Origin of the sequence: Pantoea sp. OXWO6B1 (genome assembly GCF_001641135.1) — a bacterium.
GTDB lineage: Bacteria > Pseudomonadota > Gammaproteobacteria > Enterobacterales > Enterobacteriaceae > Pantoea > Pantoea allii.
In genome coordinates this window covers 57,672-114,285 of record NZ_LWLR01000004.1, presented here as the reverse complement: position 1 = coordinate 114,285, position 56,614 = coordinate 57,672, and the positions used below count along the sequence as shown (strand labels likewise).

General features: G+C 53.0%; 62 protein-coding genes. 48 read left to right on the top strand and 14 right to left on the bottom strand.

Annotated elements, in window-relative coordinates; genetic code table 11:
• Positions 1–36 precede the first annotated feature (36 nt).
• A complete protein-coding gene (locus A6A26_RS24395; RefSeq protein ID WP_063881356.1) occupies positions 37–426 on the top strand; it encodes a relaxosome protein TraM in 390 nt (129 codons plus the stop codon).
• A gap of 530 nt (positions 427–956) precedes the next feature.
• On the opposite strand, the gene A6A26_RS24390 is transcribed toward A6A26_RS24395, so the two are convergent.
• Positions 957–1,550: a hypothetical protein gene (locus tag A6A26_RS24390; protein ID WP_063881355.1), complete on the bottom strand. Its 594-nt coding sequence runs from the start codon at positions 1,548–1,550 to the stop codon at positions 957–959.
• Between the two features lie 210 nt (positions 1,551–1,760).
• On the opposite strand from A6A26_RS24390, the gene A6A26_RS24385 reads away from it, so the two are divergent.
• From A6A26_RS24385 to A6A26_RS24195, 39 genes are all read left to right on the top strand, one after another.
• Positions 1,761–2,186 (top strand): hypothetical protein, encoded by a 426-nt coding sequence (locus tag A6A26_RS24385; protein ID WP_063881354.1) that lies wholly within the window; start codon positions 1,761–1,763, stop codon positions 2,184–2,186.
• 3 nt (positions 2,187–2,189) lie between these two features.
• The gene (gene traL, locus A6A26_RS24380; RefSeq protein ID WP_063881353.1) at positions 2,190–2,495 is read left to right on the top strand and encodes a type IV conjugative transfer system protein TraL; all 306 of its coding nucleotides are present in this window, start codon (positions 2,190–2,192) and stop codon (positions 2,493–2,495) included.
• A 50-nt stretch (positions 2,496–2,545) separates the two neighbouring features.
• Positions 2,546–3,205, top strand: a complete 660-nt coding sequence (locus A6A26_RS24375) for a TraE/TraK family type IV conjugative transfer system protein (RefSeq protein ID WP_063881374.1) — start codon at positions 2,546–2,548, stop codon at positions 3,203–3,205.
• The gene (traK, locus tag A6A26_RS24370) at positions 3,202–3,930 is read left to right on the top strand and encodes an F-type conjugal transfer protein TraK (RefSeq protein WP_063881352.1); all 729 of its coding nucleotides are present in this window, start codon (positions 3,202–3,204) and stop codon (positions 3,928–3,930) included. Before A6A26_RS24375 ends, traK begins: the two co-directional genes overlap by 4 nt.
• Entirely contained in the window at positions 3,930–5,321 is a 1,392-nt protein-coding gene (gene traB, locus A6A26_RS24365) for an F-type conjugal transfer pilus assembly protein TraB (RefSeq protein ID WP_063881351.1), read from the top strand. The genes traK and traB overlap by 1 nt, the downstream gene beginning before the upstream one ends.
• A gap of 11 nt (positions 5,322–5,332) precedes the next feature.
• Positions 5,333–5,863: a transcription/translation regulatory transformer protein RfaH gene (rfaH, locus tag A6A26_RS24360; RefSeq protein WP_063881350.1), complete on the top strand. Its 531-nt coding sequence runs from the start codon at positions 5,333–5,335 to the stop codon at positions 5,861–5,863.
• Positions 5,860–6,594 carry a hypothetical protein gene (locus tag A6A26_RS24355; protein ID WP_063881349.1) on the top strand — a complete coding sequence of 245 codons (735 nt, stop codon included), beginning with the start codon at positions 5,860–5,862 and terminating at the stop codon, positions 6,592–6,594. Before rfaH ends, A6A26_RS24355 begins: the two co-directional genes overlap by 4 nt.
• Positions 6,591–7,376 (top strand): hypothetical protein, encoded by a 786-nt coding sequence (locus A6A26_RS24350; protein WP_063881348.1) that lies wholly within the window; start codon positions 6,591–6,593, stop codon positions 7,374–7,376. Before A6A26_RS24355 ends, A6A26_RS24350 begins: the two co-directional genes overlap by 4 nt.
• Positions 7,351–7,872, top strand: a complete 522-nt coding sequence (locus A6A26_RS24345) for a hypothetical protein (RefSeq protein WP_253851965.1) — start codon at positions 7,351–7,353, stop codon at positions 7,870–7,872. Before A6A26_RS24350 ends, A6A26_RS24345 begins: the two co-directional genes overlap by 26 nt.
• Positions 7,850–8,092, top strand: a complete 243-nt coding sequence (locus tag A6A26_RS24340; RefSeq protein WP_063881347.1) for a hypothetical protein — start codon at positions 7,850–7,852, stop codon at positions 8,090–8,092. Before A6A26_RS24345 ends, A6A26_RS24340 begins: the two co-directional genes overlap by 23 nt.
• A 32-nt stretch (positions 8,093–8,124) precedes the next feature.
• Positions 8,125–8,523, top strand: coding sequence for a hypothetical protein (locus A6A26_RS24335; protein ID WP_063881346.1), 399 nt, complete (start codon positions 8,125–8,127; stop codon positions 8,521–8,523).
• Between the two features lie 297 nt (positions 8,524–8,820).
• On the top strand, positions 8,821–9,369 hold the full coding sequence (traV, locus tag A6A26_RS24330; RefSeq protein WP_063881372.1) for a type IV conjugative transfer system lipoprotein TraV: 549 nt from the start codon (positions 8,821–8,823) through the stop codon (positions 9,367–9,369).
• A 2-nt stretch (positions 9,370–9,371) separates the two neighbouring features.
• Positions 9,372–12,044, top strand: coding sequence for a type IV secretion system protein TraC (gene traC / locus A6A26_RS24325; protein WP_063881345.1), 2,673 nt, complete (start codon positions 9,372–9,374; stop codon positions 12,042–12,044).
• Positions 12,037–12,489 carry a type-F conjugative transfer system protein TrbI gene (gene trbI / locus A6A26_RS24320; RefSeq protein ID WP_074181063.1) on the top strand — a complete coding sequence of 151 codons (453 nt, stop codon included), beginning with the start codon at positions 12,037–12,039 and terminating at the stop codon, positions 12,487–12,489. The genes traC and trbI overlap by 8 nt, the downstream gene beginning before the upstream one ends.
• Positions 12,486–13,106 (top strand): type-F conjugative transfer system protein TraW, encoded by a 621-nt coding sequence (traW, locus tag A6A26_RS24315; protein ID WP_063881344.1) that lies wholly within the window; start codon positions 12,486–12,488, stop codon positions 13,104–13,106. Before trbI ends, traW begins: the two co-directional genes overlap by 4 nt.
• Positions 13,103–13,390, top strand: a complete 288-nt coding sequence (locus A6A26_RS24310) for a hypothetical protein (RefSeq protein ID WP_063881343.1) — start codon at positions 13,103–13,105, stop codon at positions 13,388–13,390. The genes traW and A6A26_RS24310 overlap by 4 nt, the downstream gene beginning before the upstream one ends.
• Positions 13,383–14,075, top strand: coding sequence for a hypothetical protein (locus tag A6A26_RS24305; RefSeq protein WP_063881342.1), 693 nt, complete (start codon positions 13,383–13,385; stop codon positions 14,073–14,075). Before A6A26_RS24310 ends, A6A26_RS24305 begins: the two co-directional genes overlap by 8 nt.
• Positions 14,076–14,114: 39 nt before the next feature.
• Positions 14,115–14,846: a hypothetical protein gene (locus A6A26_RS24300; protein ID WP_063881341.1), complete on the top strand. Its 732-nt coding sequence runs from the start codon at positions 14,115–14,117 to the stop codon at positions 14,844–14,846.
• Positions 14,847–14,848: 2 nt separating this feature from the next.
• Complete coding sequence (locus A6A26_RS24295; protein WP_063881340.1) at positions 14,849–15,409, top strand: hypothetical protein; 561 nt, start codon at positions 14,849–14,851, stop codon at positions 15,407–15,409.
• Positions 15,394–15,555 carry a hypothetical protein gene (locus A6A26_RS25690; RefSeq protein WP_156506715.1) on the top strand — a complete coding sequence of 54 codons (162 nt, stop codon included), beginning with the start codon at positions 15,394–15,396 and terminating at the stop codon, positions 15,553–15,555. The genes A6A26_RS24295 and A6A26_RS25690 overlap by 16 nt, the downstream gene beginning before the upstream one ends.
• A 631-nt stretch (positions 15,556–16,186) precedes the next feature.
• Positions 16,187–17,338: a hypothetical protein gene (locus tag A6A26_RS24285; RefSeq protein WP_063881338.1), complete on the top strand. Its 1,152-nt coding sequence runs from the start codon at positions 16,187–16,189 to the stop codon at positions 17,336–17,338.
• A 206-nt stretch (positions 17,339–17,544) separates the two neighbouring features.
• The gene (locus A6A26_RS24280; RefSeq protein WP_063881337.1) at positions 17,545–17,886 is read left to right on the top strand and encodes a hypothetical protein; all 342 of its coding nucleotides are present in this window, start codon (positions 17,545–17,547) and stop codon (positions 17,884–17,886) included.
• Entirely contained in the window at positions 17,883–18,875 is a 993-nt protein-coding gene (traU, locus tag A6A26_RS24275; protein WP_063881336.1) for a conjugal transfer pilus assembly protein TraU, read from the top strand. The genes A6A26_RS24280 and traU overlap by 4 nt, the downstream gene beginning before the upstream one ends.
• A gap of 20 nt (positions 18,876–18,895) precedes the next feature.
• Positions 18,896–19,333 (top strand): HNH endonuclease, encoded by a 438-nt coding sequence (locus A6A26_RS24270; protein ID WP_063881335.1) that lies wholly within the window; start codon positions 18,896–18,898, stop codon positions 19,331–19,333.
• Between the two features lie 44 nt (positions 19,334–19,377).
• A complete protein-coding gene (gene trbC, locus A6A26_RS24265) occupies positions 19,378–19,998 on the top strand; it encodes a type-F conjugative transfer system pilin assembly protein TrbC (protein ID WP_063881334.1) in 621 nt (206 codons plus the stop codon).
• A complete protein-coding gene (gene traN, locus A6A26_RS24260; protein WP_063881333.1) occupies positions 19,995–21,860 on the top strand; it encodes a type-F conjugative transfer system mating-pair stabilization protein TraN in 1,866 nt (621 codons plus the stop codon). The genes trbC and traN overlap by 4 nt, the downstream gene beginning before the upstream one ends.
• Complete coding sequence (traF, locus tag A6A26_RS24255; RefSeq protein ID WP_063881332.1) at positions 21,857–22,657, top strand: type-F conjugative transfer system pilin assembly protein TraF; 801 nt, start codon at positions 21,857–21,859, stop codon at positions 22,655–22,657. Before traN ends, traF begins: the two co-directional genes overlap by 4 nt.
• A 10-nt stretch (positions 22,658–22,667) precedes the next feature.
• Positions 22,668–23,132, top strand: coding sequence for a hypothetical protein (locus tag A6A26_RS24250; RefSeq protein ID WP_063881331.1), 465 nt, complete (start codon positions 22,668–22,670; stop codon positions 23,130–23,132).
• On the top strand, positions 23,129–23,338 hold the full coding sequence (locus tag A6A26_RS24245; RefSeq protein ID WP_063881330.1) for a hypothetical protein: 210 nt from the start codon (positions 23,129–23,131) through the stop codon (positions 23,336–23,338). Before A6A26_RS24250 ends, A6A26_RS24245 begins: the two co-directional genes overlap by 4 nt.
• A complete protein-coding gene (locus A6A26_RS24240; RefSeq protein ID WP_063881329.1) occupies positions 23,335–23,964 on the top strand; it encodes a thioredoxin domain-containing protein in 630 nt (209 codons plus the stop codon). The genes A6A26_RS24245 and A6A26_RS24240 overlap by 4 nt, the downstream gene beginning before the upstream one ends.
• A 30-nt stretch (positions 23,965–23,994) precedes the next feature.
• Positions 23,995–24,270, top strand: coding sequence for a hypothetical protein (locus tag A6A26_RS24235; RefSeq protein WP_063881327.1), 276 nt, complete (start codon positions 23,995–23,997; stop codon positions 24,268–24,270).
• Between the two features lie 49 nt (positions 24,271–24,319).
• Positions 24,320–25,687, top strand: a complete 1,368-nt coding sequence (gene traH, locus A6A26_RS24230) for a conjugal transfer pilus assembly protein TraH (RefSeq protein ID WP_063881326.1) — start codon at positions 24,320–24,322, stop codon at positions 25,685–25,687.
• Entirely contained in the window at positions 25,680–28,718 is a 3,039-nt protein-coding gene (traG, locus tag A6A26_RS24225; RefSeq protein WP_063881324.1) for a conjugal transfer mating-pair stabilization protein TraG, read from the top strand. The genes traH and traG overlap by 8 nt, the downstream gene beginning before the upstream one ends.
• Before the next feature lie 21 nt (positions 28,719–28,739).
• A complete protein-coding gene (locus tag A6A26_RS24220; RefSeq protein ID WP_063881370.1) occupies positions 28,740–29,306 on the top strand; it encodes a hypothetical protein in 567 nt (188 codons plus the stop codon).
• A 126-nt stretch (positions 29,307–29,432) separates the two neighbouring features.
• Complete coding sequence (gene traT, locus A6A26_RS24215; RefSeq protein ID WP_063881323.1) at positions 29,433–30,167, top strand: complement resistance protein TraT; 735 nt, start codon at positions 29,433–29,435, stop codon at positions 30,165–30,167.
• Between the two features lie 340 nt (positions 30,168–30,507).
• Positions 30,508–30,855: a hypothetical protein gene (locus tag A6A26_RS24210; RefSeq protein ID WP_063881322.1), complete on the top strand. Its 348-nt coding sequence runs from the start codon at positions 30,508–30,510 to the stop codon at positions 30,853–30,855.
• A 115-nt stretch (positions 30,856–30,970) separates the two neighbouring features.
• Positions 30,971–33,592 carry a type IV conjugative transfer system coupling protein TraD gene (gene traD, locus A6A26_RS24205; protein WP_063881320.1) on the top strand — a complete coding sequence of 874 codons (2,622 nt, stop codon included), beginning with the start codon at positions 30,971–30,973 and terminating at the stop codon, positions 33,590–33,592.
• A complete protein-coding gene (gene mobF, locus A6A26_RS24200) occupies positions 33,589–39,579 on the top strand; it encodes a MobF family relaxase (RefSeq protein WP_063881319.1) in 5,991 nt (1,996 codons plus the stop codon). The genes traD and mobF overlap by 4 nt, the downstream gene beginning before the upstream one ends.
• 100 nt (positions 39,580–39,679) lie before the next feature.
• Positions 39,680–40,477 carry a DsbA family protein gene (locus tag A6A26_RS24195; protein WP_063881318.1) on the top strand — a complete coding sequence of 266 codons (798 nt, stop codon included), beginning with the start codon at positions 39,680–39,682 and terminating at the stop codon, positions 40,475–40,477.
• 43 nt (positions 40,478–40,520) lie between these two features.
• On the opposite strand, the gene A6A26_RS24190 is transcribed toward A6A26_RS24195, so the two are convergent.
• Both A6A26_RS24190 and A6A26_RS24185 read right to left on the bottom strand, forming a co-directional pair.
• Positions 40,521–40,736, bottom strand: coding sequence for a hypothetical protein (locus A6A26_RS24190; RefSeq protein WP_063881317.1), 216 nt, complete (start codon positions 40,734–40,736; stop codon positions 40,521–40,523).
• A 198-nt stretch (positions 40,737–40,934) separates the two neighbouring features.
• Positions 40,935–41,312, bottom strand: a complete 378-nt coding sequence (locus A6A26_RS24185; protein ID WP_063881316.1) for an Ltp family lipoprotein — start codon at positions 41,310–41,312, stop codon at positions 40,935–40,937.
• A gap of 217 nt (positions 41,313–41,529) precedes the next feature.
• On the opposite strand from A6A26_RS24185, the gene A6A26_RS24180 reads away from it, so the two are divergent.
• From A6A26_RS24180 to A6A26_RS24160, 5 genes are all read left to right on the top strand, one after another.
• Positions 41,530–42,081, top strand: coding sequence for a hypothetical protein (locus tag A6A26_RS24180; protein ID WP_063881315.1), 552 nt, complete (start codon positions 41,530–41,532; stop codon positions 42,079–42,081).
• Positions 42,082–42,722: 641 nt separating this feature from the next.
• The gene (gene repA, locus A6A26_RS24175) at positions 42,723–43,658 is read left to right on the top strand and encodes a plasmid replication initiator RepA (protein ID WP_063881314.1); all 936 of its coding nucleotides are present in this window, start codon (positions 42,723–42,725) and stop codon (positions 43,656–43,658) included.
• 878 nt (positions 43,659–44,536) lie between these two features.
• On the top strand, positions 44,537–44,758 hold the full coding sequence (locus tag A6A26_RS24170) for a hypothetical protein (RefSeq protein WP_063881313.1): 222 nt from the start codon (positions 44,537–44,539) through the stop codon (positions 44,756–44,758).
• A gap of 73 nt (positions 44,759–44,831) precedes the next feature.
• Positions 44,832–45,524: a hypothetical protein gene (locus A6A26_RS24165; protein WP_029571208.1), complete on the top strand. Its 693-nt coding sequence runs from the start codon at positions 44,832–44,834 to the stop codon at positions 45,522–45,524.
• Positions 45,521–45,715 (top strand): hypothetical protein, encoded by a 195-nt coding sequence (locus A6A26_RS24160; protein ID WP_029571209.1) that lies wholly within the window; start codon positions 45,521–45,523, stop codon positions 45,713–45,715. The genes A6A26_RS24165 and A6A26_RS24160 overlap by 4 nt, the downstream gene beginning before the upstream one ends.
• A 46-nt stretch (positions 45,716–45,761) precedes the next feature.
• Here A6A26_RS24160 and A6A26_RS24155 read toward each other — a convergent pair whose 3' ends face one another.
• The 3 genes from A6A26_RS24155 to A6A26_RS25120 all read right to left on the bottom strand — a co-directional run bounded on the left by A6A26_RS24155 (position 45,762) and on the right by A6A26_RS25120 (position 48,881).
• The gene (locus A6A26_RS24155; protein WP_152552430.1) at positions 45,762–46,490 is read right to left on the bottom strand and encodes a hypothetical protein; all 729 of its coding nucleotides are present in this window, start codon (positions 46,488–46,490) and stop codon (positions 45,762–45,764) included.
• Between the two features lie 1,046 nt (positions 46,491–47,536).
• On the bottom strand, positions 47,537–48,259 hold the full coding sequence (locus A6A26_RS24150) for a replication initiation protein (RefSeq protein ID WP_029571274.1): 723 nt from the start codon (positions 48,257–48,259) through the stop codon (positions 47,537–47,539).
• A gap of 463 nt (positions 48,260–48,722) precedes the next feature.
• Positions 48,723–48,881: an Hha/YmoA family nucleoid-associated regulatory protein gene (locus A6A26_RS25120; RefSeq protein ID WP_371560497.1), complete on the bottom strand. Its 159-nt coding sequence runs from the start codon at positions 48,879–48,881 to the stop codon at positions 48,723–48,725.
• 232 nt (positions 48,882–49,113) lie between these two features.
• On the opposite strand from A6A26_RS25120, the gene A6A26_RS25115 reads away from it, so the two are divergent.
• From A6A26_RS25115 to A6A26_RS24135, 3 genes are all read left to right on the top strand, one after another.
• Complete coding sequence (locus tag A6A26_RS25115; protein ID WP_074181061.1) at positions 49,114–49,335, top strand: KTSC domain-containing protein; 222 nt, start codon at positions 49,114–49,116, stop codon at positions 49,333–49,335.
• Between the two features lie 487 nt (positions 49,336–49,822).
• Positions 49,823–50,341 (top strand): phospholipase D family nuclease, encoded by a 519-nt coding sequence (locus tag A6A26_RS24140; RefSeq protein WP_063881310.1) that lies wholly within the window; start codon positions 49,823–49,825, stop codon positions 50,339–50,341.
• Positions 50,342–50,363: 22 nt separating this feature from the next.
• A complete protein-coding gene (locus tag A6A26_RS24135) occupies positions 50,364–51,683 on the top strand; it encodes a DUF1173 family protein (RefSeq protein WP_063881309.1) in 1,320 nt (439 codons plus the stop codon).
• A gap of 27 nt (positions 51,684–51,710) precedes the next feature.
• Here the strand turns inward: A6A26_RS24135 and A6A26_RS24130 are convergent, their stop codons facing one another.
• The 8 genes from A6A26_RS24130 to A6A26_RS24095 all read right to left on the bottom strand — a co-directional run bounded on the left by A6A26_RS24130 (position 51,711) and on the right by A6A26_RS24095 (position 56,382).
• Positions 51,711–51,944 carry a hypothetical protein gene (locus A6A26_RS24130; protein WP_063881308.1) on the bottom strand — a complete coding sequence of 78 codons (234 nt, stop codon included), beginning with the start codon at positions 51,942–51,944 and terminating at the stop codon, positions 51,711–51,713.
• Entirely contained in the window at positions 51,944–52,432 is a 489-nt protein-coding gene (locus A6A26_RS24125; RefSeq protein WP_039343512.1) for a DUF2778 domain-containing protein, read from the bottom strand. The genes A6A26_RS24130 and A6A26_RS24125 overlap by 1 nt, the downstream gene beginning before the upstream one ends.
• Positions 52,433–52,557: 125 nt before the next feature.
• A complete protein-coding gene (locus tag A6A26_RS24120; protein ID WP_063881307.1) occupies positions 52,558–52,746 on the bottom strand; it encodes a hypothetical protein in 189 nt (62 codons plus the stop codon).
• A gap of 75 nt (positions 52,747–52,821) precedes the next feature.
• Positions 52,822–53,448, bottom strand: coding sequence for a recombinase family protein (locus A6A26_RS24115; RefSeq protein ID WP_063881306.1), 627 nt, complete (start codon positions 53,446–53,448; stop codon positions 52,822–52,824).
• Positions 53,449–53,469: 21 nt separating this feature from the next.
• Complete coding sequence (locus tag A6A26_RS24110; RefSeq protein WP_063881305.1) at positions 53,470–53,817, bottom strand: hypothetical protein; 348 nt, start codon at positions 53,815–53,817, stop codon at positions 53,470–53,472.
• Positions 53,818–53,856: 39 nt separating this feature from the next.
• Positions 53,857–54,150 carry a hypothetical protein gene (locus A6A26_RS24105; RefSeq protein WP_063881304.1) on the bottom strand — a complete coding sequence of 98 codons (294 nt, stop codon included), beginning with the start codon at positions 54,148–54,150 and terminating at the stop codon, positions 53,857–53,859.
• Between the two features lie 418 nt (positions 54,151–54,568).
• Positions 54,569–56,089, bottom strand: coding sequence for a TcdA/TcdB catalytic glycosyltransferase domain-containing protein (locus tag A6A26_RS24100; RefSeq protein ID WP_063881303.1), 1,521 nt, complete (start codon positions 56,087–56,089; stop codon positions 54,569–54,571).
• A gap of 83 nt (positions 56,090–56,172) precedes the next feature.
• Positions 56,173–56,382 carry a hypothetical protein gene (locus tag A6A26_RS24095; protein ID WP_063881302.1) on the bottom strand — a complete coding sequence of 70 codons (210 nt, stop codon included), beginning with the start codon at positions 56,380–56,382 and terminating at the stop codon, positions 56,173–56,175.
• Positions 56,383–56,614: the final 232 nt, after the last annotated feature.

The following is a 56,614-nucleotide window of genomic DNA, read 5'->3' as shown; positions in this document are numbered from 1 at the left end:
GCCCGTATTTATATCAACGGCATTCAGGAGTGAGACATGGCCAGAAGAAATATTTACTTTAAAGAAAAAACGGAAAGGGATGTTCAGGAACTCGTTGAGATTGAGATTCAGAACGGCGCCACGCACGGAGAAATTAACTTTTCCTCAATGGTTAATGAACTGGTCGGGATTGGTCTGATTATCAAAAAACATCAGGGTGAGGGGAAAACTTTTGATGAAGAAGGTTTTAACCGTGACTTAATCCGGAAAGTGGCTGGTGTGCGTGAAGGTATCAGCATTATGACGGCCATGATGACGGAAATGTATCTGCATATGCGCGGTGAAAACTCTGACGACAGGCTGGGCGAGTTGCTGAATCAAAATCTTTCAGCAATCAGTCAGGCGGAATATGACGCTGAGAGCAAGCACTTTATCCAGAAAGACTGATTTCATCTGTTGTATGAGTCGGGTTAATCCCCGGCTCAGTTTTTTTTGAATTCCTTATCCCTGCATCCGTTATCCGGCTTACCCTCCAGATAGTTCTGAAGCATTTAATTAAGGTCCATCCTGTTAAGCTATGCTGGTTCTTCACGGCAATCTACTCAGTGTTGCCTCAGATGTTGCTTTATCACTGTCTGCTTGTGGCGGTTCTTGTGAAGGCGGTTTTATTCAGGAGGCAATGTAAGGCATAAGTTGTGAATGTGAATTCAGACGGTGAGTCAGGGAATGTGTCTGAAATAATTTAAGGGCGAATTCGTCAGGAACTTATGTCCTGTTTCGTTTCGCCCTTAATCTCCGCTGTGTTAAGTCTTAAGATGTTTTTTTCAGTGATAAACCCTTACTGAGTCAAAACGTCAGTAACGTTTCGCCCTTCCTGAATAACAGACATTACCGCGCCATGCACTCAGGATATCAGTGTGCTGAAAAGGTATTTAATCGTTACTGTCAGGATGAACCGGCGTGAATAAAATACAAGTCTAATTTGATGAAAGCGGGTTCTCAGCCCGGCTGACTTTTTCAGTAATAAACTCGTCAAACAATACGGCCAGTTCCCTCAGCCTGTGAACCTCTTCATTTTCAGGTAACTGGTGCTCAGTCAGGTAATTCAGTGAGCCCAGCAGGCGCTGCATAATTTCCTCGTTCATGCTCTGCTTATTAAACCGGGCGCTGATATCAATATCTCTTCTCAGATTAACCGGGAAACTGCTGCTGAATGCGCGCTTCTGGCCGGGTACAAATACTTTTTTATCCTCCTGGTTCTTTAACTCTGCTGCATATTGCTGCCGAATAACTTCCAGCCTGCTCTGAATAAATTCATCAAACAACCTGGCCAGTGCGACCAGCCTCTGACCTTCGCCCGTTTTAATTACCGGCCTTCGGGGAGAAAACTGCAGGGAGGTAATTAATCTGCTGATGATTTCATCGTTTGTTGTATATCCGCGAACCCTTGCCGCTACGCGCAGCTCGGTCAGAAGATTTTCAGGGAGCCACAGTTTCCGGTACTGCATTTCACCCTGAGCATACTTCCTCGGCCTTCCTCTGCCGTCGCCCATTTTTTCTTTCACTTTCATGCTGCTGGTCCTCCTTGCGAGGTATTCCCTTGTCAGGGCCCAAGCCTACGCCAGCGGCATTCAGGATTAATCTTAAAATTTACTGAACATTCATGTAAAAGCGTGACATGTGTCACAGATTTTTTTTTTTGAGAAAATGTACACTTACGCAGCGTTACATCCGTTTACGCGCAATGACATTTCCTTAACTCAAATCAAGGATTAATTACAATGAAGCCAGATGATTTAACCCCCCTTGAAAAAGGGGCGGTGGCGGTAGCATTACCGGACGGTGTCAGACCACCTGAACGCAGTGTTATCGGCCAGCTCTCCGCCCGCTTTAAACTGAGGTCCTCCGCGTTTTTCCTGCTCGTCAAATCCAGCCCGTTTATGCAGCGTCTTCTCATTTTGTCCGGGGTCATGCTTTTGCTTTCTGCATTCCCTCAGATTTCATTTGCGGAAGACCTGCTGAAGGGGCAGAAAACCGATATCAACGACACATTCGGCCACGGCGGTACGGTTGAGTGGATTTTGTATATCGTTGAGTTCCTTTCCTGTCTGTGGCTTTACATCAAAACCCGTAACCCGATGGTCCTCGGCGGCCTCGTTCTCCTGATTATTGCCACCCGTACGCTCTACCCACTGATTGCGAACTGAATCGTGGACGAGCGGGAATCATCCAAATACCGCTTCCCGGAAACACTGAACCAGCAGAAACGATGGCTCGGGCTGCCGCCTGAAGAGGCTTTTATCCTCCTCGGTTGTGGTCTGCTCGGCTTTTACATCGACATGTTCATCGTGATGCTCGTTGTCGGGGCGGTGCTCTGGCTTTTGATCCGGCACCTCAAGAAAGGGCAGGGCTCCTGGTGGCTTCTGAACCTCTTGTACTGGTATCTGCCGACCATGCTGTTTCGGGTGCAGTTCCGGCGCGTGCCTGATTCAGCCAACCGGCACTGGATGCAGTAATGACCCTGCCGCCCTTCGGGGCGGCACCTTTTCCCCGCGCGGGAGGGATAATGAAACTTCGTGTAAAAGAGACGCGAAACAGACTGACGGTGGCACTGCTGGGTGGACTGGGTGGCCTTCTGGCGCTCAGCGTCGCCGGCAACTGTATTACCGGCGGTCTTGCGTGGCATTTTTACAGCACACAGAAAACCATCACCGTTCCGATGATGTTTGACCGTGCATTCAGCTCAACGGCCACCGGAGGCGATGCGAACCTGAACAGCATGCTGGTTCGCTCTCTCGCCAGCCTCCGCCTGAACGTGACGCCAGAAACGGTAGACAGCCAGTACGCGCGTTTACTCAGCTGGGTTCCCCCGGAGCAGCGCTCCGAAATGAAGAAAACCCTTGCGGTTGAGACCGACTACATCAAGAAAAACGGCATTGCCAGCGTGTTCAGCATCGAACATGAATTCACCGACACCACCACCGGTGAAATTACTGTCGGCGGCACGCTTCATGCCAGCACCACCAACGGCAGTCTTGACCTCGTCACGCCTGATGCACACCGCGTCAGAGCCGCCAGTGGCAAGGACAGGATTGACCTTCCGGATGCCAGAAAGGCCTACCGCTTTAATCTTCACTACGTTGACGGTCTTATCCGCCTGACAGACTTCTCCGAAGTGAAGTGGCCAGCCGCCTTTGACGCTGACGACTCAGGGAAAAAATCATGAAACTGACCTTTACCGCGCTACTCGTTGCCGGAGCCTGCCTGACCAGCAGCGCTATGGCAGCCGTCAGCGGCCCCACGGGAACGGTGTTTGAAAACAATGCCCACCTGAAGGCGCAGATGAGCAACACCAGTCCTAATAAAGTCATCATTGACGGCGAACTCATCACGGGCGTGACCGGCCCTGAGAATGCCTACAACCGCGACACTACCGCAGACGGCGCGCTGCTGATTACGCCCACGACCGGCCAGGACTTCACCATTTTCCTGGAAACGGCGAGCGGCATCAGCGCCTCACTGGATGTGTCACCCCGTCCGGGGAACGGGCGCACGCTGCGCCTCATCCCTGCCGTGACAAAAATCAAAGCCAATCCTGACGCAAAAGCCTGGGAAGAAAGTCAGCCGTGGGAGAAGACGCTTGTCAGCGTCGCCCGTACCGTCGTGAACGGTGGCGTACCGGATACCTATACCGAGCTCAGCGCCGATCGGGGACCGGTTTACACGCCCGCCGCCGGCGTGACGCTGACGCCCGAGCGTCAGCTTGCCGGTTCCCATCTGCGCGTCATGCGCTATCGCATGAGCAACACCGGCTATGTGACGCGCGAGCTGAGCGAAAGGCAGTTCTGGCAGAAAGGGATACGCGCCGTGATGCTGTCCACGCGTACGCTGTACGCCGGTGGGCAGGGCTACGTCTGGGTGATTTTCTCCACTGACGCGGAGGGTTCGTAATGAGCAACATCAACACGGCAACCCGCCGCCGTCAGTGGGTGATAACGGGGATTACGGTGGCCGTCGCTACGGCCATCGGCACGGGCGTCTGGTGGTACAGACATCATCAGGAGGAGCAGAAAAAACCTGCGCCGGTGAAGGTGGACCTGACCGGACACGGACTGGTCACCTCCGACTTTACCGAAACCGTGACCAACTCCGTCCTGACACAGCAGCAGAACAAAACGGCCACGCTGGAAAAGGGCCTGTCCTCACTGTCCACGGAGGTCAGTTCGCAGAATGAAGCCCTGACCCGAAAGCTGGAGCAGATTAGCGGTGCGCTCGAAAAGCTCCAGAATCAGGCGGACAAACCGCCTTCAGCCGGCAGCGGCACAGGCACACAAAGCAGTGCCGGGATGCCCGCAAACGGCCCGCTGTCAAAAGGGCCCGCAGGCCCTGCGCAGTGGCAGGTGACCGATCCGGCCAACGGGCCGGCATCCGGTCAGGGTGGTCAGTTCTATCCCTCAAAGGAACGACAGGGCTTTTATCCCGGCAGCGGAACCGTCCGCCCCGGAGGACTGAAGCGTGACACGTTCACCTATGCCGCGCTACAGAAGCCAAAGTACACCCTTCCGTGGATTCCGTCGGGTTCGTTCTCCGAGGCAACCATGATTGAGGGGGCTGACGCCAACGCCAGCGTGACCGGTCAGCAGAACACCTCGCCCGTGGTCATTACGCTGCTCGGCGACGTTTCCATGCCGAACGGACGCACCTACAACATGGACAAGTGCCGCGTGACCGGCGAAATCTACGGTGATATCTCCAGCGAGCGCGGTGACGTCCGGACCAAAAACATCAGCTGTATCCTGAAAAACGGCGATCACATCGATATGCCTTTTGAAGGGCACGTGTCCTACCAGGGTAAGGTCGGCATTCGGGGAAAACCGGTGATGCGTAACGGACAAATTCTGATGAATGCGGGCGGGGCGGGCTTCCTGTCTGGCCTGGGCGACGGCTTCAAGTCTGCCGCCACCCCTATGGTCGGACTGGGCGGTGCGACAACGATTGGTGCCGGTGACATTTTCAAACAGGGCCTCGGCGGCGGTGCCAGCAAAGCGGCCGATACGCTCAGTCAGTATTACATCAAGCGTGCAGAGCAGTATCACCCGGTTATCGATATCGGGGCGGGTAACGCGGTCACCGTGGTCTTCCAGCAGGGCTTCCGGCTGAAAACGATCGAACAGGAAGACGCTGAGAAAGAGAAGAAAGAGTCTCCGGCTAATCCGGTCCAGCAGACGGCGGCCACCACTGCGGCTAAAAGCTCAAAAGGGGGTTCTGATTCAACCGTTCTGAACCCGGATGAAGTGCTCAGGCAGGCCAGCCAGCTGCGGCTCGGCGACACCATCAACTGAAAGGACTCGCGATGAAACAGTGGTACGTACTGAAAACTCTCTTTGCCCAGGAAAAACGGGCTGAAGCGCATCTGGTTAATCAGGAAGTGGAGTGCTGGTTTCCTCTTTACACCGGCAGACGACTGGCTGAGGGAAAAGTAACCTCCCTTAAGCCAACGCCGCTGTTTCCTGGCTACGGTTTTGCGCGCTTCGATCCGGAGGAAATCCACACCACAACCATTAAGGCAACGCGCGGCGTCTCGCAGATTGTCCGGTTCGGGGAGCGTCTGGCCGTCATGAGTGACAGTCAGATGGACGCGCTTAAAGAAATGACGGGCGAGGTTGTGGAAACAAAGGAAAAACCCCCGGCTCACGGCGACACGGTCATTCTGGAAAGCGGCGTTTTTGAGGGTTTTGAAGCCGTCTGGCATGAGCCAAACGGCACAAAGCGGGCGGTCATGCTTGTTACCCTGATGGGCCGCATCGTTGAGCTGGATTTGCGGAAACTGCGTAAGGAAGGCGTCAGGTTCCGTCACAAAAGCTGCAACGAGTACAGGACATGAACGTAATCAAAAAAAAGCGGGCCGTGTTTCTGGCGACACTCGCGCTGCTGACTGTGATGCTGCTGGCCGGCTGTGACTATGGTGACAGGCAGTTTGATGAAGACCGGACAAAAGCACTGCAGAATCCTGATGCGTTTCAGGCCTATCAGCAGCTGAACAAGGACGCGGAAAAAAACTGCCATCCCGGAGTGTTCAGAGCGACATGCTCAGAGGAAGTGCATACTGCGTATCAGGAGCTCGCACTTTCACTTTACCGCACAGCGTTAAACCGGCGCTCTCCCGCTGCCTTCATTGACCTGTTTATGCGGGATGACCCGCCGGAGGAGCTGCAATCCCGGATGCCCCAACTCGCTGAAGAACTGATAAATCTTGCCACGCATTCGGCGGGTGACAGGTCGTCAGCGCGTCTTCTGGCCACTGCTGCCCACGTACTGGAACGGGGGCAGTGGATGCAGAAAGACAGCGTCCGTGCCGCTGCCTTTTTTGCTCAGGCCTGGCTTGCAGGCGACACAAGGGCACCCGCCAGTCTCAGCCGTCTTTACAACGAGCAGCACGATGAGGCCAGCGCGCTGCTGTGGCGGTTGCGCTGTATTGGCGACTGTTACAACAAACTGGAAACTGCCGAGGCCCCCGCTACGCTGAGCCCGAGAGAGATTCTGCGCATTCAGACCCTTGCAAAAGACCGAAGCATTATCACCGTGAACGGGCGGGCAAACTGGGAGGCGAAATGAACATTCTCGTCAGGGGTGCGCTTGTCGCGCTTTGCCTTCTGCAGACGCTGCCCGTAATGGCGGGCGGCTTCTCTTCCCGATCATCTTTTAAATCTTCATCAGGCTTTGCCGCCCGCAGTCCGTCCTACCGGCCCTCCTCAACAGGCAGCGCGCCCGCCTATAAAAGCTTCAGGCCGGAATCGGGCAGCAGCGCGACATCTGCCGGAGGAAACGGCAGTCCAGCGGGCAGGGTTAACGGCGCGTCTTCGGGATACCGGCCTTCACCTACTGCCCGGCAGTCACTGCTGAACAACAACGGGCCTCAGCCCTCACCCCGGCTTCAGACCATCATCAGGGAGAAAGAAGCCAGTGGTCCCGGCTGGATGGGTACGGCTGCGCTGGTCTGGTTACTCAGTCAGCACGATTTGTCTTCCAGCGATCGCGAATGGATAAACAGCCGGCTTCGTGAGGCAGACAGCGGCGGGGGCAGTGAGCAGCCAGCCCCCGTGTCCGGAGAGTCTGACGTCAGTTTTCAGTGGGCCGTTCCTGCACACATTGTCAGTGGCCAGCCGGTAAAAATCATCGTGACGGCGTTTCGTCACGGGAAAGCGGTTTTGCCTTCCTGTGAACTCGACGATGTAAAGAGCGTGCCGGAAAACAACGCGGCGGTGCTGAACTGGACGCCGGAAAACACGTTTTCTGCCGTGGCAACCTGCAGGGCAGAGGGCTGGGTAGACCAGCGGCTGCTTACCGTTTCTCAATTGAGTGGAGGGGAAAGTGAATCTGAACCTGAGCCAGACTGAGGATAATTTTAACAGGCAGCGAAAACAGTTTAATCGTATCCGTTGGATGAATGTCGGATGGCTGGAAAGACACCCACTTCATGTTGAGACCCTTGCTGTGTGGGCTGTGACTGCCTTTATCGTGTTAATCAATCTGGATGATTTTTTTTCGGAACAAATCCGCCCCGTACTCCTGACGGCAGGTCTGGCATCGGTCGTTTTATCGGGTGTGTTATGGATTCGGTGGAGAAATAAACCGCATAACTGGGCTGACCTTATTGCAGATGAACTGGTTTCGTACCTTCCCACTGATCCGGACGCTTTTGCCAGACTACAGCAAAGTGTTTTAACGGATGGCCATCTTGACCCAAAGGCGCTGGATGAATGGGTAAAAGCGGAGGAATGTGCAATTCGGTACAAACAACAGGCTTTGAACCGACGGGAGTTCGCTTTCACGTCACGCAAAATGGGCTATGAAACAGAGGACCGCCATCATGACGACAACCGACACCCGTGAAGCGCGGATACGGCTCTGCTCGCTCCGCATCCGGTATCGTAAAGCATGGCTGTCACAGGCCGACAGTAAAACCCTGGCTGCGCTGCTGACGGCCATTGAATCTGTTAACCAGTCACTGAACAGCCCCTGTATTGAGCCAGACCCCCTGCCTTCAGCAGACAGCAGCGGTCATGAAAGAGGAACAGCGAATGGCCAGCGAATTTCTGAAGTTAATAACTAAGCGGCGTATGACGCGGCAAGGAGTGACAGAATATGACGACCCGTAAGGTGTCAAATAACCGATCATCGAAGAACATTGAAATCCTGCTCTCACTTCTCTTATTCGCGGGGTTTTGCGGGTTACTGTCGTTGGGCGTGCTTTATGGGTTGCCGATGATGATCCATGCCAAAAGTGAAAATAAACTGCAACAGATTGGCTCACTGGCGATGGTGAAAAACAACTGCCACGGCTTCTTTCGCCACGATGACGATGTTTCTGTGCTGGTGATGACCAGCGGTTACGTGGTGACAGTCAGCGGTTGTGTGAATGCCGATCCTGGCACAGCAGTGATGGAGCCGATAACCACTCTCACAACGGACGGTCGGGATATCGGTAAATACTGGTGTGTTAATGATATTTGTTATGAACGCACGGACAAGGAAAACCACTGAAGAACCAGGCATGTTTTACTCAGGCGTTTTTTCATGAACGCGTCAGTGCTTCTGCCGGGTTGTGTCGTTCATCTGTCTGTGTAGCGTGTGGCCGGGCGCGGTAACGCCCCAGGCCCCGCAGTCGCTGCTCAGCAGCAGCGGCCCCCAGACCTCGTCCAGGCTTAAGACCCTTATCAGGGAGAAGGAAGCCAGTTAGCCCCGTTGGGTGAAAACCGTTTAATCCGACAGGTCATTCTCACCGCCACTTTTTACATTCACACCCTTATCCGCGGCGCTGCCGCACCAGAGGACTTCACCATGCAAAAACTGTTTGCGTGCGCACTGCTGTGCGCTGCGCTCACCGGCTGCGCCGGTATGAACACTGATTTCGACTGCAACAAAACCGCGACTGACCAGTGCCTGACGATGTCCGAAGCCAGTCATCTGGCTGACAAAGGTAAAAGTCTGGATGACCTGACCGCGCAAAAGGACGCGGCCCCAAAGGCTGCCGCTGAGGCGCTGGCGACGCCCGGCAATGTGAAGCCCGCCATAAACCCTCAACGCACAGTCAGCGTCGCAACGCTTGCCCCTCGTCCGGTATCAGGTCAGGCAGTGACGCCAGGCACAATAAGAGCGTCAACGGTTCCCGTGCGGGCATCGTCGCTGCCTGCCGGCACCGTAACAACCGCAGACAGTAACGGCCCCGGTCAGGTAGATGCCCGACGCATCCCTGACGCAACACAGCGTCTGTGGATCGCGCCCTGGGTGGATGAGCAGGACAGTTTTCATCAGCCCGCGGTCGTGGAGTTTGTGAAGAAAAAATCCCGCTGGAATGATGACTATCGCGTTATCAGTGAAGGGGAGTAACCATGATTGAATCCCTCCTTAATCAGCTTTCAGGTCTGTTAACCGGCAGCAAGCATGAAGGCAGCGCGAAAATCGCGGAAAGCATGCTGCGTCAGAATTTCAGTTATCCCTCACTGACCAGCCTGCTCCCCTGGCGGATGTATGATGACAAAACCGAGTTGTACATCAACAGCCGTTCTCTGGGTTTCATCATGGAAGTCTCCCCGCTGGCCGGGGCAAACAAGGAAGTGGTTCAGGGGCTGGATGACCTGCTTCGCAAAAAGCTGCCGCGCAAGACACCCGTCACCGTGCTGATGGTGGCCAGTAAATGTGTGGGCGACATGCTTGATGAGGGGCTGAGCAGGGACATGTGGAAAGGCAGCATGGCCCCCCGTCTGAATAACATAACGAAAGCGTTCTGGGAGCGCGCGTCACTGTGTGGACTGAGTAACAGGCGTGGCTATCCCCTGTATCTGCGTAACTACCGCGTTTTTCTGGTTTACGGCCAGGCGGGCAGAGGCGGGATTCAGGCGATGGATGCGGTCACTCAGCTGCGTGAAACCCTCCGTATTTCACTGCAGGCTGCCCATATGGAGTCGAAGCCGGTGGGTCCGGAAGAATTCCTGTCCGTCATGCGTGAACAGCTGAACTATCGCCCCGGACAGGTGACGGCCAGTGACTCACACTGGAACACCGAGCAGGAGTTGCACCGTCAGAGCGTGGACCACAGTACTGAGCTTGAAGTCCATCCGGGTTACCTTCGTATGACGACAGCACGTCAGCCCGAGGACAGAAAACTGAGTGAGGGCGATGATGACGCCGTGGCCAGCACCCGTATTGTCAGTATGCAGCTGACGAAAGCACCGGCGCGGTTTGCGCTGTGGCAGGCCTCAGACAATCTTCAGAACATGCGTTTCCCCGACCTCGGTATTCCCTGTCCGTTTATTCTGAGCTGGACGATTTGTGTGGAGGATCAGGTAAAAAGCCAGAATGACGCTTTCCATAAGGAGCAGGACCTCGGCAAAAAAGCGGCCACCTCTTACGCCAAACTTTTCCCCGGTACGGAACGTGCCTATCAGGAATGGCGTGAACTGCGACAGGGGCTGGTTAACAATGAAATAGCCATGTGTGATTTCAGTCTGAACCTGACGCTGTTCACCCCGGACGACGCGGGAGAGCAGCAGCGGTGTGAAGATGCTGCAGTCAACGTGTTCCGCAAAAACGATCTCGAAATTTCCGCTCCCCGCTATCAGCAGCTGCGCAACTGGCTCACCACGTTGCCTTTCCTGATGCAGGAAGGGCTGTGGGATGACATGAAGCACATGGGCGCCACGCTGCGCTGTAAAAGTTTCAATGCCGTCAACCTGATGCCTGTCGTTGCCGAGCGCAAGATGTCCCGTAAAGGGATTCCGTTGGTCACTTACCGGAATCAGCTGACGTTTCTGGACATGTATGACGATGAGAGTGAGGCGAGCAACTATAACTGGGCGGTCACCGGCACGTCTGGGGCAGGAAAAAGTTTCCTTATTCAGAATGTGCTGCGCGAGGTGCTCAATTCAGGCGGTTTCGGCTACGTCATCGATATGGGCGGCAGTTACAAAAACTTCTGCAGACAGGCCGGTGGTTCCTACCTTGACGGAGAAACACTGCGTTTCAACCCGTTTGCCAACGTAACAGACATCAGTGAGTCGGCTGAAGGGATCACCGGTCTGCTGGCCGTTCTGGCCAGCCCGCAGGGCAGGCTCGATGAAATCAGTGAGGCCATACTGCAAAAAGGCGTGGTCGCGGCCTATGCGTTACGACAAAACCGTGCACGTATCGACGACGTCGTGAACTACCTGAAGTCGGAGGAAGTACAGCGCGAGTACGGCACTCAGCCGACGATCATGAACCGTATGAATGAGCTGGTTCTGCTGCTTGACCGTTGGTGTACCTGGGGAAGTGACGGGGAATACTTTAACTCCGACGCGCCGACTCTTGATGGTAAAACGCGTTTCACCGTGCTGGAGCTGTTAAGCCTTGAAAGCAGGCCACATCTGCTGTCAGCCGTGCTTTACTCCCTGATCCTCGCCATTCAGGAAAAAATGTACAACTCACCGCGTGACCTGAAAAAGCTGGCCATTATCGATGAGGCCTGGCGTCTTTTCAGTGGGCAGAACCCGCACGCCGCACGCTTCATCGAAACCGGTTATCGCACCGTGCGCCGACACAAAGGTGCGTTCATTACGATCACTCAGGGCATGAAAGACTTCACCGGACTTCCTGACAAACCGGCTCCGTCAGCTGCAGCTGCAGCATGGGACAACAGCGGCACCAAGATTACGCTGCTTCAGGACCGTAAGGCCCTGACAACATATCTTAACGCCAACCCTGACCAGTTCAGCGATATGGAAACGGAGATCATTCGTGGGTTCGAGAAGGCAGGCAGAACAGGCTACGGCTCAGTGATGATTTCAACGGGTGAGCTGAGTTCGTTCTATCGGGTGTTTGTAGATCCGGTAACGCGGGCAATGTTCAGTACAAAAGGCTCAGATTACCAGTACATGAGTGATGCTCAGGATGCAGGTGCAACCAGTGAAGAAGCCGCATGGCTGCTGGCTTCGGAGCCCGACATGTACCAGGACGAGATGGAAAAACTGAAACTCTGGGCAGGTATGCCGAAATCCGAAGGTCTGAAGGAGGAAGAATATGCATAACGATGTAGCGGTGGACGCGGGCGAAGACGATGCGCCTCTGGCCACAGCGGAACAAAAAGCGGTTTCGGCGAAAAAAGGCAGCAAAATGGTGCCGTTCTTACAGCGGCGTTTTTTAGTCATTTCGCTCGCTGCATTGCTCCTGCTGGGACTGAATGCCGGTGTCAGCATGCTGGTTTCTGCAAGCTACCAGCAGGAGACGGTCGAGTTTGACATGAAGGGCACCCTCGACACGTTTACACAGCAGAGTGCGCAGGCGCAGCTGACCAAAGAAGCGGCTGAGGCGCTGACCCGCCGTTTCAGTTCGGCCCTTGAAAGCAGCCTGAACGCATGGAAGCAGAAGCACGGCGGGGTAATCCTCGTGAAAGGAGCTGTTGTCAGCGGGGCACATGACATCACACCGGAAATCCAGTCTGAGATCGCCCGGCAAATGCAGGGGGCACAATGAAAAGGCGGCTGGTCGCGCTTGTGATCTGTGCGCTGGTTTCATTACCGGCCGGCGCGAAAGATTTGGGCAGTATCGGCCACCTGTTTCAGATTGCTGAACCGGATCTGCTGACATTTATCGCGCAGCGCCTGAAATCGATGCAGGACAGCGGCGAAATGGCCCGGATTCAGCGTGAAGCCGAAGCGCGGGTTAAAGCACACGCCGTGAGGCCTGCTCCGGTTGCCGGGCTGACGCCCGCCATTAAAGACCGTGCGTTTCTCTACGACCCGACCTTTACGGTCCGTGAAACCGTACGTGACATGCGCGGAAACGTCATTGCCAGAGCGGGAGACAGGGTTAACCCGCTGGATAAGGTGCCCTACAGTGAAACGCTCTATTTCATTGATGGTGATAACCCTTCACAGATGGCGTGGATTAAAACGCAGGTCAGAGGACAGCAGAATTTCAAAGTCATTCTGGTCAGGGGCAACATTCACGACAGCAGCGTGGCGCTCGATGAGCCGGTGTATTTCGACCAGTACGGAACGTTAACAACAAAATTCGGCTTTGAGCATACGCCGGTGCGGATAACGCGTGCTGACAGGGCGCTCAGGGTGGAGGAGGTGGCACTGAGATGAGTCACATCACAAGGGGGCAGGTGCCTCCTGAAAAAATCAAGCGTCATAACTCCCAGGTTCGCCTGGATGATAATGACAAAAATGGTCTTCGCAGGCTGATTGACGAGTACCCGCTTTACACTGAATCCGTCATCCTCCGTGCCGCACTCCAGGCCCTGCTTGCGTGCAGTGGTTCTGCCCGATCGGCCATTGTGCTTGCCTCACTGACCGACAGAGACGTGGGTGAAGTCATGCGCCAGCAGGGCATGGCGCATCTGACGACGGAGGGCCGTACAGATGACTGAACGAACGCTGACCGCCGTACCGGACGGCTCCTTTGAGAATCCCGTCCCGATGGTGGCTGAGCCTCTCAGCAGTCACCCGATGGCAGACCTCCAGCCACTGCAGAGCTGCCGGTCAGAAATCGTCATCGCGCCTGAAAGTATACGGGCGCTGGGGACGCTTATCGATCATCTTCCCGCAGCCGGTATGTTTGCGCTCCTCCTGACGTTTGCCGTGATTCTGCGCCGCTTTGTCCGGCAATTTTCGCCCCGGAAGGCGAATACGCCTCAGCCGGAAGAAACGTTCAGCGTGTTTTCTCCTCCGCAGCTCGGAAGCCGAAAGATGGCTGCTTATATGGCTGAGAGCGAAAACATTCGTTACTGGCAGTTCCTGCTGGCGGCGTTTGGCGGGGCGCTGGAGAAAGAGGGATATACGCTGCGAACCGATGCTAAGTCGGCTGCAGAGCTTCCTCGTTATGTACGCCAGCGTGTAGGTGCGGAAGTTTTTATGGCAAGAGAGCGCTATCTGGCACCGTTTCAGTCAGATGAAGTTGCAGAGAGGCGGCTGGCTTCCGCAACTGAAGATGGCCATGCAACCGGCTGGACAGAAATGTGCCGGAGGGGGGCAGAAGCAGCAGGCTGGTTTGTGGTCTGGAAAGGAGAAGCGCCATGCATGACAGACCAGGAACTCCAGAACACTCCTCATTAACGATGCACCAGAACTGCCCCTCTGAACGGGAGAAGCAAGGTGGATAAACTCAATGCGCTGTTCGCAGCGGGGGCGCTTGCCCTTACTGTGTGGCTGGCCGTGATCGTCGGAAAAAAGGTGCGTCAGCACACGCTGAGAGCGCTGACAGGCCGGGCAGACGGCCGCAATGCCTCGCAGCACGCTGATACCCAGAAGGCCATCACCCCTCAGTCGTTTATGAACCGGCGTGATGTGCATTCAGGCTGGTTGCAGGATATGTGGCCACTGCAGCAGGTCAGCATCATGTGCTGGGGCTCGCCAGGCACGCTGCAGCGGGACATTCCTGATGGTCTGCGTCAGCTGGCCCGCTTCCTCCGGAAAGAAGAAGGGACGACGACCGGCGGGAAACTCGGTGGGGACGGCGTTTTACGCTGGCACATGGAGTCGGACATCACCGCTGACAGCCCCTCCTTTTTTGGTCCCGACTCGTTTGGGGGAGCCGCGCAGCCAGGAGCCTATACGCAGGTTTTTGGCCCGCATATGCCGATGCCGGACAGGGAACTGGTGGTGGTACTGCTGCAGGGTACGCACCAGACCGCGCCTGAAACGCTGCCGCATTTTCTCCGGTCTGTCGCTGAGCAGATTGAAAAAGGGATCGTCCAGTATGGCGTTAACGACGGTTATACCGGCTGGGCTTTTATTACCTATCCATCACGACATGCTCGCCCCTTACAGTCAGCCAGTGTGAAAGACGACTGGGCGGTCGGGGCCATGTCACAACAAGGGGGATGACGATGACACATGAACGATATCTGCTGTACGTGGGGCTCATGATTGCTGCAGGACTCAGTCTGTTTCTGTTCTGGCAGGTGAGAAAACTGAGGGCAGCACTGGACAGGCAGCAACAAAGAATTTACGGGTTTTACAACGATTCGGAAGAAATGAACCACTTAAGACAGTACTGGAAAAAGATTGAGGGGAGTGAAGAAGATAAAAAACTCAGCAGGCTGGCAGAAAGCCTCGGCACGCACCTGAGTTGGTATAAGAAGGCCTGGCCCATACGACAGATTAGCCTGAACATATCAGCGCCGCGCGGAACCCTGAAGACATCTTTACCTTCACTGCTGCGAACCCTTCCGGTTTCACAGTTGTGTTCGCCCGGAATTGAAATGACGCGTTTTTTTTCAGACCACAACGTAACCGTACTTATGACTGCCAGGACTAACGCAGACAAGCCGTCTTACTTTGGCACCGCGGGATGTGGCGGTCACGTCGCCCGGAGGTCTGGACAGAGGTGTTTGGAGAGCCATGTAACGAATCTGACCAGGAAAATCTGTGGGTGCTGCTGCAGCTGAACCGCCATACTACAGATAAAGAAGTCGTGTGGTTTCTGGAGCAGACGGCCAGCCGCATTGAAAAAGGTGAGGTGGCCGCAGGCGATCACGATGATGACAGTGGCTACGCCTTTCGTGCTTATCCCGCAGCGCCGGCCAGCATTTAATCACCCCGCCAGACAGTGCGGGCTTCTGAAAGGAAACCTGAATCATGCATACAGCAAAAATCCTTCTGGTCCTTTTCGGCGTGGCAACCCTGCCGTGGTTTATCTATCACTTTATCTCCCGTTTATCTGAATCCGGCTCACAGGGCAGGACGCATTCAGCAAACAACTCAGACGATGACAGCAGTGTGCATACGTCCGTTCTGATGAGCGACACACATACCGGAGGGCATGATGTAAGTTGTGGCTCATCCGACATGGGGGGGCACTGTGGCGGGGGTGATGGTGGCGGGGGTGGAGATTAGCTTCATCGCCTTAATCCCCCCTTTAACCTCAACGTGCGCTACAAGCCTCTCTGCGCCCTGTAAAAGCTCAGCTCATGGATGAGTTACCGAAAGGTAGTGAAGGTGATATTGCTGTGTGCGCCTTTGCGTAAATACAGTTTTCTTCTGAACATCTGAGATTTTCCTTCCCGCCATAAACTGGCTGTTCGTTCCCCGCCCTGACGGGGCACGCGGTTCGTGCTTTTACCGCAAAATCTGCCGGCGCGGAGAATGCAGGCAGCGCGGACACACTCGTGTTACAAGCCGCGGAATTCTCTGGCGGCTTAACGCTATTCTGGAGATAACCCAATATGACTCAGATACCCTCTGATGCAATTAATCATGCCTGTTTAAGCAATGCCGCGACACGCATTCAACTGAAGAACGAGAATGACGCCAGCAGTGAGAGCGAGGAAAAAGGCAAACTGACTCACTACAGGCTGATTTTATCGGCTGCGCCTGGAGGGCTGCAAAGGGGCATTCCCGATGTGATAGAAGCCATGTCAGAAAGGCTGGAAGGGCATCCGCTCGCAGAGTCAGAAGGCGAACTGCGCGGCAGCGTAGGAGGTGTGAGCTGGCAACTGCAGGAAGGGCCCGGGAGCCGTTTCAGGTTTTGCAGAGAGAATTTCTGGATGGTCGGGACGATGAACTGGACAGACGCTCTCAAAGATTTCAGGCCCGGTCAGGACCGGGACTGGCTGGTCGTGCTGATACAGACCGACAGCGGAATGCCTGACCGCGACCTGTCTTTTTTCCTGCATCAGGTCAACGTCAGGATGAGTCACTTCCCCGATTGCCACCGCGTGGTGATGCATGAAAAGTGCGGGATGTGTTACTGCGCTTATCCGGCCATACCGGGGGAGGGTGAAGGCCATGAACCCCTGCGTCAGGTCACGCTGACCTGCAGCGTGGCGGCCGGCAAGCTTCATTCGGTCATCCCGGCATTTCTCAGAAACTTCGACTTCTTCGAATATTTTTTCTGGAACGACCACGTCAGCAGCATTGACTGCACGTACGGCGGTCCCTGCAGGCTTCCTGAAACGCGTCCGGACTCTCACCTGTTCGGGAAAACACTGGAGGCCTTTCGGAAACAGGAGGAGGCTTGTGGACGCGGAAGTGAGCCCGTCCTCTGGTCAGGCAACACCTGTGAGATGACGTATACGTCCCCTTTCTTCCTGCCCGAAACACAGGACGGTTGCGTGGAGCCTGTCGCATGGGCCTGGCATGAAAACCTGAGCGGTGGCCGCGATATGACGCAGGACCACCTGTGGATCGTGCTGGAGGCTGATGCCTGGCGCCGGAAGGAGGAGCTTGTTGGACTCTTCACGGAGCTGGCCACCGCACTGGAGCAGGGCATCACGGAAAAAGCAGAAAAGCGCGCTGCTGGCGGCTGGGCTTTCAGAACATTCAAAGCCGCATCACAGGACCTGACCAGACCCGAGGCCGTTTATGAACAGAATTGAATCTTTAATCACACTGTCAATATTAATGAGTGCAGGCTTCATCGTGCTGGCCAGCATTCTCCCCCTGATATTCTGACATTCTCCGCCCGCGGCACACAGGCTGTTCGTTCCTCGCCCTGCTGCGGTACGCCTCAGCCTGCATTCCGCAGGCAGGCCTGATTAACTGGCTACGGCAGCGCTGCTGCCACAATCACGGAATTCATTTTATGACAGTTCACGCTGAAATCTCAGCGCGCGATGTCGTGCGCGATCGCTGGGGACACTGGACCCATCCTGACTATTTTACCTCCGTTGACGGGAATGAATTTGCCGCTTTTGACGGTTTCAGTGCCTGGCTCAACGCGCACCGACTTAAATCCGCGACATCCTGGATGGAAAATGACGTCGATCCGTCGCAGATGGAACGCTACTGGAAAACCGGTAACTGCAGTGACTGGGAACCTATAAGACCGCTCGGGGAGGGCTGGTTTACAGGCAGTATTCATGACACTGACGACGGCCCGGTTTGTGTGTGGCTCTGTCCGCTGGCTGAAAAGGCGGATGAATGAAAAGATTATTGCTGACGCTGTGCCTGCTGCTTTCAGTCATTGCAGCCCGACCTGCCCTTGCAGGTGGTGATAATGCCGGTGACGGGCGCTGGGTGAACCCCATCAGCGATGTCTGCTGGAAGTGTCTGTTTCCGATGTCACTCGGCAGTATCCAGCTGGCGTCAGGCGCGCATCCGGATACGCCAAATCCGGCATCACCCATTCAGTTATGCCCCTACGGCATCTTTTACCGTCTGGGGCTGGCCATCGGTTTCTGGGAACCTCTCGCCCTGGCCGATGTGACCCGTGAGCCGGGCGTCATGGTGAATATGGGGGGCTTTAAAATCAATCTGGGGAAAACCGGAACGGGGCGGGCCGGGCAGAGTGACGCCCCCACGCCAGGCAGTTTTTATCACGTTCACTGGTACAAATATCCGCTTTTGTTCTGGCTGAATATCATCACCAGTACCGGCTGTATGCAGACCGGGGACATGGATATTGCCTATCTCTCGGAAGTGGACCCGCTCTGGAACGACAGTACGCTTTCGATGATCATCAATCCGGAAGTCGCGCTGTTCAATAACCTGCTTGCGCAGGGAGCCTGTGCAGCCGATTCCATTTCTTCCACAGCAGGTCTGCCACTCGATCCGCTGTTCTGGTGTGCCGGCGCGCAGGGTTCAATGTACCCGTTCACGGGCTACACCAGTAACGAGTTTTCACCGCTGGAGGCGTCATTGCTTGTTACGGAGCGAATGGCCTTCAAGCTGCACCGCGAGGGCCTGGTCATGGAGACGGTCGGGGCGGATGTGGCGGTCTGTTATGAATACCCGTCCCCGATCATCCCAAAAACCCGCTGGCGATATCAGATGGTCAACATGTATCCGGAGCCGAGTGACTGTCATCCTTTTGGCACTTCGACGCAGCTCTGGGGCAGTACCCACAACACGCCTGCCACCAAAAAGAACTTTGGCTGGCTGCTCTGGCGAAAGCGAAACTGCGTATACCTCTGACGTTCAGGAGCCCGAATACCGTGAAACTGACTAAAACGCAGCGTGCAGCTCTGCGCCTGAAGTTTGGTGGCCGCTGCGCCTACTGCGGTGAAGTGTTACCCGAAAAGGGATGGCACGCCGATCACGTGGAGCCTGTTCTGCGTATTTCCGAGGTGGATGAGCAGGCACGCAAGAAAGGCGTGTGGAAACTGAAAGCGACCGGCAGCGTGACCTTTACGCTGCGGGACAGCCTGGATAATCATTTCCCGGCGTGCGCCCCGTGCAATCTGTTTAAAGCGACCTACAGCGTTGAGATGTTCAGGGAGCAGATTGCCAGGCAGGTGGACAGGGCCAGAGCCTCCAGCGTCAACTTCCGCACTGCTGAACGGTTCGGGCAGATTCAGGTGACAACGCAACCGGTAGTGTTCTGGTTTGAGCGTTATCAGGACTGCGGGCAGGCCGACCCCGTCCGGGCTTAAGGCTGCGCCAGCCAGAAATCACCTCCATTATTTTAGGGATTCCCATGAAAAATATACTGATGACGGTGCTGGCTTTCAGCATCGCAGTCTCCTGCGCGCACGCCGCTGAACAGCCCGTTATCGCAGACAGCGATATGGCGTACATGAAACAGCAGCAGCGGGAACTGGAACAGTTCAAACAGCAGCTGCAGGGCGCAAACATCGCCCTCCCGGATATGCAGCAGGACAGGGTTAATCAGTTCCGGAACGAGATCGCGGCCTCGCAGGCGGAAGAAAACAGCGCCGATCGTCCGACGCCGCGTGCTGTTTATTTCGTGAGCCTGGGCATTCCGGAAGAAGGCTTGCTGCCGATGCTTCAGGATGCGCGGCGCTTCGGGATTCCGGCAACGCTTCGCGGGCTGCTGGACAACGACTTTCGCAAGACGGCCGAGACGATGTTTGAACTGTCGAAAAAGGATAAGCAGGCGGGCGTGCAGATTGACCCGACGCTCTATCAGAAGTACGGCATCAAAGCCGTGCCGGCACTGGTGGTGACCTGCGGCCAGAAATTCGACGTTCTTTATGGCAGCCTGACGCTTAAACAGGCGCTGGAGGAAGTTAAGCAACGCGGTGACTGCAGCGCCACGGCAGCGCAGATGCTGCAGGAAGGGGAGAAGGGACGATGAAACGCTTCTGTCTGATTGCGCTTCTGCTGCTTACCGGCGTCCGGGGTGTCCTCGCTGACGCCAACAGTGACGCCTTCAACGATGCAAGTAATTTTGGTCAGAACAATAAAAGTCAGGGTACGTCGGCGGCCAGCGGGACCGACCCCTCTTCAGTGATCCCCGGCTACACGCCGAGCCCTTCCCAGAGTGGTTATTACGGTGGCGTTCGGGGCGGTGATGGTGGCATTGCGGATAAAGGTCAGACATCGCTCGGCCAGAACGAAGCCGGTCAGACGGTGAATGATTCCAGCACCAAAAACCCGTCCGTGAAAATCGATCCTAATGCGGACTTTATTCAGAACGGCAAAAACGCCGAGGCCAACGGCGGAAGTATTGTTGACGGCTCCAACGCCAACTGCAGCCAGAAGGTCGTATCCAAGTCGGTGTTTGAGAACTACAGCTGTGACAGAGACGTGAACCAGATTCAGACCTGCGCGCGCACCGCAAGTATCCAGGTGACAGGCTCGAAGGAGACCTACACCACACAGTTTGTAATGGACGCGAGGAACTCATCAGGCAATAACGAAGGGGACTGGTGGGTACGCTATGACTTCACTGTGCCGGATGACGGAACACTTAGCAGTGGCAGTTGGGTTTTTCAGCAGCCTGACTCACCCGACTATCACGGAGGCGGATTTACCTTTTCAATGCAGTCTTTAGGCCAGTCGATCACTTTTGACCTCAACAGCTCGGGCTCATTCTCCATTGCGGCACAGCATGTCAGTAAGGGGCAGGTCATATCCATGATGGTGAGGTGGAATGCTTCGGGCCACAATGACACTTACCGTGATGGAATGAAGAATAGCCTGGCAAACGGGAAGTACGTTGCACGAATTACGCTCCCTATGACGGCAGAACGTGACACCACAACCTCACAGGTTGTCTGGACCGAAAGCTGCCCGTTTGATAAATCACAGTCAACAGGTAACGCTGGAACACAGTGCGTTGATCCGGGAGGCAGCCGCACCATTAACCAGAACGGCCGGGATTACACCCAGTACAGCGACTGCTGGCAATACTCTGATGCTTATGTCGTGCCGGTAACCTCCACGGGCAACTGCGACCAGCTCATCAACAACCGAAACTGCACGCTGGCAGGCAAAAGTTGCTCACAGACCTACGGTACTGCCTGCATTCATGAAAACGATACCTATCAGTGTCAGACAACGTACTCGTCGCAGGGGCTGATGTGTGGTGGAAAATATTTCTGTCAGACCGGCGACTGCAGCGACACGGACGGTGCAGGTGATAACGGATTCGACATGGCCGTTTCAAAGCTTGCGGGACTGGCCTCTGCAGGGGATGACGTGAAAAACGGCAGTCAGATCGACATCCGGGCCTTTACCGGTCAGGCCATGTCGTGCCGTAAGGCCGTTGCGGGCTTTTCAAACTGCTGTGTGGATACCGGCTGGGGCAACAGTTCCGGACTGGCCAACTGCAACAGTGAGGAAATGGCCATCGGCAAGGCGAAGGCGAAAAAGGTGACGGTGTTTGTCGGTGAGAAGTGCGATCACGCGGTTCTCGGCGTCTGCGTGCAGAAAAGTCAGGTTTACTGTGTGTTCGGCGGCAAACTGAGCCGCATCATTCAGGAGCAGGGCCGTCGTGACCAGCTGCACGTGGACTTCGGCAGCGGCGATTCGCCGAACTGTCGTGGCATCACGGTTCCTGAACTGCAGAGCATCAACTTCGACCTGATTAACTTCCAGGACTTTTACAGCGACCTGATGGCCAACCAGAAAATCCCCAACGCGGATGCAATGGCAAAGCAGGCAAAAGACAGGATTGCGGCACAGGTTCAGTCCCAGACAGGAGGTAAAAAATGAAACGGACGCTACTGGCCTGCCTGTTACTGGCAGGCGTTTTACCGGCCTTTGCCGATGATGGTGTCCCTGCTGATGCAGTGGTGACGCCTGCTGAACCCTTTACCGGATGGCACTGGTACAACGAACCCAAAAAGAAGCCGGACGCACCGGCACCCAGACTCACGCCGGCACAGCCCAGGATACCGGATTTCAGCAAGCTGTCGCCCTCTCAGCAGGCGGACGTACTGAAAGAGTACACTAAGGAGGCGAAGGCGAACGCGATTCTGCACCCCTCAGCGGAAAACACGGCAACGTTTCTGCGCTGGCAGAAGTTCTGGACTGACCGAGCCTCGATGTTCAGCCAGTCTTTTGCCGTGGCACAGCTCAAGTATCCTGACCTCGATTACAATCTGGAGCATCCGCACTACAACAGTACGGCCCCGCTTCAGCAGGCGCGGGATCAGGAAGAGCAGAATGAGGCCATCACAAAACTTTCCGGACAGTACGGTCTGTTTTATTTCTACCGGGGCGGTGACCCGATAGACGCGCAGATGGCAGGCGTGGTGGCTGATTTCGCGCAACTGCGGCACATTTCGCTGATACCGGTCAGTGTGGACGGGAATGTTTCACCGCAGGTCCCTGACAGCCGTAAGGATGACGGACAAAGTGCACGCATGGGGATCACGCATTATCCGGCACTTTTCCTCGTTGACCCCAAATCAAAAAACTTCCGACCGCTCGCCTATGGGTTCATGACCCAGGACGACCTGGCAAAGCGTTTTCTTAACGTAGCCACTGGCTTCAAACCCAATTTCTGAGGACATCATTATGCTGGCACTCTCACCTGTCTGGCACGGGCGCGCTGTTGCTGTCCGTCGTCTGGCAAATCTCGTTCTGCAGACGCTTGTGATACATCCTGCGCTGCTTTTCTTTCTGTTGTTTTTGTGGATATCGATGAATGCCGGCAGCGGCGGCCAGATGCTCCTGAACTCTGCGGAAAGCCTGGTGCGCGACGCACCGGCCTCGCAGGTCTGGGGGTGTCAGCCGTCACCCGAACCCACGCCTCCTGACGTATCCGGCACAGCTAAAACAGGCACCGCTGAAAAGTTTTCAGAGCTGAAGCCCGCTCCGGTTACGGTTCTGTGCAAGAGGGAGCCAGTGAGCCGTGATGCATGGGTTGAACAGACCAACAACACGTTGTGGATGCTCTACAAGTCCGGCGTATTACTTTCTCTCTGCCTGAGCATTTGCGTGTGGGTATATCTGGGACATGCAAAAGGTAAAAAATCATGAATCATCTGCCAGTGGTCGCCATTTTTTTCATGTCGGCAGTCATCTTCAACTGCCTGCGAATGCTCCTGAATTACTCTGCCGCACTCACTCTCGATGTGCTGGTGACGGGAGCCGTAACCTGCGGCTCCATTGCCGGTGTCCTGGCGCTTTTTTCACTCGTCCAGGCACTCAGGCGCACCAGACGGCCGGGAGTGACCGGACAATGAAAGATTATATTCTGCTGGGTTCCCTCCTGCTGGGGCTGTCGTTTGCCGCCAGCGCCACTACCGTTGCGGATCAGATTGCCGCGATGGAGAAGACAAAGGCGCAACGGGGTGCCGTGCTACCGGATTTCGGACTCCCGGCCGCTACGCCGCTGCGGCGTGCCACGCCCAGGCCGCCTAATCCGATCACGCTGCCTGACGGCAGAACGGCAAACCTGAATGATTATGCCGTGGTCGTTTTCATGCAGCGCAGCTGCACGCACAGCGCCAAATTTGATCCGCTGCTGAAGGCATGGGCGGATGATGCAGGCATAAAGGTCTATCCCTACACGCTTGACGGATACGGTGACAGTTCATTTCCGGTCGTACTGATCCCCCGAAAGGCCGGACCGAACGAGCCGATTGCCGGTGAGATTCTGACATTCTTCGGTAACGGGCTGCCGATAGCGACCCCGACCACATTCATGGTTAACGTGAACACTAACGTGGCTTATCCGCTTTATCAGGGTGAGGCTGACATGGCCACCATAAGCCAGCGACTGACCCTGATGATCGAAGCCGATATTGATCACCTTTCTCCGGACACATTAGGGCCGGTTCCCAGCAGCGGAGCGCTGACGCCTCAGTAACCCGCAGCGCTGTCACCTACGGAAAAAATCATGACTGAACATCCCCTGACGCTCTCCAGACTGGAGACAGCGTTACTGCTTATCTGCGCCTCGCTTCTGGCATCAGCCGGACTTTATGCCTGGTTTGTCTGTGAGTTTACGGAGGGCGGTTTGCTGGTTCTGACAGGCGGACCGGATGCCGGGTTGCTCAGCGCCGTCCGGGACTTTCCGCTGCTCTTCCTGCTTTCCCTCGCCGGGGGATCAGGTTGTGGCGCGCTAATCAGTATCACTCTCCGGCGGAATGGGTTTATGACGCAGTGGAGTTAATGATGATGAATCACTCAGTGGGACCGCTCGTAAAAGGAAAACGCAGAACATGAAAATCAGGCAGTTCCTCCTTTCAGCCTTCACAGCGCTGACAATCAGTAGTACGGCTCAGGCCGACGTACAGGGTGACCTGAATGGCTATTTCAGCAGCCTCGGGTTTGACGGCAATGTTTCTCAGGCACAGGCCTGGCAGGGGCAGGCGGCGGGCTATATCACAGGCGGTTCAATATATCTGCGTAATCCCGTCAAGCAGGTTCAGCTTATCTCGATGCAGGTGCCCTCACTCAATGCGGGCTGCGGCGGCATTGACGCTTATTTGGGCTCGTTTTCGTTCATCAACGGCGCGGAACTGCAGCGGTTCGTCAAACAGATAATGAGTAATGCATCCGGATATGCCTTTGACCTGGCGCTGCAGACAATGGTCCCTGAACTCAAGCAGGCTAAGGACTTTTTGCAGAAACTGGCCTCAGACGTCAACTCTGCAAACATGAGTTCCTGTCAGGCGGCGCAGGGCATCATCGGGGGGCTGTGGCCCGTGTCACAGGTGTCAAACCAGAAAATCTGCCAGGACATTGCCGGCGAGAGCAACATTTTTTCAGACTGGGCGGCATCCCGGCAGGGCTGTACGGTCGGCGGGCAGGGCGACAGCGTGACCAGCCGGGCCCCTGACCAGATGAAAGACCAGGTACTGAAAAACAAAAACCTTATCTGGGACGCGCTGAGCCGTAACCATCTGTTTGACGGTAACAACGAGTTGAAAGAACTGGTGATGAGCATCGTCGGCTCCATCGTTTTCAACGCCCAGGGGCAGGTCACCATTCTGACCCCAATGGTGGATAACCGCGACATCATCACCGTTTTGATGCGGGGCGGCAGCGCAAAAATCTATGGCTGTGACACGATGGATATCTGTCTCGGTCCGACGGTAGGGACGGTCAACATCAGCAGTGATGCGGCGCTGGTGACGCAGGTCCGCAACATCATGCTTTCACTCGACAGTAAGCTGACCAGCGATACTCCGATGACTGACCGTGAAAAAGGGTTCATCAACACGACGTCGGTGCCGGTATTCAAATACCTGACTAACTCCCGCAGCATGGGCATGAGCCCGACCTACCTGCTTCAGGTCGCAGACTTCATTGCGCAGGACATGATGATCCAGTACCTGCAGGAGCTGGTAAAGCAGGCCAGCCAGTCCCTTGCGGGTAAAAACTATCCGGAACAGGCGGCAAGCGAACTACGCGCCAACGTCCTTAACGCCCAGTCCCTTCTCGCACAGATGAAGCTGCAGTCTGCAGCGGATCAGAATGCACTTGACGGCATTGACCGGAACTTGCAGTACCTGCAGCAGCAGGTGTCCACCATTATCTCAACCTCCTATCAGAGTAACTATCGCTGGGGAAACGGCAATGACTGAGGTTTACACGATTTACGGCGGAGACATGTGGCGGCAGATGTTTAACGGCGTCGTCACCATACTGGGCTCCGATACGTTCACCACGGTGCTTCACATCGTGGGCACGTTCAGCATCCTGGGCGTGATGGTCACATTCACTAAAACGCGCAACCCGATGGCATTTCTTCACTGGCTGGGTATTTTCATGCTGATAACTTCCGTCCTTCTGGTGCCGAAGCGCAGTGTGCAGATAATCGATATCACCGATCCTGCAGCGGTGTATGAAGTGGATAACGTGCCGGTCGGGCTGGCGATGATTGCGGGCCTGACGACAGGCACAGGTTTCGGAATGGCTCAGTTGTATGATTATACTCTGGCGCGTCCTGATTCCCTGACGTATACCAAATCGGGCATGCTGTTTGGATCGCAAATCATCGCGCAGTCGTCAGATTTCCGCACGCAGAATCCTCAGCTGGCCGCGCTGCTTACTGACTACGTTGAAAACTGCGTGATCGGCGACATCATGCTGAACAACAAGTACACCATTTCCCAGTTGCTCAACAGTACCGATCCCCTGACGCTTATCACCAGTAACCCAAGTCAGCTACGGGGCATTTTCCAGGACACAGGTAATGGCCGGCAGTTTGTAACCTGTCAGCAGGCATCGGTCACCATGCGTTCGCTGATGAACGACGACATTCGTGTTGGAGGGCTCAGCTGGCACACGCTGGCCACGCGAATTTTTGGTAACCGCGTCAGCGCAGACACGCTCCTGGGTAATGCGATGAACGACAGCTATGGCTTTTTCTATTCAGGTGGTCAGAGCGCAGCGCAGATCATGCGGAACAACGTGACCAATGCAGCTATCCGTGATGGATGGAAAGGCTTTGCGGCGCGTTCGTCTGATACAGCAAACCTCGTGAATCTGGCCACTGAATCCAGCATGACCAAACAGCGGCTCAGCTGGGCCTCTTTCGGTGTTGTCATCGGCCGAACGCTGCCTATTTTCCAGTCGCTGATGATGCTGATCCTGATTGGGCTTTTCCCGCTGGTGATTGCGCTTGCCCTGACTAACCACAGCATTTTCGGGGTAAACACGCTGAAGATGTATGCCGGTGGCTTTCTGTACTTTCAGATGTGGCCCGTGATGTACGCCATTCTGAATTCAATGATGAACTTCTACCTGCAGTCGAAAACCGGTGCCACGCCTCTGGTACTGGCCAACGCCGATCAGGTCGCCCTTCAGCATTCGGATGCGGCCAACATAGCGGGCTACCTGAGTGCATCGATCCCCGCGATGTCGTTCTTTCTGACGAAGGGTGCGGCTTCGGTGGCGTCTCAGGTGGTCGGCGGGGTTATCAGTTCCGGCGCGTTCTCAACGGGCGGGCAGGCATCCACGACGGCAGACGGCAACTGGTCCTTCAACAACATGTCGATGGATAACGTGAGTGCCAACAAGTTCGACACCAACGTCATGCAACGCTCCGGACAGCAGGCTTTCCAGACCAGCAATGGCGCAATGCATACGCAGACGGCCGATGGCCACAACGTTTACGACACCAGTGGGGCCATCTCAAATCTGCCGGTTAACCTGAAGCTCAGTTCGCTGGCAAGCAGCGGTTTCTCAGAACAGTCACGTCAGGCGCAGCAACAGGCGCAGACGGCTCTGGACGGTTATAACCACAGCGTAACCAGTGGCTACCAGCAGATGCAGCAGTTTAGTCATCAAAGTGGTTCCAGTGACACGCTGACGCAGGGCAGTGATAACAGCGTCGCCTCAAACGTTTCGCGCGGGGCCAGCCAGATGCAGTCTGCGGTAGAAAGCTATGCGAAATCGCACAACATTTCTGAGCAGCAGGCTTACAACCAGCTCATGGATATCACCAATCAGGGCAGTGCGGGAGCTGGCGGCAGGGTATACGGCAAGTTCGATTCGGGTGACCAGCTTGCAGGCAAACTGGGTAAATGGGCAACCGGCCTCAGCGCGGGAGGGGAAGTTAACCTCAATGCTGACTGGCGCCATTCTTCTGGCAGCTCACACGGTACGCAGGACAGCCATGCAGAAGGTCATGATTACCGTAAGGATCAAAACAGCCAGGAAGCGAAGGATTTCCGACAGGGTATGGACATGGTTACCTCAACGCGCCTGAGCGAATCGGGAAGCCACAGCAATAACGAGTCGGATTCGAAAGTGCAACAGTTCGCGGCCACACTTAATGATTCCAAAAGTCAGTATCATCAGTACACCGACAGCACCACGCGGAGTCAGGAATTCAGCCGGATGGCCACGCTTGCGCAGAACCAGAGTGCCAGCCTGGACGCAAACTACAATCAGGAGTTTGTGGACTGGACTACTGCCAAATACGGCAGCGATGCACAGCACGTCCTGACCAACGTAAATACGGCCCAGACTGCAGCGACCGAATTCATGAAAGAACGTCTGGAACCGGAAATAATGCAAAACTATGCAGGGAGAACAGAGCAGACCGCAACGCAGGGGCTGACACCTTCCGGTTCGTTACCTACAGTCACGGGTAATGATAGTCAGGGCTCGTCACATGATCCGGTACAGGTAAATCAGCGAGGTCAAAACGAATCAGCAAGGACAGTTCACCAGGGGAGCACCTCTCATGGTCGCAATAGTGGGCCAGGCGAAAACAGCCAGACCGTTAACGAGCGGAACATTACTCCCCGAGGTAGCGTAACCTCACCGGCGATCGCGCAGGATTACAACTCAGGAGTAAGCCGTGTGAATGAACAGGCTGGCTCACTGAATACGCCACAAAACATCGCTGATAAAGTGGCAGACAGAAACTTTGAAAATACTGGAAAAATAGGAGACATTGACCGAGAATTAAGCAAAAATAAAAGCACTGTTCAGGCATCCAGTGATATACTCAAAAGAGAGCACCAGGGTGCGGTCAACAACCAGCAAATAGGTCGTACTGAAGAAGATATTAGGCAGACCAAGCCTGTTGTTGATGTCAATGAAACGGATCTGTTTAAGGCTAAGCTTGAGCAATTAAGAGCTCATCAAAAAGAAGCCTCATAATAAGCTTAAATGAGAGGGATTATGGCGAATCTAACGACAGCACAAGTTAACGCAGATATAACGATGCTTACTAATGGGTTTTCGTCGGGTGAGCGCATAATCCCATCAAACTCAAGCTTAATTAAGACAAGTTTTTTTATTCCTGCGATTTCAGTTTTTCTATCGCTCTTAAGCACGGTGTCGGTTTATTTGCCTGGCTCAGCGTCAAAATCAATCGAAGGTTACTTTGAGTTTTTGGTAAGTGATGGTTGGATTGTTGTTCTTCCTACAGCAATTGTGGGAATGCTCTTTGCGCTCATGACCTACAACAACATGATAATGTACATGTCCATTCCTAAGCATGTACGTGAAACTTCACTGATACTGAGCCACCTAAAAAAAATTGCAAAGAAAACCATAATACTTTTTCTAGTATTAATGTGTGTTAGCACTGTTTTGGCAGGTTTCAATTCGTGGTTTGCATTTGGAGTGACAGCCCTTGAAGTCGTTTTTTTCTTTACAATAAACATCGCTATTGGTGCGGAAATTAACCGACTAGGGGCAGGTCTGGCTCTCGAAAAAATTTCGAGTATTATCAAAAAGATTTAAGTTTCAAACCATCAAGTCGATAACCCTTCCGTCTTTCTGACGGAAGGGATCACCACCAAAGAATCCCTCTGAAGACATAACCAACGGGCAACTGCGCCCTTTTTTTCGTTTAACAAGGATACTGAAATGAAAAACCGTTCATTTTTTGTGGCGGCAATTGCTGCTGCATGTCTTGTGCTGTCTGGTTGTGGTGCAATGAGCACAGCTATTAAAAAGCGTAATCTCGACGTGAAGACTCAGATGAGTCAGACGGTCTGGATGGAGCCTTCGAGTGAAAAAACAGTCTGGGTTCAGGTGCGCAATACCTCCGATAAAGATATGGGTGACCTGCAGACCATGATCTCCAACGACCTTCGGGCAAAAGGTTATAGCCTGTCCAGCAGCCCTGACACCGCATTCTACTGGGTTCAGGCTAACGTACTGAAAGCAGATAAAATGGACTTACGTCAGGCTCAGGGGTTTCTGACCAGTGGTTATGAAGGTGGAGCTGCAGGAGCAGCTCTGGGCGCAGGTATCACTGCTTATAACGGCAATTCAGGTGGCGCTGTACTCGGCGCAGGTCTTGCAGTAGGTCTTTTAGGCATGGCAGCAGATGCAATGGTGGAAGACGTTAACTATACGATGGTGACCGATCTGCAGATTTCTGAGCGCAGTAAAGCGGCGGTCACCACTGATAACGTTGCAGCTCTGCGTCAGGGAACATCCGGCATCAAACTGCAGACCAGCAGCGAGCAGGGCAACCGCATGAAATATCAGACCCGCGTGGTTTCCAATGCCAACAAAGTTAACCTGAAGTTTGAAGAAGCCAAGCCGGTGCTCGAAGCCCAGCTGGCGAAATCAATCACAAACATTCTGCCGTAACTGAATTGCTCACGAAATCAACGTTCGCGTAACTGCATCATATTTGTGAAAGCCGCGTTCACCGCGGCTTTCAATCAGACCAACGTCATGCGTCTGTGGACGACAATAAACCGTCTCTCCTGACAACCGGGCGCATGTCGTTCTAATTTTGTACCTGCCAGTTCATCTGCACTTACTCAAAACGCTTGAATTTTCATACTCCGGGCGTACGTGCCTCATGTTGTTCCACAAACGTTTCGCCTCCTCGCGCCGGCTTATTCAGCCAGCGTCTGCGGCGGGCGCTGCGTTAAAAACTACGTTCTCAAGCCTCCCGTTCAACTTTGATAATAAGGTGATACCTATGCTGCAATTTAACGGCGCACTGCGCACCCTCATTACATGGTTTACTTTTTTTCTTGCCTGGAGCGCATTTGTTCTTTGCCAGTTTGGCCAGCCAGTGACTCAGTACATCATGTCGCACAGCGATTTCTTCGCATATGACCTTGCCATGAGAAGCACACAAAACGGCCTGACGCCGCAGGGAATGATTCCTTGCCTGATGGCACTGCTGACGCTGACGGCCGGTGCCGTGCTGTCTGTACTGACATTGCTCTGCTGGAATGTTCTCTTCGTAGTCTGTGGTCTGCCGGCTCTGGCGGGATGCTGGTTGCTTAAGCGCGCTGGTTTCATTCGCAAAATCCCGGGCTGAGCCTGTAATGCCCAACGCCGGTTTGCTCTGTCCGGCGCTTTCGTTTCCCTGTAACCCCCAGCCCGCTCCTGTTAACCGGGGCGGGCCGCTTGCGCGCGTCTGCCGGAGTTATTCCATGAGTTTCACGCCGAAAAACCTTACTCAGGGCGGTCAGATAACGGCCTACCGCCTGCGAATGTTCATACAGGTCAACCAGTGGATTTCACACTGGATGTTGTTGTTTTTTGTTCTGACGACGCTGGGCTTGTTCTGGTACATCACCCCGGAAGATACGCTTCGAAACGGCTTCTGGTACTGGACGGGCTATGTGCAGTCGGGCTTTATCCGGCTGATGCAGCACGACGGCCCGCCCGTGTGGGATATTCGCTGGCACTGCGAACCCGAAAGAATATGCACCATTAACCTTACCCTCGCTCAGCTGCTAGCAAATCCCTGGATGCAGGAGCAGGGTGCGCTGCTTGTCCAGAATCTCAAACAATGTGCCTTCTGGTGCGGCGTTGCGGCAATGGCCCTATTCAGCCTTGTATTCTGGTATGTGGGACGGATAGGCAAAAAGGAGAGTGCGGATGAATTTATATCCGGCATGGAGCTTACCGATGACCTGAAAGAGATTAACCGGCTGCTCAAAAAGGCTGGAGAAAAATCAAATCTGCAGGTGGCCGGGCTTCATATGGTTCGTAATGCTGAGATCATGAATTACCTGATTCACGGCACCGTAAATGTCGGTAAGTCCACCATTATCCGCTGGCTGCTTGATTACATACGCAAGCGGGGTGATCGCGCCATCATATACGACTCAGGTGGTACGTTTGTCGAAACGCACTATGACGAACGCATGGACAAAATCCTGAACACGCATGACAGACGCTGCGAAAACTGGGTGCTGTGGCGTGAAGGGCGTGAGGTGGTGGATTATGAGAACATGACGGCCGCGCTGATGCCGGTTGAGGGCGATTCGGACCCTTTCTGGGTTTCGTCCTCCCGGACTATCTTCAGCGATACTGCCATGCAGTTCGCATCGGACCCGGATCGCAACATTGAAAAATTCCTGAAAACCCTGCTGTCCATCGATCTGAAAAGCCTGCGCGAATTCCTGAAGAACACGCCCTCCGCCAACCTGGTGGAGGAGAAAATTGAAAAAACCGCCATCTCGATACGCTCGGTTCTGACCAACTACGCCAAGTCGCTGCGTTACCTGCAGGGGCTCGACAAGGAGGGTAAACCCGAGTTCAGCATCCGGGAGTGGATGACTGAAAAGCAGTATGACAACAGCTGGCTGTTTATCTCCACCACGGCCCGTCACCGTAAATCTGTCCGCCCGCTGATAACGATGTGGCTCTCGCTGGCCACGTTGTTTATCCAGAGCATGGGCGAGGACAGCCAGCGACGGGTGTGGATTATCGGCGATGAAATTCTGGGCCTGCAGAAACTCCCGGATCTGGGCGAAACGCTTGCCGAGGGCCGTAAGTTCGGTGCCTGCTTTGTACTGGGTATTCAGAACATGCCCCAGCTGATTAACGTTTACGGCCGCGAAATGGCCAGAGCCATTTTTGACCTGCTGAACACGCGCTTTTACGGCCGCTCTCCCAGTTCTGAAGTGGCAAAAATGGTGGAGGAAGATCTGGGCTATCAACGCCGGCGTGAAGCCCGGGAGCAGAACAGCTTTGGTCTGGCGCAGGAACGTGACGGTATTTCTATCAGCAAGGACAAGGTCAGGGAGCCGGTTGTTGATTATGACAACATCATGAAGCTGCCCAACCTGCGGTTTTACGTCCGTCTGCCGGGTGAATATCCGGTAGTAAAACTCAGCCTGAAATACCGCGAACAGAAAAAATACCACCCTGCGCTCATCGAGCGAGATTTCAGGGACAACCTCAGTCCTGAGCTGGAAAAAATCATCAACCGGAACGAGCGGGATGCCGTCAACCTCGGCCTGCGCTTTCCGACCGGCGATGAACATCTGGAAAGGGGTGAGGCTCCAGCTCCGACCGCTAGACCTATTTTTCCTCCTGAAAACCCTCTACCGGCAAATGCAGTTAACGTCGCCTCTGCGCCGGCTGCTGAAGCCCATGATCAGCAGCCCGTACAGGAAATGCAGACCCCGGTTCAGCCAGTGCTGACCAAAGCACGTTCAGTGCCTGTGGAGGAACCTCAGCGGTCGGGCGCCGTAAACGCCAGTAAACCCGCAGGCAATATACCGCAACGGATTGATGAGCCTGAGTCCGGAAGAAGGTTGCCGGACAACGTCAGGGCATTTCCTGGTCGTAACCCGCAGGCGCCGGTCAGTGCAGAGAGCGCGGCTGAACGTTCCGATGACAGGCCGCAGCCGTCCGTTCCGGCCGCTGAAAAAGCCGTACTTCCTGCCGCAAAATCTTCCGTTTCTCCTGCAAATGCTAAATCACCGGTGAGAACGGCGAGTGCGCTGGAAATGCTGGCGCGACGGAACAACAGGCCCGCGACTGATGATGATTCGGTGATGTCCGATGAGGCCGCTCAGGGGGAGGCACCCGATCTGCAAATGCTGGCGGAAAAAGACGATGCCGGTCAGTTGATTGTGCATACGGCTGGCCATCAGAAAACCGGTCCCGACAGCAGGGAAGAGGCTTACGCCGATCAGTACCGGCAGGCCAACTACAAAATGGCTGACGATGAAAAGAACATCCTGCGCCACCGTGAAGATTACGAGGCCTGGCAGGAAATGGGAGAACATCATGAACCCGGAGGGTATGAAAGATGATGACCGTTGCGCCGGTGGCTTCGGCCGCCGATGCTGCCAGCTACTACAGCAGCAAAGATAACTATTATTTTCTTGATGACCTGGAAAGTCAGTGGCTGGGCGAGGGGGCTAAAGAGCTGGGACTGGAGGGACCGGTTGACCTGCAGACGTTCACAGACGTCCTGCACGGTAAGCTGCCGAACGGCGTCGAACTGGGCAAAGAGGTTCAGGGTTCCCACGTCCACCGGCCCGGCCATGATCTGACGTTTTCCGCACCCAAAAGTATATCCATGCTCATTCTGGCCGGTGGCGACAAGCGCCTGCTGGATGCTCACCATGAGGCAGTAAAAGATGCGCTGGGGGTGATTGAAAACCTGATCAGCGCCAGGGATACAAAGGACGGCATAACGCGCATTGTACCCACAGAAAAAATGGTGGCGGCACTGTTTACCCATGACACGTCCCGTAACCTTGATCCGCAGATACATACCCACGCCGTCATTGTTAACGCCACTGAGCTGGACGGCAAATGGAAGGCTCTGTCCACCGATTATATTCACGGGACAGGATTTATTGAGACGATTTACAAACACCAGGTGAAGTTTGGCCAGATTTACCGCAGCTCGCTTAAAGGGAAAACCGAAGCGCTGGGGTATGAGACTGAACTGACTGGCGGGCCTCATGATCTCTGGGAAGTTAAAGGCTTTACTGAAACTGTGCTGGAAGAATTCTCATCACGGCACAGGGAAATTCACCTCAGCGTGGGTGAGGAAGCCAGCCTGAAAAGCCGCGATGTGGCGGCGCTCGATACCCGCCAGAGAAAACAGTCTCTCGATCGCTATGGTGAGGATGACGTAAACACGAAAACGGTGCCTGAAAACAGCACACCGGCCGTTCGGGATGAGCGGTCGCCGTTGCAGGTTAAGGCCGACGTCTTAAAGGAGGCTGGCGGTATTAACAAAGCTGACAGTGTCTCTCCGGAAACTGCAGGTAAAGTCATCAGCCATTCCGGCGGGCCGGACGTCTCCGGTTCAGGCCTCTCAGATAAGGTTGCCGGCAATGAAGAACAGCATATTACAGGCCCGCTTAACGAAGATCTGGCCAGAAGGAACGATTATCCTGAGAAGGCGTCCGGGCCAGAACGTTTCATTACAGATTCAACCGAACTGCCGCTGACTGAACCCGCGCTGGCAGATGACAGAACGGGCAATGCAAAGAACCACGACATGACACCGGTTCAGGATGAGGAGCCCATTGCCAAGCCCGAAACTGAACGGGGCCGCAGCCGTCTTCAGGAGCGCTGGAAAATCCAGATGGAGAAGCTGGGTTTTGACATTCAGGAAGTCATCAGTGAGGCGAAGTCCCGCGAGGTGCAGCAGACTGAACCCGAGGCGGATATCAGCAAAAATGCCATCTGGTCAGTTCAGGAAGCGATTTCAGTTCTGAGCGACAGTCAGACGCGTTTTACCTACGGCGACCTTCTGGTGACCGCGTTCAGCGCAGGCGAATACGAAGAAAAAATACCGGATTTGAAACGCGCGCTTGATGAGGTGATCAGCAGCGGCGAACTTATCCCTCTGGATGCGGAAAAGGGCGTGTTTACGTCGCGTATCCACCTGCTGGACGAGCTGTCACTGCAGTCTGTGGCTGCCGACGCGGTCAAAGAAAACGTGGTGGCCAGCTTCCGGACGCCGAAAAGTGAAACACCTGAGCGTTTCGTTCAGGCGCTCCAGTCACCGGTGGCCATCCTGAATTCCCCCTCATCTGCCCTGCGTCAGCGTGAAACCGCTGAACATCTGGTGACATTGTCACGTGCCCACGGACGAGATGTGATGGTCATGGCCAGTTCTGCAGAGCGTGCGCTGTCACTCGGTAAATCGGATTTACTGAAAGATAACCTGATGCACCGCAGCCGAATTCTGGACAGCAGCTTTACCCTGACACCACAGAGCACGCTTGTGGTTGAGGGGGCCGAGCGACTGGGCCTGAAAGAAATGCTCGTGCTGACCGGCGAAGCTCTGGAGAAGAATGCGCAGCTGCTGTTCCTGGACGGAGCCGGCCGCACGTCGGCAACCAGCGCACTGTCGGTTCTTGAACAGTCCGGTGTGCCGCGACTCTCCCTGAGCGAGCCCTCGTCCGGACTGGAAACCCGCGTTATAAGTATCGCGGACAAGCGCGATCGCTATCAGGCACTGGCCACGCGTTATGCTGAGCTGAGCGATCCGGAAACCGCACTGACGGCGACGGTCGTCGGCGAACGTGAACAGCAGCAGCTGAACGATCAGATCCGTTCGGCGCTTAAAGATGCCGGTAAACTCGGACAGGAAGAGGTGACTGTAGAGGCGCGCATACCTGTTTATACGTCCGCTAAAACCCGAAAGCTTGCCAATACCTACCGTCCCGGGCAGGTTCTGGAGGACAGATCGGATAAAAACGAAACACGCCATTACGTCATCGACCGGGTTCATGAAAAAAGCCGCCAACTGTCACTGGTTGATTCCGATGGTGTTGAGACGGTACAGGACATCCGGAAGCTCACTGGTGACTGGCGGCTCTTTGAGCGTGAATCATTGCAGGTCGCAGGCGGCGAGCGGCTCTTTGCCGTCGCCGGCGACAAGCCGGCAGGAATTAAGGCGCGCGATCGGCTGACGGTTGAGTCCGTCAGCGACGGCCAGATAACACTCTTGCGTGACGGACAGAAAAAGCCAGTACGGGTTGAAACCGGTCGGCCGCTTTATCTGACCCACGCCTATGTGTCCGCCCCGGGAAGCCAGGACAATGACCGTGGAACGGTTCTGGCCAGCCTCAATGGTCGCGATCTGACGGCCAACATGATGAACAGTCTCGCCCGCTCTGGCCACGAAGCCGAGGTGTTTACGGGAGAGCCTCTTGTCCGGGCAGAGGACCGGATCGCACGGATGCGAGCAACCCGTTCTCCGTTGTCTCTGGTCCGTCAGGCCAGCGGCAGGGATGACGCAGCAGAAGCACTGACTGCTCTTAAAAGCGGCCTGCAGACAGACGTTCAGAAGGCGTTTTCGCGCGCGGTTGAGCAGATGCGTGATGTGGCCTTTACTGAGGTCGAACTGCTCAAGGAGGCAATGAAGTTCGGGCCAGGCGTTCCCGATCTGCAGAAGCAGTTTGAACAGCAGGTAGCCGACAGGGATCTGATACGTGTTCAGGTTGGTGGTGAGTTCCGCTACGTCGCCCGCGCGACCTGGGAAATGGAAAAAACCATCGTCAGGGAAATCGCGGACGGAAAAAATGCTGTACCTGCCCTTATGGAGAACGTCAGTGGTTCGGTGACGGCGGGACTCACGGCTGGACAGACCGACGCCACGCGACTCATTCTTGAGAGTAAGGACAGGTTCACAGCCATCCAGGGCTATGCCGGTACGGGTAAAACCACCCAGTTCAGGGCAGTTAAAGCTGGGCTGGACACGCTCCCGGAGGGCTCCCGGCCACAGATCATCGGGCTGGCGCCTACGCACCGGGCGGTGAAGGAAATGCGAAGCGTCGGCATTGAGGCACAGACCCTGAAATCTTTCATCGTTGACTGGCAGCAGCGCGCGGCTGCGGGTGAAAGCGTCCGCTTTGAAAACACACTTTTCCTCATCGATGAGTCTTCCATGCTGGGAAACCAGGACACGGCCGTGGCTTACAAGGCCATATCGACCGGCAACGGCCGGGCGGTGTCGGTCGGGGACATCGCGCAGTTCACCTCGCCCGAGAGTGGTGCACCCTTCAGGCTTGTTCAGGAGCGCAGCCCCATTGATGTCGCCGTAATGAAAGAAATCGTCCGTCAGCGTGATGAAAACATCAAGTCTGCGGTTTACAGCGTTATAGAGAATAAAGCAGCGGCTGCGATTGATAAAATCATGCAGGTTCAGCCCTCTGCGGTTCCGCGTGCAGCCGGCGTGGTACAGCCGGAACGTTCAGTTACTGAAACTAAAGCGCCGGTGGAGGCCATTGTTGCTGACTACATGGGGCGAACGGCAGGGGCGAGGGAAAAGACCCTGATCATCGCACAGCTGAATGAAGACAGGCGGGCAATCAATCAGGGCATTCATGACAGGTTGTTTGAAGCGAAGGAGCTGGGTAATAAAGCCGTGAACGTTCCTGTTCTGGAGCGTGTCACGGGTGGCAGGCATGACTTTAACCGCACGTCATCCTGGAAGTCAGGGCAGGTGGTTATGGTGAACGACAGCTATCTCAGTGTGACGGCTGTTGATTCGGGTATTAACCGCATCGTGTTACGGGATGAAGACGGCAGGACAAAGTTTTATTCACCGGCTGAACTCAATGCCACGGAGATCGAGGTGTTTGAGCGTAAAAGCCTGGAGCTGCGGGTTGGCGACAGTCTGCGCATGACCAAAACGCAGAAACAGGCCGGACACACAGCGCATGAACAGTACCGGGTACAGGCGCTACGGGATAATGGCGAGGTGGTACTGAGGAGTGCAGCAGGGGAAAAGGTCATAGAGCCGGGGAAGGTAACCGCAGACCAGCATATTGACTATGCGTGGGCGGTAACGGGATACGGTGCTCAGGGGGCCAGTGCAGAGTACGTCATAGCGCTTGAAGGTACTGAGGGGGCACGACAGCGCATGAGCGGTATGCGCGCCTTTTACATCAGCATCTCTCGTGCGGTTGACCACGTGCAGATTTACACAGATGGAATGGCAGACTGGATGGCCACGCTTCGCAACAGGGATAACGGGCCTGAAACGGCCCACGATGCCATCGATCCTCAGCCTGAACGCTCTCAGGCGAGACTCATCTGGGGTATGGGAAAACCGGCGTCAAAAACGGCCATAGGCCGGACCTTTCTGCGGGAACAGGGGCTTAAAAACAGTCCGTTAACCGTGCGAATTATCCCCCCCACTAAAAAGTATCCGGAACCCCACCTGGCCCTGCCGGTCTTTGACGGCAATGGTAAGACTGCCGGCGTCAGTCTCTACCCAATCAGTGCGGACGCTGGTCAGATGACAACAGGTGCGGGCAGGGAGCTGGCCACCCGCGAAGCTCAGGCTGCTGTACTGCAGAAAAGCCGGAACGGAGAAACGATGATAGTCACTTCACTGGGGCAGGGGCTTGACGCTGCCAGAACGAATCCACATACCGGCGTTATCCTTCAGACTGGCCGTAAAACACCGACTGACAGGATGCTGAAAGTCGCCGGTGGCCAGCCAGAACGGGCATACCGTTCCGACGCTGCGCTGGTGAGCCTTGTGCAGCATGAGTTAACGGATATGCTCAGAAATCTGCCTCCGGATGGTCCCGTCCGCGACGAGTCAGCCCTGCTGCAGGCGGCCCTCGTGGCGCTTGAAAAGTCGCAGGGTGCGTCACTTTCACTGCCTGAAACGGACAGGTCAGAACGGGCAGGAGAACCCGATATGAAAGCGCTGGCCAGAAAGCTGGCTACCGAAGCCGCCAGGGAAGACATGAAGCTACCCGAAAAAACAGAGCCGGACGGAATGGCAGAGTTGCAGAAGCTTGCGAAGCAGCTTATGGCTGAAGCTCAGACTGTGGTGAAACTGGAAACTGATGCTGAAAAGGAGACGCTGAATTCACGACTTCTGACACGCGTAGTGGAGTCGGTTAAACAGCAAATCCCGGCATTGCCAGGGGAAAAGGAACCTGACTATGCACGCCTTATCGGTCAGGCTGCTGGCGAGCTTTCGTCGCAGGGAGGTCTGAATGCGGCTTCAGCCAGCGCTGTGCTGAATGCGCTGGCGAACGGCGGCATGCCTGGCGATATACGGCTGCCTGCTGAGACAGGCGGGGCGGGTGCCATACCGGCATCTGTCATCCGGAAGGCGACAGAAGAACTTGACCGGTCTGTGCAGGCCCCTGTCAGGGCGCAAGCCGAACTGTCGGAGCGCGCCATTGCCAGCGCGGCGCGTGAGCTTGAAAGACAGAGTCAGCCAACCCTGCCGGCAGAAGGACGCGGCAGGGAGCGTGAAGAACCTGTGCCTGAGATTACCCGCAATATTCAGAAAGAGCGCTGATACACATGCAGGGCAGTATCACGGCCCTCCAGCTCCCGAAATCTGGCGAAACAGCCAGCCATAAACTTCCCTGAATTCCTGAAAGAGAAAACAGAATATTATGAAAAAACACGTAAAACTGGCGGCAGTGATGCTGACCACTGGCATTTGCTGTGCTGTCCAGGCGGCACCGACGGCTGCAGCAGAGGACTTTACGCCTGCGCAGCAGGCCCGAATCGGCGAAATTGCGGCTGACTATCTGGTTGCGCATCCGGATGTCCTGATTGAAGTCAGTAAAAAGCTTCAGGCGCGGCAGGAAGAGATGAAACAAAAGGCCTATGTCGGTGCAGCCGTTAAAGCCCACCGTCTGCTGATGCAACTCGACGGCGTGCCGGTGACGGGACCGGCTGAGTCAAAGGTCATCGTGACGGAGTTTTTTGATTACGAATGCATTGCCTGCAGCATGATGTCGCCGGTGATGGAAAAGGTGATGGCCAGTAATTCGGATGTCAGGTTTGCATTCCGTGACTGGACGATATTTGCCTCCCGTTTTCCGGAGTCCACCCAGGCGTCACGACGTGGTCTTGACGTGTTCCGGCAGAAAGGCGCTGCGGCCTATATTGATTACCACAATGGCATTTACCGGACAGGGCACAATGAGGGCAAGATTACAGCTGAAGACATAGAAACTGCTGCGAAAATAGCGGGTGCAGGGCCTGAAAAACAGGAGGATTATGCAAAATCAGACAGTCTCATCGCCAGTAATGACTCTCTGGCAGAGTTGCTGGGGCTGACGGGTACACCGGGAATCATCGTCATGCCGGCAGAGAATGCCAGCCCGGAAAATACGACCGTCATACCTGGCGTGGTCAGCGAAGCGGTCATGCAGCAGGCCATCATCAAAGCGTCCGGAAAGTAAGAATAGCCCGGCGGCGGAACTACGCTGCCGGGGCTAAGCCATACTATTGTTTACGGAACTGGCCGTGCTTGTCGCCTGGCTTTCTGTTACGTTCACGGTGGATTTCGTAGGAGTAGCCTTTGTTTTCAGCCCACTCTATGGCTTCTTCCTGGGTATCACATTCATATAAACAAACACCGCTGACTTCTTGTTCAACGATATGGTAATTACTAAATATATTTCTAATTTTGACGATATGAACAGTTATTTGAGTTGTCATGCGACTTTCCTTTTGTCTTAAGCAGAAAATATCTAACAGTAAAAGATCTGTCTACCCCTTGTTTATAAGGCTTTGAATAAGGGATGTGATCGGAAAACGGTAACGGTCCAGCGTTAATAAACCAGCATACAGTTAGAGTAAAAACTGACGCAGTTAATCTCAGTGGTTCAAAGTAACCATCATTTGAACCTGGCTTTTTTAACAGCCACCTGATTGTTCTGCCCCATGAGTAGCCTGTTCAACGGTGAACTGGTCTCCGGAACTTGAGGAAAGTTGATTAATGAGGCCTTTGCACGAGTAGCCCATCATGCTGAGATACTGCTTCGCCGATCTAACAGCCTGATGGTTCCAGTCAACATTTAGACTGTCAACTGCTACGGTAGCGTCAGAAATCTCGAAACCATCGCCTGCATCCGATGAGAGTTGTTGTATAAGTCCATCTCGTGAGAAGCCCGACATCGAAAGATACTGCTTCGCGGCTCTGGCGGCATTATTCTGAGGCCCAGTCAGATCTCCCGCCCACGTGGGGGTTGAGGCAAACAAAAAGGCAGTCACTACTATCTTCATAAATTTCATTGAAATATCTCCATAATCTATACGGCTCCTCTAAGGGACCCGAAGGCCTTTCAGCGACGAAAATTTGAGGATGTCAGGTCTTCGGGGTTTATCGGTCAGTTTTGGGGGAAACTTTAAAATTATTTATATTATCGGCTCGGGCTTGAAATCCATAGATTTATGGAAAAATGTATTACAAAGCTCAACACAGACATAAGCCGGTTACGAAGAGGGATTTGTGAGAAAGCCAACGCAGACATACGACCTTCATATTCCTGACGACGATTACAAAATGGCCGTAGGCATGGAGCGTGATAAGGCAAACTTTGAGTCTTCCAACATCTGGATTTACCTGGGAGCGGATAAAAGAGACACTTGTTACGCAAAGGTAGGGCTTACACTGGGCGATTTGAGATCCCGTTCATATAGCTCGGCCAATCCCCATTATCACATTTTTTGTGCTTTTCAATGTGTTGTAGGCACAACGGGAGAGCAGCTCAGAAAGATTGAAAAGGGGGCTTTGGCCTTTCTTGACAGCATGTTCCCTAAACGACGCGCTTATCATTATGAGTCGCAAATTTTGTCAGAATGTTATTACGACATAAATTTTAGTGACTTTTTTGTTTTGCTTCATGACTACCTCCGTGACAATCACCCCAACAACTTCATGGAAGTCGAGCATCTGAACGAAATAAATGAAGATGACGGTTCTACGCTAGCAATGGAATTCAATCCTCAGATTCCACTTTTAATCCGAAGGAAATATATAGAGTTAATCAAGCGATATTAATTACTTTATTCGATTATAACAAAAGCCCAGACATCTCCGTTCCGCGTGAATGGGGGTAAGCATATATGCTCTTCACTAACTCAAACGATTTCCCTCGCTGTTGGGTGTGATCCATTGCGATCGTCACCCCCTTTCCTTAACAGATACAGCCTTTCGAAAATGGACATGCTCTGAACGCACCGCCATGCGTTTAATCATTCATCAGGACACATACGCACTTCGTGAACCATAAAGACCGACTAAATATGAGTTTTTTTATCCATCCGGTACGCTGAGTGATTATTCAGTGCTGGATTTAGCGGTTGGCTGCGGTTATGATTTTCAGACTTCGCCGGGTGGTTCCGGCGATCGAGTGTGATCCTTGCCGGGTACTGTGGTGGTCGAAGGCAGGTAAAGCATAACCCCGAACCGGTCATGCGCGGTGAGGGTAAAGAATTCTCCGGATAGGACGTATCCGTAAAAACGTCCAGGGTACAGAGCGAGGTAAATCACCAGACTCTGAATGCAAAAACCCCCTGATTCTGTCTCAACTTGGCGGAAGGTTCAGATTCAGGGGGTTCATAAGCAGGCGCTGGCCTGTGAAGGATTATAACGCATGCATTTCATAAGACAAGCCCTGCCCGCCATAAGTCCGGGACAGGGTGAATGATCAGATTTTAATCGGGTTAAACTGCCCGACCCCAAAGGAAGACAGACGTCGTCGCGGCGACCATTCTGTTGCCTGCAAATGCCCTGAACCCGTCTGGTTCGCGCCGGAAAACTACCGCCCATTGCCGGGCGAGTATGGCCATGCCATGCGTAACTACGTCGTTAAAGACAAGGTAACTGGCCAATGGCGGTTGCGCCAGCGCCTTTCCCGTCACCCCTATTTTGTGAAACTCCGCAAGGCCGCAGGCCGCGAACGCGATTTCCGGCCGGAGCGCAGAAACCTCATCGATGCGATCGCACCTTTGCTTGTCCAGCGGGCAGACATGGCCACGTCGGTAGTCACCGTTCACGGCAGCGGGCTGGCCAGAGAGCTGAGCCCGAAAGATGAAAGCGGCAACGTCATTCCGGAAACACGGGTTGAACCGTGTCGTCTTTCCAGGCTTTTTCAGGCTCTTGCGCGTTATGGCATCATTGAGCTGCCTGAACTGGAGTGGGACCCGGTTGAAAAATACTGGATGCCGCGCCACATCATCCTCACCGATCGCTTCTGGAAGCTCTCCGGCGTCAACATGGATAAGCTGCTTCAGCAGCGTAATGTTCGTCTGCAGGCCCAGTCTGAAGGCATCATCGAGCCGGGCACGCATGAATCCGTGCGCGCAGCGCGTAAGCGCTGGTACGAAAATATGCGTATGGCCACGCTGCTTCACCGGCGTGAAAAGGCCGTGAAGGAGAAACGCAGAAAACGCCTTAGTCGTCTGCCGCTGGACGAACGCCGGCAGACGATGGCCAGCTGGCTGATCCGTTCCCGTCCAAACCATGAGCTTTTTAACCTCGATGCTGACGGCTTCGACCGTCTGGTGTGGCAGAGCCTCAACCAGCTGGAGCTGGGCCTCGGCTATGAGCCGGCGCCGCCCGACGTCGTACACTGACTCTCCTCGCTCTTTCAACCGCCTTGACTGGCGGTAAAGTCGTTTGTGCCGGCCGCAAATGCGGCAACGTTCATGCACACCACGCCCTGTTTTTACTGCTGAATTGAGTGCCGGTGGCCAGAAAACCGACCGTCGGATTTTTTATCCACATTTACCCGCAATCGTGAAAAATATGTTAGCCGCACATGACTCATGAGATACCCGCAAAACATTCCTGACTTACGTCAGAAAGAAATATTCATAAGTAAAATAAGGTGTTCATGCAGGCATCGTGTGTGGATAAATAAGGCCTTCGCTTGCAGCGGCCGCAGGCGTCCGCGCCGCTCAGAGTCAGGGGTAGCTCCCGCTTAAGCGGGCCCCAAAGCACAATCATTTTAGTTACAGCATACATTAGTTCACTGTAAACAGCGCCGACGCAGTCCTGCACCCTGAGTGCCCCTCCAGGCAGGGACCGGAGCCGGACCTGATAACCCATCGCCCCCACTGACCAGCCGCCCCCGCCCGGCCCTTCGGGCCGGAACAGGCGTGGCTGATAAATGGGTGTTGTAACTAATGGTTTTCGTGTCGCTGTAAGTAGACTTGCTTCAGGGTACAGTGAACACGCCCGTAAGCGGCCCTTACGGCCCGCTGACGCGGAGATACGCCCCGACTGCGGCTTCGCCTTGTCGTGACCACTCCGACGGCGTACAGTGGCTTTCGTGCGGCGGAAAGCGGGTTTAGCTTTGCAGGGCGAAGTGCCCGAAAGGCAGAATCTATCAAACCGTAACCGGCTTCGCCGGGCTACCGGCGCCATGTGGCCAGTTCCCCCTGGCGGGCATCAGCTGGCGCCTACATGCGCTGTCGCGCATAACTAACTGAGACACTGCAGGAGATATCCAATGCAGAACGTTGATGATGACGCAGTTCAGGCTACTTACCGGGAAGCGTGCAGACTCACCGGCATGGTTTGTCTGAGGAAAGCGAGTGATGGCGACGTAATCAGCCGCGAAGAAATCAAACGTGATCTTATACTTTTGTTGAGGGCACGTCTGGAACGAAGTAATGAGGTTGAACCCGCTCTCATGTTTGCCATCGAGCAGATGATGGACCCACCAACTTAAGCCAGATTTTTCTTGCCTGCTAAAATACGTTTTAATGGACATTATTTCAGAATAACTTCTGGCAAAAGACTAAATGATCAGCAACACAGATATTATCGATAAAATGCAGGCAGACAGCCTTTTCGGAGTGCGTCTTGATAAGGCTCTGAGTGGCGTGAAAGATGAAGTACTTGAACAGGCAAACCGCATTCAGCTCGGAGCCAGGCGTCTGGTGTTTTACACATCATGTTTTACTGAAAACTATCAGGACGTGTGTAAAGATCAGAAACACGAAGATGTCCGGTTTATGGAAGCCATTGGCCAGCTTGTTAAAGAGCACCACGTTGTCAGAAAAATGCTTGAGATTTACGTCAACCAGCTGCTTCAGGGATTGACGTCAGAACGCATAACCCGTATCAGGAAGATACTGATCGGTATGGGAGTCACAATAGCTTCAGGTTCGTTGACAAACCAGGCTCTGGCCTATTCTATCGCAATGGCCGCCAGCTACAGTATTGGGATCAGGATGGGCGCAACTAGAAACCTCGCAAAAGTTTCCGCTGCAACTATAACCCTGGTGAGCTATTACGGGTATGTGCAGATGGCCGCAGATGCAGCAAACCGTCTTAAAAACCAAAATCCGCGATACTACTCTGCTCTCTATGCTGAAAAACTGGAGATGTTCTATTTTATTGTTGAACCGGTTATAAGCCGAAATGCGCACAGTATAAATTCCTCGCGATCAGACAAGGACATAGCTGACGACATTGTACGGATTATCAGATGATTGATTTTTTAAAAAGATGGTTGCGCTCGCAGCTGACATATTTTGCAAGCACGCTTATTCCGGCAATACTCATTCTCGGTTTTGGAGTGCTTGCTGTGAATTACTGGCCTGCTTACGCATGGGGTTCAACAGCAATATTCGCGATCACAGTCATAGTCGTTACTTTCTGGCTTCTTTGGGATAAAAATTAGAATCTATAGTGTCTGACTCAACATTACACACCTCTTTGTAGTTTTTTTAAGCTTGCGCCAAGGATTCATTTTTACTGATGGGATACACAACTATTTCTACTTCATGGGCATAGATTGATGGTATTTTACCACCCAGCGCAGTTATCGCGGCAGTAACACACTTCAGTTTGAAGGGATTCTGAAGCGTTAAATTGGTTTCTACACTGTATGTCATACCCTCAGAATCAAGTTGCTTAATAAGCTCTTCTCGCCAGCGCCTAGCCGTGAAGATATGTGAGCGAATAATAACAGGACGGTTGTGTTTGCAATTCTGATTTTGAAGAAATTTTATTAGCTTAGAAATCCTGATTGAAGGTTTTTCATTCTCTATTACTGCCTGCAGTTTTATCCCTACATAGTTATGGCCAGATCTGTACGCTTTTCTGATAAAAAACTTAATTATCAGATTGTCAGCAGGTCTAAGTATGTACAAATCATCATTTCTCATAGCCAGGAGCACACGTACATGGAAATAATTGGCGAACATAATTAGAAAAAAAGAAGTTGCTATTAAAGAGTACAGCGAAACGTTTAAAATGCAATAAAAATCAAAATACGAATATGTTGTTTTAAAAACAACCAAAAAAATATAGATGAAAATAGACAAAAAAATTGATATCCAAAAAACTATAACATTACGAAGCAATTCTTTTTTACTGACCCTTTCTTCTTTTGATTGTTTTGTTTTTTTTGAGGCTTCTGGATCTTGTACAGCTTCAGAAGTAAATGTATCCAAAGTTTCCCCCATCGAAAATTTAAGTTTTACACCATAATACCTCATTTGCATAAGAAGTTATCTATAAAAAATCTTCTCACCATTTAGTTTTATGAGGCCGCCTATGGCTTATAAAGAACTCTGAATAAAACCTCTGTGTAAATGAGTTATTTAACTGTGTGAACCCAAATTCATAGATGACACCACCATCAAAAAAGATTTGTAAGACACTATCATGCCCAGATAAGTAATATCTATGGGAAATGCGTCAAGTTCATCAGACTCTTTCCTATGTGAAACACAGCAACTTTGACTCGTAGACTCAGTGTGGGGAACACAGCAACTTTGACGCATAGACTCAGTGTGGGAAACACATCAACTTTGCTCTATGGTGTCGCTATGGGAAATACATCAACTTTGCACTACGCCGTCGCTATGGGAAACACATCAACTTTGCACTACGGCGTCGTTATGGGAAACACATCAACTTTGCACTACGGCGTCGTTATGGGAAACACATCGACTTATCACTTCGACCTCAACATGGGAAACACATCAACTTCTCAAATGCCCTCAGAAAGGGAGATAGTACCAACGTCACACCAAATTTTGCTTACTGAAAAGCGTCTACATCACGGAATGGCTTTAGTATGGTGGAGGCAGCAACCTCGCTAGACGATTTGCTTATGGGAAATGCGTCAACTTCATCTGATGGCATAATTATGGGAAAAGCATCAACTTACCCTTCCGTTTACTATCGGGAAAAATTTTGAAATCCTCGAATTCTATTCCTGCTTTTCAAGCGACAGAAAGACGTGGATGCCTCACTGGATCACATATGTGGGAAAAACCTCAAGTCAGGGACAGAACGGGCCTGGGAAAGACATCAAGATATCGCATCAGCTGGTATCGAGTTTTATATAAAGCTTTTCTCAACATCCGCAAGGGGGCAAACATGGGGATCACATCAACTTTCGCAGGTCTTTCAACACAAACAGGCCGTTAGTGAAAGTGGGAAAAGCATCAAGTTTAAAGCAATCGATGTACAGCGGCTTAAACTTGACCCACTACCCATTGGTAAGAAGTTTATCAAGCACGCTGAACAGAAACTTACCATCATCAAGCGTCTTGTAAGACACTTTGAGAGGTGTCTTTTCATTGATTTTCTTGATTGCCGGCTCAAGGAACGTGCGCTTCATTTCAGCTTTATTTGTTTTTTGAGATTCAGCGAGCATGAACCGTTCACAAAGCCACTCATGATCCGTGATCCAAGTGCCAGAGCTGCGAAACTGACACAAGCTCTCATAGAGGCGGATTACTTTGACACTATTCAGCTGGCCACAATCGTAAAGGGAATAGGTTGTAAATTGCGATGAAAGGCCAACCAAGAAAGGCATGACTTTGTAATTAAACTCGATTTGCCATGAACCCCGTCCACGTTTCATGCCTGCCTCTGAAAGCCACGGACGTGTAACTTGCTCGAACTCACCGTCTTTAGGGTAAAACGTTACAGTAGACTCACCTAAAGCCTTGACACCCGACTTAACATCACGGCTGGCCACAGCGGTAGCCACGTTAAAGTATTTAACGTAGTCGGAAACGCTGACTGTGAATAATGGGAGTACATCGCTTTCAAAATCTTCACTCGCTTCACTGAAGTAAGCCTGCATCAGACACAGCCACAGCACTCTTTTGGCCTGGAGAGGCAAATAATACGCGGCTTCTGTCAGTTCATTCGACTGTTTTATGCTTACTTTTTTCTTGTAGCTTTTCAGTGAGATAGCAGGCATCGGTCAACCTATGGGTAAAATTTTATTACCCATAATCGCATCCATAGAAAAAAACAGCAACGCTTTAGGTCTCAGTTATCCACAAGTGAGGAAACGTGTAATCAAACTTGATGTGATTCCCATAGACACTTGATGCATTTCCCATAAGGTGATGCTGTATTCCCCATGCACACTTGATTCAGATCCCACATCAGGTTGATGCGATGCCCATATGGAACGACGATGAAGCCAGATACACCAAGGGCTGCGGAAGAGTTAAAAAGCTTAAAACACTAAAAATACTTTAAAATGATCTTAAAATTTAAGCCTGTGAATAAAGAACTACGCCAAATGTGAAACAGCGCGTACGCAGATTATGAAAGCCGAATGCTTTTGCGCTTCCTCGCCTGCTCGCGGGCCAAAGGCCCGGTCACAGGTCTGCGGCGAGCGCTTCATAATGGATTCTAAAATCCTTAAGGTATTTTTATTTGACCACTCTCCAGACGTGGGCTGGTATATGGTCATACAACTTTCCGACAGTGAGTTCAGCTTTACGGTGATCGTATGCTGAAGTCATCGCATAGTCTTCTTTTGGATCGCCTTCGTACTTCAGATGTTCGTACACGGTCTCCAGCGTGTCCATCGAACGGCAACGCCTGAATTTCATCAACCAGTCTGTTTTTGTCATACTTTGCCTTAAATAAGTGAGCGCTCATGACACGGAATTTGCAATAAACAAAAAGAAATTTGCTGAGTGAAATAACTGCAACGTTTAAAATGAGCCGTAATGTGGACAAACCAGAACAGGCATGAGTTTTAGAGTTCTGAGAGCGTTTGTTAAATACAGGACATGACAGGAGGGAATCCGCCGTAACATGAAACCACATTCTATTGATTCTTCGATTTTCAGTCTCGTGCGTTACGATGCAACCAGTGGCCTTCTCGAACTGGAGTACATTAACGGAAGCAGTCGCCGCTGGCTGGGTGTTCCTGTCAGAGTTTACCATACCTTCTGCAGGGCCAGAGATCCGGATGTCTATTTCCGGAGCTGTATCGACGGGCACTACACCTCTCTTCGCGGGAAGCTGACTTTCTGAGGGGGATACAGGTTCACTTTTCCCGTTCAGCTCAGCCATCATTTTCGCATAATCTTCGTAGTGATTTTCTGCCTCTGACCTTACACGGCTGAACGAATGTGAGAACCGGTGCTGGTAGCCACAGCGTTTACTTCGTGCGGCCTGCATCAGCGTCTGCTGAACCCACAACCAGAAAGCCCGTCCTTTTTCCGAGGGCACAGGATATCCGGCCTTTTTCATGATCTTGCGCGCAACACTTTCGCTCCAGCCATTTATCAGCGACAGCGCACCATTAATATCACCACGTGATGTCAGTAAATTAATTTCATGAAACTGGTTCATATTATCCTCTCCGTATCTGTTGCTCATATTATCGGAGTCAGGATTCATTACTTCAGTCGATAATTGTTATAAGTTATTAAAAATCTTTAGCTGTGAAAATAATTTGTTTATTTATTAGTCGCGTAAGATGTATTATTAACTTCTAATTAAACAGGATGAATGAATAATGAAAAAAACAAATTTTTTCTGTCTGCTTCTTTTTACACTGCCTTTTTCTCCCTGTTACGGAACAGACCTGCAGGCGGGTTTTTCACCGGGCGGTACTGCTCAGGAACTCATCATCAGCTTCATTCGTTCTGCTACGGGTTCTGCTGATGTGGCTGCTTACGAATTTACCAGTGTGCCTGTGGCAGAGGCGCTTGTGCAGCTGTCGCGCCGCGGTGTTCCTGTAAGATTAGTGGCCGACGAAAAGAAAAGTCACGACCGCTGGTCACTGGTTAACGCGCTGGCCTGTTCAGGTATCCAGGTCAGAACAGATGCGCAGTACAGTATTATGCATAACAAATTTATCGTGACAGGAAATAACGGCGTGCAGACGGGTTCTTATAATTACACCTCGTCGGCTGAAAAGCGTAATGCCGAAAATGCGCTGGTTATCAGAGACAGTTTGCCAGTGAGTAAGCAGTATCAGGATGAATTTAACCGGCTCTGGGCGGAATCATCGCCTGTACAGTGCAGCCGTTAAAAAAATATAATTAATATTGCCGGTGAGGTGGACTGTATATGACCAAGAAAAAAGTTATCCGGTTTACTTCACCGGTCAGCGTGGCCAGCACGAGGCGTCAGAAGCTTTCCAGCAGAATGAAACGCCCACGTGGCAGCGCTGGCTGAAGCACGCCCGCGACAACAAAAAGACCACGGTGGTCACCTGCAGCTGCCTGCCGGCAGAGACTGACCCCGTAAAACGCCGCCTGAAGGTGCATTACTCTCAGGAGACTGAACGCTGCTGGCTCTCTTCATATGCCTTTACAGGTAACGAACACAAGCCGGACTGCCGTTTTTATTCTGTGTGGTCAGACGAACGGCATGCGGAGATTTATCAGGGCGATGCGGTCCGCTCGGCTTCGGACGGCACCATCGTGGTCAGGCTGCCTACTGGCCTGCAGAAAAAGGCTCCGTCAGAGGTAAAGCCGGCTGAAGACGTTTCTGCTGATGAGCCTGTAAAGCGCAAGCGCCGCCCCTCAATGCGCCTGCTGGGGTTGCTTCACCTGCTGTGGGAACAGTCCGGTATCAATGTCTGGCACCCGGCTTTCGACAAAAAGAAACGCACGCCCGGCTGGGTGAGCTGGCGCCTTCAGCAGACGGCGGGCCGGATACGCGTCGGCCGCGTGCCACTGGAGGAGTCGTTACTGCTCATGGCCATGAAGGGCACGCCGCAGGTCATTTCAAACTGGGAACACCTGAGAGCGGCCGAAAAGAATAAACGGCGGCTCATCGTAGTGTCCGTGCTGGCCAGCTGGAATGAGGCTGCTGAAGCACGACTGCAGACAACGCTGCCCCTGGGATTGTTTTTCGGCTTTCCTGGCCTGGAGCTGCCTGAAGACGTGCGCCTGCGCCTGGAGAGGAGCTTTGGCCGCGAGCTGGGCGACTGGCGCCGGGGCATCAAGGTCGTTGTCATAGCGGAGACAGAGCCGCCTGAAACGACGTTCAGGCACACAGACGGGCGCAACCGGCCGTCCAGCTGCAGCACCGTCATCGACGTGGCACTGATGACGGTCAGCCCCCGCTTTATTCCGCTGGATTCGGGCTATGAGGGAATCGTTGAAGAAAAACTGTGGCAGGAAAAACGCGCCTTCATCAAGCCGCTGCGCTACGACGGCGAGGAAGACGTGTTTCCGGACTTCGTGCTGAAGGACGTTCCCGGCATGGATGCACTGCCGGTGGAGGTCTTCGGGATGAACACGCCTGATTACCTGCTGCGAAAGCAGGAGAAGACCGTCCACTATGACAGGGAATACGGTCCGGGCAACTGGTGGTCCTGGAACGCGGCAGAGAAGTCAGACATACCGGATTTTCCGGCACGCTGACATTCGAAAAACGTCCGGGGATGCCTTTCAGCGAGGCTTTCTGGGTTTTTTGGGAAGAGTAAACACCAGAAGCAGCGACAGAACGACAGAGATGACAATGTTGGCCATGACCATAAAGTCAGTTACAGCTTCATCACCGTAAATGTGGAACTGGCCAGCCAGCCAGCTGAACACTGAAAAAGGCACAAGAACGGCGACGGCCTTAAAAAGCGCAACGCAACAAAAGATAAAAACAAAAGTGAGGACAATTATCCGCTTCATCAGTATACCTGTACCGTTCCGTATGCTTTCAACTGGCTGCCGGGAATATTGAGTGTGGGGCCGTATTTCAGGAGCATATCACGCAGGTAGCTGAACTGGATTGGATGGACCAGTGTGATACAGCCCTCACTCAGCCCCAGCGGGCCTATGGGGTGCAGCCTGAAATTACCCCGTTTCACACCCTGTATGAATGTGTAATCATCAATTTTGCCGTCATCACGATACAGGCCAAACCATGTCGAGCGGTCAGTGCCGTAAACTTCCTTCAGAAAGCGCTCGCGCAGGGGCCCCAGTGTGCCGCCGGACGGTCTTTCCACGATAAAGTAACGTCCCCTCACGATCGGGCCGATGTCGGGCACGTTCGTTTTGTCCGGGTTATTTCTGCCCTCTTTCTGGCCCGAGAATGCTGGAAAGTTCCCCACGCCCGGGCAGTTCAGCGAAGTGAACTCTCGCCGGTTGAGAAGCATATAGCAGCTTACAGATGGCATAACACTTCCTTTTGTTCTGTCTATTTTATCATGTTCAGATTATGCACAGCGTCAGATAAACCCTGCGCAGGCGGTATCAGACAAATTCTAAAATTCTGTCTGAATTACGGGGCTTATTAACGGCCTCATCTACCGGAGAGCCTTTCATGGTCCGCCTGTGTCCGTTCCTCACTGGCAGGGAGCGCGGCACGCGCTTTCCGGCTGCGGCGCTCCGCCAGCCAGTCGCAGACGTCTTCCTTTATCCGGCCTGACATGTACCAGACGATCACACCGATGCACGCCCACACCCAGCTCAAAAATGTCACCTTATCCATTCAGAAATCCTCACATGTATCGCCATGACTGGCACAGCACACGGGTTGCCTTACTGCGCACGGCCAAAACCGTCATCACTCCCCGGCCCTGTCTGCCTTGTATATCGACCAGATACGTTTTACCTGGCTTATGCTGCAGCCTGCCAGGGTGGCGGTCCGTTCAATCGTCATGCCGGATTCACGAAGCGCAATAATGCGCTCGTGCGTTTTATTGTCTGGCTTTCTACCTCTGTACTTACCTGACGCCTTCGCCAGCTCAACGCCCTGCCGCTGTCTCTCCCTTCGGGTTTCGTAGTCGTCACGCGCCGTCTGCAGGGCGACCTTAAGCAGCATGTCCTGGACGGACTCAAGCACGATTCTGGCCACGCCGTCCTGGCCTGTGGCCAGCTCGGACAAATCCACTATGCCGGGGATGGCCAGCTTTGCCCCCTTAGCCTTTATCGAGCCAATCAACTGCTCGGCCTCATTAAGGGGAAGACGGCTGATGCGGTCAATTTTCTCAGCCACAACCACTTCACCGGGCTGCAGGTCGGCAATCATGCGCTGGAGCTCAGGCCGATCTGCCCTGGCACCGGATGCTTTCTCTTTATAGACGCCGGCGACATAAAAACCTTTGCCCCGGGCATCTTCAATAATGCTGTTCTGCCGTGTCAGTTCCTGTTCATCCGTACTGACGCGAAGATAAATACGTGCAATCTGCATAGGTTTAGCGGCCCCACCCTCTTAACGTAAATAACCCCTGAGCGCTTCCCGGCCGCCGTTGTCTTCAGGCATGTCGCTCACAATGCGCCTCAGCGCGGCTTTGTGTAAGGGCGTACTGTTCACGAGCGCCATCAGCTTCCGCTGTGCCTCTGTCGCCGAACGGCTGGCTGACGAGTATTTACGGGTTCTTAAAAGACGGTCCCATAAGCTGATGTTCATCAGGCGGTTTGTCAAAACATACATGGCTGTAAGCGCCTGACGCACCTCAGTCTCCTCTTCGGGCAATTCACCCTCCGCACAGAAGTCTCCCGGGGGACTGAGATAAGTTTCATCCAGTGGATGGTTTACTAAATGGCTGAAGGGTTTCACTGCGATCTCCGGGAATGTTTTCAGTACGGGCAAACGATGTTAACTGAGGGAGTGAAATTCTATGCATGTCGTCTCCCTGGCAGCTATGTCACCGCATATCCTGATTTCAACGTAAGCGTCCGGGCTGAGAAAAGCGATTTTTTCAGCGTGTTTGATCTCAGTCGTGTAGATCCGCAACCCTTCAGGATCTCCTAAAAGCAAAATCCCATGCAGCATCAGGTTAACGTCGTCGATCGTGGCCACACGAACAGCGCGTTCCACTCTTTCAGAAAAGTTCTCGTTTTTGTCACCATCATGCATAACCACTTTTTTATTAAGGTCTTTTGTGGGCATTTTGAGTATACTCTACTTGGCCATTCATTCCGATATCCCTGTTTTTTCATTGGATATAAGCCGATAACGCCGCCTGGAAGCATATGGTGTACTTATTATTTTGAGGCATACGGTAATGAGCTTCAGAAATATCTTACTCAGGCTGCAGAAGGGATGCCCGGTGTTCACTTAGGTCAAATTTTGCCCTATGATATAAAACGGGAACTAAGGAGGTATCTATGACATGGTATTTGGTAGTTCTTGTGGCCGAGTGCGTAGTGGGCTTTATGGCTTACAGCTACATGTCCAGAGACAAAACGTAGACTGGCGAAAAGGAAAGGGCTCATGGTTAAAAGAGCCCTTTTTGTTTACTTCTTTTCATTCTGTGGCCGGTCGGCATCAGGCACTTAAAACGCGCACCCGCCAAAAACAGGGTGTTCTATTTGTCCCGCCAGGTTGATTTAAAACCGGTAGCATTGTTGATTGAATGCTGACTGGTGCCCCAAGTATTCCATAAAATACTGAGCAGCACGTTTCTGTCAAAGTCAGGTGGTAAATCATATCGTTGCATTAAAAACATTAATCCGGCATGGATTAACACGCCGGGGCCGCTGATGTAGAGCGTTTTCAGCGAATTATTGAGGTAACCGTCGTAAAAGTATTCAGTAAAGTCCTCACTGAGCACAGGTTTTTTTAAGGCCCGATCCAGCAGGGCTGACAGCCCCAGTTTTTCATAATTCCTTTTAAGCATGTAAAGCGCATTTTCAGTAAAAGCATTGCGGGCTGTTGAAGCGATGAAGTTGCTGAAAAAAACGCGTTCCCTGCTGTGGTCTCTTGCAATGAGGAAGTTTCCGTCAGGAATTTGGACATCATCGAGGGTGTAAAAGAAAGGGTGGCAGCCTATATCCGTGCAACGGATGAGCTGTTTTTTGACCGACAGAAAAAATCTGTAGTTATCATCTGCGAAATCCGTATGGCAAAAATCCCCCCCGTTTTGCAACAAAGAAAGTGATTCATTCGTCATGCCGACGTCTAACTTCTCCCTGCTGTCATAGTCTTTAACAGGAAGGTGAGAATATGCGTCGGTTTTAAACCTTTCGCTGAAATGTATCAGGCCAGGAAGTGTGTCCGTGTCAACGTAAATACCTCCGCGACTGTAAAGAAGAAGCATTCTGAAAATATCGGAGGCAGCTGCCAGATTTTTTCTGAAAAAAACTTCGAACATATATATTTTAAGGAAAGGGCGTGAAAAAATCTGGTTGAAAATTTCGCTGACATCGTGAGTCATTATCACGTCAGGAGTACCGGTAACAGATGATTCTCCGGAGATTTCAGATACAACAACGGGGCAAGATGTGGCAGCCATTAAACTGATCCCTGACGGTCTTTGCCGGCTGTAGGGTGGGGGAAGATAATGATAAGAAGCCGTCCTGAACGCGGTAATTATACCTGACTCACTGATAACTCCACCCTTTTTATTCCGCATGCGACCATTAATGCCCGCGCTCAGGATTCTTTTATCTGTCCACAGATGAACGGTGTAACCCGGATTAATTTTCTTCCAGAATTTAGCAAAATCTAATGTGCCAGGAGCCAGAGGACCGAGCCAGATAAAATGAATATCTTTCGGCAATGAATTAAGGTTTTTCCCACCTGAAGACTGACTAAGAACGATATGCAGCGTTTCAACGCATTCGTCCGTTTTAACCTCAGGAAGGCTTGATTGCAGGTGATAGAGAAATTCGTATACCAGAAAGATATCCTTAACTTCCGCCCGGCCCCGAGCTAATCCAGTAAAAAAATCGCGGAGGTTGATATAAAGGGAGCTAAGATTCTGATGCCTGATATCTTTCCGGGAAAATGTGACGACGCGGTCGAAAAGCGAAGAAAACGGATTCACCACGAATGCCGGAAGAGCAATATTATCTTTACTGAGGGACGTCTTCAGGAAGGCGTTCATGGGTGACCTGACATGGCTGAAAGTGAGACAAGAGAGAGTATGCAGCCCTTGATCTCAAGGACTGCATAATTCTGAATTATCTGTTAGTGATTATCACCACTTTGTCTGCCTCCTCCACGGGAACCACCGTTCGATGAACTGCTTCCGGCATTATTTCCCTGTGTGTGGCGACCTGATACCACACCCTGTGCAATGGAACTCCCGCTCTGGTTAGTCAGGCCAGAACCAGCTGCAGCAAGGCCGCTGTTGCCACCGGAAATTTTATCTAAAAATACATCATCAATCTCTTTCATAAATAATTCCTCAAATGAATACATTTATTGAAACGGGACTGCAGCCAGACAGATAAACTGCAATTTTAAAAGCAGTTTACTGAATGGTTAATAACAAACTTATAACAGTGTGCGTATGCAAACAACAATTTTTTGACTTTTTTTCATCTATCAAAAGTCATAATATCTAAAGATTGAATAATTAGAGCATGAAAATCTGATGCTTATTTATCCCGCCGGGGTAATCCCTGTG

Bases quoted from the DNA above. Each gene is read 5' to 3' on its own strand.
- A6A26_RS24240 (WP_063881329.1), top strand. From the start codon at position 23,335: ATGAAAGATTATATTCTGCTGGGTTCCCTCCTGCTGGGGCTGTCGTTT.
- traG (WP_063881324.1), top strand. From the start codon at position 25,680: ATGACTGAGGTTTACACGATTTACGGCGGAGACATGTGGCGGCAGATG.
- A6A26_RS24220 (WP_063881370.1), top strand. From the start codon at position 28,740: ATGGCGAATCTAACGACAGCACAAGTTAACGCAGATATAACGATGCTT.
- A6A26_RS24355 (WP_063881349.1), top strand. From the start codon at position 5,860: ATGAACGTAATCAAAAAAAAGCGGGCCGTGTTTCTGGCGACACTCGCG.
- A6A26_RS24250 (WP_063881331.1), top strand. From the start codon at position 22,668: ATGCTGGCACTCTCACCTGTCTGGCACGGGCGCGCTGTTGCTGTCCGT.
- A6A26_RS24120 (WP_063881307.1), bottom strand. From the start codon at position 52,746: ATGGATAAGGTGACATTTTTGAGCTGGGTGTGGGCGTGCATCGGTGTG.
- A6A26_RS24195 (WP_063881318.1), top strand. From the start codon at position 39,680: ATGAAAAAACACGTAAAACTGGCGGCAGTGATGCTGACCACTGGCATT.
- rfaH (WP_063881350.1), top strand. From the start codon at position 5,333: ATGAAACAGTGGTACGTACTGAAAACTCTCTTTGCCCAGGAAAAACGG.
- A6A26_RS24095 (WP_063881302.1), bottom strand. From the start codon at position 56,382: ATGAAAGAGATTGATGATGTATTTTTAGATAAAATTTCCGGTGGCAAC.
- A6A26_RS24385 (WP_063881354.1), top strand. From the start codon at position 1,761: ATGAAGCCAGATGATTTAACCCCCCTTGAAAAAGGGGCGGTGGCGGTA.
- A6A26_RS24115 (WP_063881306.1), bottom strand. From the start codon at position 53,448: ATGCAGATTGCACGTATTTATCTTCGCGTCAGTACGGATGAACAGGAA.
- A6A26_RS24105 (WP_063881304.1), bottom strand. From the start codon at position 54,150: ATGCCCACAAAAGACCTTAATAAAAAAGTGGTTATGCATGATGGTGAC.
- A6A26_RS25115 (WP_074181061.1), top strand. From the start codon at position 49,114: ATGAAACCACATTCTATTGATTCTTCGATTTTCAGTCTCGTGCGTTAC.
- A6A26_RS24390 (WP_063881355.1), bottom strand. From the start codon at position 1,550: ATGAAAGTGAAAGAAAAAATGGGCGACGGCAGAGGAAGGCCGAGGAAG.
- trbC (WP_063881334.1), top strand. From the start codon at position 19,378: ATGAAAAATATACTGATGACGGTGCTGGCTTTCAGCATCGCAGTCTCC.
- A6A26_RS24170 (WP_063881313.1), top strand. From the start codon at position 44,537: ATGCAGAACGTTGATGATGACGCAGTTCAGGCTACTTACCGGGAAGCG.
- traF (WP_063881332.1), top strand. From the start codon at position 21,857: ATGAAACGGACGCTACTGGCCTGCCTGTTACTGGCAGGCGTTTTACCG.
- A6A26_RS24100 (WP_063881303.1), bottom strand. From the start codon at position 56,089: ATGAACGCCTTCCTGAAGACGTCCCTCAGTAAAGATAATATTGCTCTT.
- traD (WP_063881320.1), top strand. From the start codon at position 30,971: ATGAGTTTCACGCCGAAAAACCTTACTCAGGGCGGTCAGATAACGGCC.
- traH (WP_063881326.1), top strand. From the start codon at position 24,320: ATGAAAATCAGGCAGTTCCTCCTTTCAGCCTTCACAGCGCTGACAATC.
- A6A26_RS24375 (WP_063881374.1), top strand. From the start codon at position 2,546: ATGAAACTTCGTGTAAAAGAGACGCGAAACAGACTGACGGTGGCACTG.
- trbI (WP_074181063.1), top strand. From the start codon at position 12,037: ATGCATAACGATGTAGCGGTGGACGCGGGCGAAGACGATGCGCCTCTG.
- traT (WP_063881323.1), top strand. From the start codon at position 29,433: ATGAAAAACCGTTCATTTTTTGTGGCGGCAATTGCTGCTGCATGTCTT.
- A6A26_RS24280 (WP_063881337.1), top strand. From the start codon at position 17,545: ATGACAGTTCACGCTGAAATCTCAGCGCGCGATGTCGTGCGCGATCGC.
- A6A26_RS24340 (WP_063881347.1), top strand. From the start codon at position 7,850: ATGACGACAACCGACACCCGTGAAGCGCGGATACGGCTCTGCTCGCTC.
- A6A26_RS24285 (WP_063881338.1), top strand. From the start codon at position 16,187: ATGACTCAGATACCCTCTGATGCAATTAATCATGCCTGTTTAAGCAAT.
- A6A26_RS24185 (WP_063881316.1), bottom strand. From the start codon at position 41,312: ATGAAATTTATGAAGATAGTAGTGACTGCCTTTTTGTTTGCCTCAACC.
- A6A26_RS25120 (WP_371560497.1), bottom strand. From the start codon at position 48,881: ATGGACACGCTGGAGACCGTGTACGAACATCTGAAGTACGAAGGCGAT.
- A6A26_RS24245 (WP_063881330.1), top strand. From the start codon at position 23,129: ATGAATCATCTGCCAGTGGTCGCCATTTTTTTCATGTCGGCAGTCATC.
- A6A26_RS24310 (WP_063881343.1), top strand. From the start codon at position 13,103: ATGAGTCACATCACAAGGGGGCAGGTGCCTCCTGAAAAAATCAAGCGT.
- A6A26_RS24190 (WP_063881317.1), bottom strand. From the start codon at position 40,736: ATGACAACTCAAATAACTGTTCATATCGTCAAAATTAGAAATATATTT.
- traU (WP_063881336.1), top strand. From the start codon at position 17,883: ATGAAAAGATTATTGCTGACGCTGTGCCTGCTGCTTTCAGTCATTGCA.
- A6A26_RS24160 (WP_029571209.1), top strand. From the start codon at position 45,521: ATGATTGATTTTTTAAAAAGATGGTTGCGCTCGCAGCTGACATATTTT.
- A6A26_RS24140 (WP_063881310.1), top strand. From the start codon at position 49,823: ATGAAAAAAACAAATTTTTTCTGTCTGCTTCTTTTTACACTGCCTTTT.
- A6A26_RS24395 (WP_063881356.1), top strand. From the start codon at position 37: ATGGCCAGAAGAAATATTTACTTTAAAGAAAAAACGGAAAGGGATGTT.
- traK (WP_063881352.1), top strand. From the start codon at position 3,202: ATGAAACTGACCTTTACCGCGCTACTCGTTGCCGGAGCCTGCCTGACC.
- traW (WP_063881344.1), top strand. From the start codon at position 12,486: ATGAAAAGGCGGCTGGTCGCGCTTGTGATCTGTGCGCTGGTTTCATTA.
- A6A26_RS24235 (WP_063881327.1), top strand. From the start codon at position 23,995: ATGACTGAACATCCCCTGACGCTCTCCAGACTGGAGACAGCGTTACTG.
- A6A26_RS24335 (WP_063881346.1), top strand. From the start codon at position 8,125: ATGACGACCCGTAAGGTGTCAAATAACCGATCATCGAAGAACATTGAA.
- A6A26_RS24125 (WP_039343512.1), bottom strand. From the start codon at position 52,432: ATGCCATCTGTAAGCTGCTATATGCTTCTCAACCGGCGAGAGTTCACT.
- traC (WP_063881345.1), top strand. From the start codon at position 9,372: ATGATTGAATCCCTCCTTAATCAGCTTTCAGGTCTGTTAACCGGCAGC.
- traN (WP_063881333.1), top strand. From the start codon at position 19,995: ATGAAACGCTTCTGTCTGATTGCGCTTCTGCTGCTTACCGGCGTCCGG.
- A6A26_RS24350 (WP_063881348.1), top strand. From the start codon at position 6,591: ATGAACATTCTCGTCAGGGGTGCGCTTGTCGCGCTTTGCCTTCTGCAG.
- A6A26_RS24305 (WP_063881342.1), top strand. From the start codon at position 13,383: ATGACTGAACGAACGCTGACCGCCGTACCGGACGGCTCCTTTGAGAAT.
- A6A26_RS24295 (WP_063881340.1), top strand. From the start codon at position 14,849: ATGACACATGAACGATATCTGCTGTACGTGGGGCTCATGATTGCTGCA.
- A6A26_RS24165 (WP_029571208.1), top strand. From the start codon at position 44,832: ATGATCAGCAACACAGATATTATCGATAAAATGCAGGCAGACAGCCTT.
- A6A26_RS24210 (WP_063881322.1), top strand. From the start codon at position 30,508: ATGCTGCAATTTAACGGCGCACTGCGCACCCTCATTACATGGTTTACT.
- A6A26_RS24130 (WP_063881308.1), bottom strand. From the start codon at position 51,944: ATGAAGCGGATAATTGTCCTCACTTTTGTTTTTATCTTTTGTTGCGTT.
- traV (WP_063881372.1), top strand. From the start codon at position 8,821: ATGCAAAAACTGTTTGCGTGCGCACTGCTGTGCGCTGCGCTCACCGGC.
- traB (WP_063881351.1), top strand. From the start codon at position 3,930: ATGAGCAACATCAACACGGCAACCCGCCGCCGTCAGTGGGTGATAACG.
- A6A26_RS24150 (WP_029571274.1), bottom strand. From the start codon at position 48,259: ATGCCTGCTATCTCACTGAAAAGCTACAAGAAAAAAGTAAGCATAAAA.
- mobF (WP_063881319.1), top strand. From the start codon at position 33,589: ATGATGACCGTTGCGCCGGTGGCTTCGGCCGCCGATGCTGCCAGCTAC.